General features: G+C 72.1%; 51 protein-coding genes and 2 pseudogenes (2 of these 53 cut by a window edge). 27 read left to right on the forward strand and 26 right to left on the reverse strand.

Annotated elements, in window-relative coordinates:
- Positions 1-332, forward strand: the end of a protein-coding gene (locus ACMCNO_RS07105) for a diguanylate cyclase domain-containing protein (protein WP_412748603.1). Its footprint begins 1342 nt before the window's first position; 332 of the gene's 1674 nt are visible here — the last part of the coding sequence; its start codon lies beyond the left edge, outside the window; the stop codon is at positions 330-332.
- Between the two features lie 49 nt (positions 333-381).
- On the opposite strand, the gene ACMCNO_RS07110 is transcribed toward ACMCNO_RS07105, so the two are convergent.
- Positions 382-1722, reverse strand: a complete 1341-nt coding sequence (locus ACMCNO_RS07110) for an acyltransferase family protein (protein WP_412748604.1) — start codon at positions 1720-1722, stop codon at positions 382-384.
- 139 nt (positions 1723-1861) lie between these two features.
- On the opposite strand from ACMCNO_RS07110, the gene ACMCNO_RS07115 reads away from it, so the two are divergent.
- Positions 1862-2200: a PadR family transcriptional regulator gene (locus ACMCNO_RS07115; protein WP_412748605.1), complete on the forward strand. Its 339-nt coding sequence runs from the start codon at positions 1862-1864 to the stop codon at positions 2198-2200.
- Positions 2197-3240: a hypothetical protein gene (locus ACMCNO_RS07120; protein WP_412748606.1), complete on the forward strand. Its 1044-nt coding sequence runs from the start codon at positions 2197-2199 to the stop codon at positions 3238-3240. Before ACMCNO_RS07115 ends, ACMCNO_RS07120 begins: the two co-directional genes overlap by 4 nt.
- Positions 3241-3265: 25 nt before the next feature.
- Here ACMCNO_RS07120 and ACMCNO_RS07125 read toward each other — a convergent pair whose 3' ends face one another.
- Complete coding sequence (locus tag ACMCNO_RS07125; protein WP_412748607.1) at positions 3266-3805, reverse strand: hypothetical protein; 540 nt, start codon at positions 3803-3805, stop codon at positions 3266-3268.
- Between the two features lie 193 nt (positions 3806-3998).
- On the opposite strand from ACMCNO_RS07125, the gene ACMCNO_RS07130 reads away from it, so the two are divergent.
- Both ACMCNO_RS07130 and ACMCNO_RS07135 read left to right on the forward strand, forming a co-directional pair.
- Complete coding sequence (locus tag ACMCNO_RS07130) at positions 3999-5168, forward strand: S8 family peptidase (RefSeq protein WP_412748608.1); 1170 nt, start codon at positions 3999-4001, stop codon at positions 5166-5168.
- Positions 5169-5421: 253 nt separating this feature from the next.
- Complete coding sequence (locus tag ACMCNO_RS07135) at positions 5422-6465, forward strand: hypothetical protein (RefSeq protein WP_412748609.1); 1044 nt, start codon at positions 5422-5424, stop codon at positions 6463-6465.
- A gap of 71 nt (positions 6466-6536) precedes the next feature.
- Here ACMCNO_RS07135 and ACMCNO_RS07140 read toward each other — a convergent pair whose 3' ends face one another.
- From ACMCNO_RS07140 to ACMCNO_RS07150, 3 genes are all read right to left on the reverse strand, one after another.
- Positions 6537-8003: a ricin-type beta-trefoil lectin domain protein gene (locus ACMCNO_RS07140; protein ID WP_412748610.1), complete on the reverse strand. Its 1467-nt coding sequence runs from the start codon at positions 8001-8003 to the stop codon at positions 6537-6539.
- Positions 8004-8071: 68 nt separating this feature from the next.
- Entirely contained in the window at positions 8072-8752 is a 681-nt protein-coding gene (locus ACMCNO_RS07145) for a type II secretion system protein J (RefSeq protein ID WP_412748611.1), read from the reverse strand.
- Positions 8752-10491 carry a putative Ig domain-containing protein gene (locus ACMCNO_RS07150; RefSeq protein WP_412748612.1) on the reverse strand — a complete coding sequence of 580 codons (1740 nt, stop codon included), beginning with the start codon at positions 10489-10491 and terminating at the stop codon, positions 8752-8754. The genes ACMCNO_RS07145 and ACMCNO_RS07150 overlap by 1 nt, the downstream gene beginning before the upstream one ends.
- Before the next feature lie 176 nt (positions 10492-10667).
- Between ACMCNO_RS07150 and ACMCNO_RS07155 the strand changes: the two genes are divergently transcribed.
- Positions 10668-11321 carry a GntR family transcriptional regulator gene (locus ACMCNO_RS07155; RefSeq protein WP_412748613.1) on the forward strand — a complete coding sequence of 218 codons (654 nt, stop codon included), beginning with the start codon at positions 10668-10670 and terminating at the stop codon, positions 11319-11321.
- Positions 11322-11340: 19 nt separating this feature from the next.
- Here the strand turns inward: ACMCNO_RS07155 and ACMCNO_RS07160 are convergent, their stop codons facing one another.
- The 9 genes from ACMCNO_RS07160 to ACMCNO_RS07200 all read right to left on the reverse strand — a co-directional run bounded on the left by ACMCNO_RS07160 (position 11341) and on the right by ACMCNO_RS07200 (position 20560).
- Positions 11341-11937 (reverse strand): type 4a pilus biogenesis protein PilO, encoded by a 597-nt coding sequence (locus ACMCNO_RS07160; RefSeq protein WP_412748614.1) that lies wholly within the window; start codon positions 11935-11937, stop codon positions 11341-11343.
- Complete coding sequence (locus ACMCNO_RS07165; RefSeq protein WP_412748615.1) at positions 11937-12653, reverse strand: PilN domain-containing protein; 717 nt, start codon at positions 12651-12653, stop codon at positions 11937-11939. Before ACMCNO_RS07165 ends, ACMCNO_RS07160 begins: the two co-directional genes overlap by 1 nt.
- Positions 12653-13678, reverse strand: a complete 1026-nt coding sequence (pilM, locus tag ACMCNO_RS07170) for a type IV pilus assembly protein PilM (RefSeq protein WP_412748616.1) — start codon at positions 13676-13678, stop codon at positions 12653-12655. The genes ACMCNO_RS07165 and pilM overlap by 1 nt, the downstream gene beginning before the upstream one ends.
- 30 nt (positions 13679-13708) lie before the next feature.
- Positions 13709-14497, reverse strand: a complete 789-nt coding sequence (locus ACMCNO_RS07175; protein ID WP_412748617.1) for a prepilin peptidase — start codon at positions 14495-14497, stop codon at positions 13709-13711.
- A gap of 74 nt (positions 14498-14571) precedes the next feature.
- Positions 14572-15027 carry a prepilin-type N-terminal cleavage/methylation domain-containing protein gene (locus ACMCNO_RS07180; RefSeq protein ID WP_412748618.1) on the reverse strand — a complete coding sequence of 152 codons (456 nt, stop codon included), beginning with the start codon at positions 15025-15027 and terminating at the stop codon, positions 14572-14574.
- 86 nt (positions 15028-15113) lie between these two features.
- Positions 15114-16346 (reverse strand): type II secretion system F family protein, encoded by a 1233-nt coding sequence (locus tag ACMCNO_RS07185; RefSeq protein ID WP_412748619.1) that lies wholly within the window; start codon positions 16344-16346, stop codon positions 15114-15116.
- A gap of 4 nt (positions 16347-16350) precedes the next feature.
- A complete protein-coding gene (locus ACMCNO_RS07190; protein WP_412753646.1) occupies positions 16351-17397 on the reverse strand; it encodes a type IV pilus twitching motility protein PilT in 1047 nt (348 codons plus the stop codon).
- Positions 17398-17662: 265 nt separating this feature from the next.
- On the reverse strand, positions 17663-19330 hold the full coding sequence (locus ACMCNO_RS07195; protein ID WP_412748620.1) for a GspE/PulE family protein: 1668 nt from the start codon (positions 19328-19330) through the stop codon (positions 17663-17665).
- Between the two features lie 207 nt (positions 19331-19537).
- The gene (locus tag ACMCNO_RS07200; RefSeq protein WP_412748621.1) at positions 19538-20560 is read right to left on the reverse strand and encodes a GlxA family transcriptional regulator; all 1023 of its coding nucleotides are present in this window, start codon (positions 20558-20560) and stop codon (positions 19538-19540) included.
- Between the two features lie 52 nt (positions 20561-20612).
- Here ACMCNO_RS07200 and ACMCNO_RS07205 point away from each other — a divergent pair, with 52 nt between their 5' ends.
- Positions 20613-21938: an MFS transporter gene (locus ACMCNO_RS07205; protein ID WP_412748622.1), complete on the forward strand. Its 1326-nt coding sequence runs from the start codon at positions 20613-20615 to the stop codon at positions 21936-21938.
- Between the two features lie 73 nt (positions 21939-22011).
- On the forward strand, positions 22012-24447 hold the full coding sequence (gene fxsT / locus ACMCNO_RS07210; protein ID WP_412748623.1) for an FxSxx-COOH system tetratricopeptide repeat protein: 2436 nt from the start codon (positions 22012-22014) through the stop codon (positions 24445-24447).
- A gap of 67 nt (positions 24448-24514) precedes the next feature.
- On the opposite strand, the gene ACMCNO_RS07215 is transcribed toward fxsT, so the two are convergent.
- The 3 genes from ACMCNO_RS07215 to fxsA are packed head-to-tail and all read right to left on the reverse strand — an operon-like array spanning position 24515 to position 28119.
- Positions 24515-26194 (reverse strand): putative bifunctional diguanylate cyclase/phosphodiesterase, encoded by a 1680-nt coding sequence (locus tag ACMCNO_RS07215; RefSeq protein WP_412748624.1) that lies wholly within the window; start codon positions 26192-26194, stop codon positions 24515-24517.
- A 57-nt stretch (positions 26195-26251) separates the two neighbouring features.
- Positions 26252-27901 carry an aKG-HExxH-type peptide beta-hydroxylase gene (locus ACMCNO_RS07220; protein WP_412748625.1) on the reverse strand — a complete coding sequence of 550 codons (1650 nt, stop codon included), beginning with the start codon at positions 27899-27901 and terminating at the stop codon, positions 26252-26254.
- Between the two features lie 8 nt (positions 27902-27909).
- Positions 27910-28119, reverse strand: a complete 210-nt coding sequence (gene fxsA / locus ACMCNO_RS07225) for an FxSxx-COOH cyclophane-containing RiPP peptide (protein ID WP_412748626.1) — start codon at positions 28117-28119, stop codon at positions 27910-27912.
- A gap of 202 nt (positions 28120-28321) precedes the next feature.
- Between fxsA and ACMCNO_RS07230 the strand changes: the two genes are divergently transcribed.
- Positions 28322-28891 (forward strand): YbaB/EbfC family nucleoid-associated protein, encoded by a 570-nt coding sequence (locus ACMCNO_RS07230; RefSeq protein ID WP_412748627.1) that lies wholly within the window; start codon positions 28322-28324, stop codon positions 28889-28891.
- Positions 28881-29300 carry a hypothetical protein gene (locus tag ACMCNO_RS07235; RefSeq protein WP_412748628.1) on the forward strand — a complete coding sequence of 140 codons (420 nt, stop codon included), beginning with the start codon at positions 28881-28883 and terminating at the stop codon, positions 29298-29300. The genes ACMCNO_RS07230 and ACMCNO_RS07235 overlap by 11 nt, the downstream gene beginning before the upstream one ends.
- Positions 29301-29310: 10 nt before the next feature.
- Here the strand turns inward: ACMCNO_RS07235 and ACMCNO_RS07240 are convergent, their stop codons facing one another.
- Complete coding sequence (locus tag ACMCNO_RS07240) at positions 29311-29595, reverse strand: DUF427 domain-containing protein (RefSeq protein ID WP_412748629.1); 285 nt, start codon at positions 29593-29595, stop codon at positions 29311-29313.
- A gap of 157 nt (positions 29596-29752) precedes the next feature.
- On the opposite strand from ACMCNO_RS07240, the gene ACMCNO_RS07245 reads away from it, so the two are divergent.
- From ACMCNO_RS07245 to ACMCNO_RS07255, 3 genes are all read left to right on the forward strand, one after another.
- Positions 29753-30415, forward strand: coding sequence for a hypothetical protein (locus tag ACMCNO_RS07245; RefSeq protein WP_412748630.1), 663 nt, complete (start codon positions 29753-29755; stop codon positions 30413-30415).
- Positions 30416-30489: 74 nt separating this feature from the next.
- On the forward strand, positions 30490-31578 hold the full coding sequence (locus ACMCNO_RS07250; protein WP_412753647.1) for a hypothetical protein: 1089 nt from the start codon (positions 30490-30492) through the stop codon (positions 31576-31578).
- Positions 31575-33053 (forward strand): hypothetical protein, encoded by a 1479-nt coding sequence (locus ACMCNO_RS07255; RefSeq protein WP_412748631.1) that lies wholly within the window; start codon positions 31575-31577, stop codon positions 33051-33053. The genes ACMCNO_RS07250 and ACMCNO_RS07255 overlap by 4 nt, the downstream gene beginning before the upstream one ends.
- 46 nt (positions 33054-33099) lie before the next feature.
- Here ACMCNO_RS07255 and ACMCNO_RS07260 read toward each other — a convergent pair whose 3' ends face one another.
- Positions 33100-33942, reverse strand: coding sequence for a bifunctional DNA primase/polymerase (locus ACMCNO_RS07260; RefSeq protein WP_412748632.1), 843 nt, complete (start codon positions 33940-33942; stop codon positions 33100-33102).
- Complete coding sequence (locus ACMCNO_RS07265; protein WP_412748633.1) at positions 33942-34985, reverse strand: beta family protein; 1044 nt, start codon at positions 34983-34985, stop codon at positions 33942-33944. Before ACMCNO_RS07265 ends, ACMCNO_RS07260 begins: the two co-directional genes overlap by 1 nt.
- An 88-nt stretch (positions 34986-35073) precedes the next feature.
- On the opposite strand from ACMCNO_RS07265, the gene ACMCNO_RS07270 reads away from it, so the two are divergent.
- The 6 genes from ACMCNO_RS07270 to ACMCNO_RS07295 all read left to right on the forward strand — a co-directional run bounded on the left by ACMCNO_RS07270 (position 35074) and on the right by ACMCNO_RS07295 (position 42155).
- Positions 35074-36402 carry an AAA family ATPase gene (locus ACMCNO_RS07270; protein ID WP_412748634.1) on the forward strand — a complete coding sequence of 443 codons (1329 nt, stop codon included), beginning with the start codon at positions 35074-35076 and terminating at the stop codon, positions 36400-36402.
- A 501-nt stretch (positions 36403-36903) separates the two neighbouring features.
- Complete coding sequence (locus tag ACMCNO_RS07275) at positions 36904-37572, forward strand: hypothetical protein (protein ID WP_412748635.1); 669 nt, start codon at positions 36904-36906, stop codon at positions 37570-37572.
- A 442-nt stretch (positions 37573-38014) separates the two neighbouring features.
- A complete protein-coding gene (locus tag ACMCNO_RS07280; protein ID WP_412748636.1) occupies positions 38015-39883 on the forward strand; it encodes an EAL domain-containing protein in 1869 nt (622 codons plus the stop codon).
- Positions 39884-39902: 19 nt separating this feature from the next.
- Positions 39903-40292, forward strand: coding sequence for a cupin domain-containing protein (locus ACMCNO_RS07285; RefSeq protein ID WP_412748637.1), 390 nt, complete (start codon positions 39903-39905; stop codon positions 40290-40292).
- Positions 40293-40355: 63 nt separating this feature from the next.
- On the forward strand, positions 40356-41441 hold the full coding sequence (locus ACMCNO_RS07290) for an S-(hydroxymethyl)mycothiol dehydrogenase (protein WP_412748638.1): 1086 nt from the start codon (positions 40356-40358) through the stop codon (positions 41439-41441).
- Positions 41442-41525: 84 nt separating this feature from the next.
- Positions 41526-42155 (forward strand): hypothetical protein, encoded by a 630-nt coding sequence (locus tag ACMCNO_RS07295; RefSeq protein WP_412748639.1) that lies wholly within the window; start codon positions 41526-41528, stop codon positions 42153-42155.
- A 55-nt stretch (positions 42156-42210) separates the two neighbouring features.
- Here the strand turns inward: ACMCNO_RS07295 and ACMCNO_RS07300 are convergent, their stop codons facing one another.
- Positions 42211-43281, reverse strand: a complete 1071-nt coding sequence (locus ACMCNO_RS07300; protein WP_412748640.1) for a DNA polymerase ligase N-terminal domain-containing protein — start codon at positions 43279-43281, stop codon at positions 42211-42213.
- Between the two features lie 103 nt (positions 43282-43384).
- Here ACMCNO_RS07300 and ACMCNO_RS07305 point away from each other — a divergent pair.
- Positions 43385-43708, forward strand: a pseudogene (locus ACMCNO_RS07305) (helix-turn-helix domain-containing protein); the annotation flags it as partial.
- A 10-nt stretch (positions 43709-43718) separates the two neighbouring features.
- Here the strand turns inward: ACMCNO_RS07305 and ACMCNO_RS07310 are convergent.
- Complete coding sequence (locus tag ACMCNO_RS07310) at positions 43719-44114, reverse strand: VOC family protein (RefSeq protein WP_412748641.1); 396 nt, start codon at positions 44112-44114, stop codon at positions 43719-43721.
- A gap of 150 nt (positions 44115-44264) precedes the next feature.
- Between ACMCNO_RS07310 and ACMCNO_RS07315 the strand changes: the two genes are divergently transcribed.
- Together ACMCNO_RS07315 and ctaD are read left to right on the forward strand one after the other, a co-directional pair.
- Positions 44265-45374, forward strand: coding sequence for an FAD-dependent monooxygenase (locus tag ACMCNO_RS07315; protein WP_412748642.1), 1110 nt, complete (start codon positions 44265-44267; stop codon positions 45372-45374).
- A 124-nt stretch (positions 45375-45498) separates the two neighbouring features.
- The gene (ctaD, locus tag ACMCNO_RS07320; RefSeq protein WP_412748643.1) at positions 45499-47253 is read left to right on the forward strand and encodes a cytochrome c oxidase subunit I; all 1755 of its coding nucleotides are present in this window, start codon (positions 45499-45501) and stop codon (positions 47251-47253) included.
- A gap of 153 nt (positions 47254-47406) precedes the next feature.
- Here the strand turns inward: ctaD and ACMCNO_RS07325 are convergent, their stop codons facing one another.
- The 4 genes from ACMCNO_RS07325 to ACMCNO_RS07340 are packed head-to-tail and all read right to left on the reverse strand — an operon-like array spanning position 47407 to position 53353.
- The gene (locus tag ACMCNO_RS07325) at positions 47407-48759 is read right to left on the reverse strand and encodes an MFS transporter (RefSeq protein WP_412748644.1); all 1353 of its coding nucleotides are present in this window, start codon (positions 48757-48759) and stop codon (positions 47407-47409) included.
- Positions 48760-48817: 58 nt separating this feature from the next.
- Entirely contained in the window at positions 48818-49393 is a 576-nt protein-coding gene (locus tag ACMCNO_RS07330; protein ID WP_412748645.1) for an isochorismatase family protein, read from the reverse strand.
- An 11-nt stretch (positions 49394-49404) separates the two neighbouring features.
- Positions 49405-50691, reverse strand: a complete 1287-nt coding sequence (locus ACMCNO_RS07335; RefSeq protein WP_412748646.1) for a nicotinate phosphoribosyltransferase — start codon at positions 50689-50691, stop codon at positions 49405-49407.
- 10 nt (positions 50692-50701) lie between these two features.
- Positions 50702-53353, reverse strand: coding sequence for a LuxR C-terminal-related transcriptional regulator (locus tag ACMCNO_RS07340; RefSeq protein WP_412748647.1), 2652 nt, complete (start codon positions 53351-53353; stop codon positions 50702-50704).
- A 313-nt stretch (positions 53354-53666) separates the two neighbouring features.
- Between ACMCNO_RS07340 and clpS the strand changes: the two genes are divergently transcribed.
- The 5 genes and pseudogenes from clpS to ACMCNO_RS07365 all read left to right on the forward strand — a co-directional run.
- The gene (gene clpS, locus ACMCNO_RS07345; RefSeq protein WP_130510919.1) at positions 53667-53957 is read left to right on the forward strand and encodes an ATP-dependent Clp protease adapter ClpS; all 291 of its coding nucleotides are present in this window, start codon (positions 53667-53669) and stop codon (positions 53955-53957) included.
- Positions 53958-54007: 50 nt separating this feature from the next.
- Positions 54008-54508 carry a DUF2017 domain-containing protein gene (locus ACMCNO_RS07350; RefSeq protein ID WP_412748648.1) on the forward strand — a complete coding sequence of 167 codons (501 nt, stop codon included), beginning with the start codon at positions 54008-54010 and terminating at the stop codon, positions 54506-54508.
- A 62-nt stretch (positions 54509-54570) separates the two neighbouring features.
- Positions 54571-55073: pseudogene (locus ACMCNO_RS07355) on the forward strand (Mov34/MPN/PAD-1 family protein).
- A 62-nt stretch (positions 55074-55135) separates the two neighbouring features.
- Positions 55136-55450, forward strand: coding sequence for a MoaD/ThiS family protein (locus tag ACMCNO_RS07360; RefSeq protein ID WP_412748649.1), 315 nt, complete (start codon positions 55136-55138; stop codon positions 55448-55450).
- 4 nt (positions 55451-55454) lie between these two features.
- A protein-coding gene (locus tag ACMCNO_RS07365) for a PLP-dependent cysteine synthase family protein (RefSeq protein ID WP_412748650.1) crosses the window boundary here: on the forward strand, positions 55455-56095 show its 5' portion. It continues 325 nt past the right edge of the window; only the first 641 of its 966 coding nucleotides appear in the window; the start codon lies at positions 55455-55457; its stop codon lies beyond the right edge, outside the window.

Genomic DNA, 56095 nt, shown 5'->3' on the forward strand with positions numbered 1-56095 from the left:
CCGACGGCGGGTTCGTCGCCCGCCTGGGCGGCGAGGAATTCCTGCTCGTCCTACCCGACCTCACACCTACCGACGCCGCAGCCCATCTGGACACCGTGCGGCTGGCCGTCCGCAACCACGATTGGCAACCGATCACCGGGGACCTGCCCGTCACCGTCAGCATGGGCTCGACCACGTCCGCGGCGACACCGGACGCCACCCAATCCGGCATGCTCGCCGACGCCGACCGCAACCTGTACGCCGCCAAGCACGCCGGTCGCGATCGCGTCATCAACAACCCGCCGCCGCACCCCGGAGCCCGCCGCTACCGCGACGCCCCGACACCCCCCTGACCGACGATCTGAATGCTGCTCCCGGGTGTCGGACAGGGTCCGGGCGCAACTACCGTGTCGCCGAGGAGCCGGCGCGGGGCTTGGCCGCCCGCCGCAAGGCGGTGCGCAGACGGGGGCCGAAGGGCCGCTCGACGTACCGGTGTACCAGCCATGCGGGGCCGAGCATCAGGACGACTGTCCCGCCGATCAGGACCGCTACCGGCAGGTCGGTCAGCTCGTACCCGTAGCGAATGACGGTGTAGCCGATCCGCTGGTGCAGCAGATAGAACGGGTAGGTCAGCGCTCCGGCTAGCGTCAACCAGCGCCAGCCGGGGCCGCGCCGGCCGAGGGCGATCAGCAGCAGGATCACGTATCCGAGGGTCACGATGACAACGGCGGGCCAGACCGGAATGCCGAAGCCGTGTGGCCCGACCCGTTCCTCCAGGCGGTGCAGGTTCACCCACCAGGACAGGCCGATGATCAGCCACAGCAACGGCGTCGGCCCGAAGCGGTGCATCAGGTACATGGCGACGCCCGCGATGAAGTAGCCCGCGAACTCGCCGACGGTGACCACTGTGAGGAGTGGTACATCGAGCCATACCGCGGCGCAGGCGGCCAGCATCCAGGTCATCAGGAAGATGACGGTCCGCTGGTAGGTGACGCCCCACACCACGACGACCGCGAACAGCAGATAGAACCGCAGCTCCGCCCACAGGGTCCAGTAGACGTTGTCCACCGCGGGCACCCCGAGCGGCTCCTGCACCATGGTGAGGTTGACGCCGATGTCGGTCCAGGACAGTGGGACGCGCTGCGGGATGTGACCGCTGATGGGCAGCAGGGTGGTGACCGCGGCGGTGATGAGGACGCAGGTCCAGTACGCCGGATAGAGCCGCCCCGCGCGGGAGGCGAAGAAGTATCTGAGCGTTCGTCCCCAGCTGCTCATGCAGATCGCGAACCCGCTGATCATGAAGAACAGTTCCACGCCGAGGAAGCCGTAGATCGTGACGCGGCTGGCGTCGGGCAGGAAGTACGCGGGGGTGTGGACGCCGTCGAGCGCCCAGTACGCGGTGTAGTGGTGGACCGCGACCGCGAGCGCGGCGATCAGCCGCAGGCCGTCCAGCGCGGCGAGCCGGGGCGGTGCGCCGGTCGACGGGTCCGCCGGCGCCGATGCCCGGCCGGTGGCCGTGAGCCGGTAGTAGCGCCGGAGTCGTCCGCCGGCGGCCTCCTCCCGGTCGATCTTCACGAGTCGTCGCTCGGTCAGATGCTCCAGGGTGCCGTAGAGCGTGCCCGGCCGGAGTTTGACCTCTCCCGCGGAGAGCGTCGCGACCTTCCGGATCACCGCGTAGCCGGTCCGTGGACCGTCGGCCAGGGCGGTGAGGATCAACGAGCTGGGGGCGAGGAGCGCTGACATGGTCCGGAAACCTACGTCGGCCGTTATATAACGTCAACCTGACTATGTTGCGGGGTGGCCCGGGCGCGGGGGTGCCGGAGCGTGCGTGGTCCGATACTACGTTTGACGTTATATAGCGGCGGCAGTACCGTACCGGCCCATGCAAGAACCCACGTTCTTGATCCTGACCGCGCTGGCGGCCGAGCCCACGCACGGCTACGGGGTGATCCGCGCGGTCGAGACGCTGTCGAACGGTGACGTCGTCCTGCGCCCGGGCACGCTCTACGGCGCCCTGGACAGGCTGGCCGAGCGGGGCCTCGTCGAGGTGGACCGGGAGGAGGCCATCGACGGCCGGCTGCGCCGGTACTACCGGCTCACCGACGATGGTGCCGCCGCGCTCGCCGGGCAGGTGGCCCGGCTGCGCCGCAACGCCGACGCGGCGGAGGCCCGGCTGCGGCGGCCCGTACTCGGCACCATGCAACCCGGGATGGCCGGATGACCGCCCCGGCCCGTCAGGAACGTCGTTACCGGCGGCTGCTCTGGGCGTACCCGCGGCCCTATCGCCGCAGGCACGGCGTCGAGATCCTCACGACGCTGCTGGACATGGCCGAGTACGGGCACGGCGGACCGACCGTCGCCCAGACGCTGCACCTGGTGGCCTGCGGCATCCGGCAACGGTTCCGGCTGCCCTTCCGGCGGCCGTTCGCCATGCTCGCCGCCGTCCTTGCCGCGATCGCGCTGGGCGCGCTCGCCAGCACGGGCGGTACATGGCTGGGCTGGCAGACGGGCACCCCGGTGCCCTCCGACGACCAGATGCGGGCGCTGACGGGCGCCATGCTCGGTGGGAAACAGACGCGGGTGGAGCTCTTCCCCTGGGAGACGGGAATGCGCGGACCGGCGGTCGGCGTAGTGGCGAACGTGGTGACGACGTACTCCGCCGACCGCGTCCGGGCCGCACTGACCGCCGCAGGCTGGCGGCTCGTCGTGTTCACCGAACAACCCGGGGGGCTGGTTGTCGACTGGGTCGGCAATGACCCGGTCGTGGTGCCCGGGAAATGGCTCTTCATCACCGCGACGAAGGACGGGCTGACGCTCGACGGCTACAGCAGCTACACCATCGGCGGGGCGAACTACGGCGTCGACGGGGCGACGGACGCGCGCATCGACGTGTGGCAGCTCGAGAACGCGGCAGTGCGGCCCCTGACGGTCGCCGGGCTGCTGGTCGGCGCGATCGCCGGATGGCTGATGGTGGCCGCGCTCAGCGCCCGGCTCCGGCACGCCGGCCGAGCGCAACGGGCAACAGTGGCCGCGCTGAGCGTCACGGCCGTCCTGGCCGCGGTCGTGCCCACCTACTACCTCTACTGCCACCAGTATCAGGTCCTGGTCTACGACCATCCCAATCCGGTTCCGTACGACATGTACGCGTTCAGCGAGCAGCTTCCGGCGCATCTGGTCCCGGCCGGTGCCGCCATCGGGCTGGTCGCCCTGGCCGCGGCGGCGTTGATCACCGCACGGGGGACCCGCGCCGCGTCTGACTAGCGCCAGGGCGCCGTCGCGTCGCGGTTCAGCGCAGGCGCAGGTGCAGGCTCTCCAGGGCCTCGGGGGAGTCCGGCACCACGATCCGCGGCGGACGCATGCTGAAACCGGTCAGGGCGAACACCGCGCCGATCGCCGTCAACAGCGCGCCCAGGCCGATCAGCAGCCAGCTGAGCTTCTCCGCCTGGTTGGCGCTCAGCAGCGTGCCGCGCAGCGCCTCACCCATGAGCGCGCTCTGCTGGGCCTGCGTCAGCTTGCCCGTGGTCGGCTGCGCCGACAGTTCCGTGTACGTCTTGCCGCCGGTGACCTGCGCCACCTGTGCGGAGATGAACCTGGCGTACGCCGCGGCTTCGCCGCCCGTGGTGACCTTCTCGCCGGCGTACCTCTTCAGGGCGTCCGGAAGCTGAGCCTGGTCCGCCGGGAACGCGATCTGCTGGGCGGCCAGTTCGTGCCGGACCTCGCGCTGGACCTGTACGCCCTGCAGCGCCAGCACTGGGCCGGCCCCGGCCAGCACCACGCCGAGCACGGCCATCAGCACGCTCGCGACTCCCCGCGACTTCCGCATCATTGCTGCCCCTTCCGTACCATGCCTGGCCGTGCCGTGTGTGGCTGACATCCGGAAGTTCGGCCGGTCCGCGGGGCTTCGTAGGTTTCGTGGGTCACACCGCAGCGCTGATCTTGCGTCTCACATCTCGAAGCCTTGCTCAAGACCGGGTGCCTCGCGCCGATGACTCTCCTTGAGTCTTCGGAGGGGGGTCTGCATGCAGCACGCGCGTCGCGTCGTCAGGGGTGCCCTGTGGATTGCGGCGGTTGCCGGCGTGCTGGCCGCGGTGGCTCGACCGCACGTGCAGCGTTCCGCGCAGGAGGCGCTGGCCGACTTCCTCGTCGTCCTAGCGCCCGGCACGGACCCCGCCGAGGTGCCCGGCACGGCAACCGCGCTCGCCCAGCGGGTCGGCGGCGCCGTCCACCAGACCTACACCGGTGGCCTGCTCGGTTTCGCCGCCACGCTGACCACCTCGGCAGCCACCCGGCTGGCGACGGACCCGGCAGTGGCGTACGTCACTCCCGACGGCGACGTGTTCGCGTCGAGCACGGACACCGCGCCGCCCTCCTGGGGGCTGGACCGGGTCGACCAGCGCGGGCGGAACCTGTCCGGCGGCTACGCCTATCCCGCCACGGGCGGTGCCGGGGTGACCGTGTACGTGCTGGACAGCGGCATCCGCATCGGCCACCGCGACTTCGGCGGCCGGGCCCGGTACGGCTGGGACTTCATCGGCGACGACGCGAAGGCCGACGACTGCAACGGGCACGGCACCCACGTCGCGGGCACGGTCGGCGGCAGCCGGTACGGCGTGGCCAAGCGGGTGCGGCTCGTCGCCGTACGGGTCCTGGACTGCAACGGCAAGGGCAGCTACGCGCAGATCATCGCCGGGATCAACTGGATCACCACGCACGCGGCCCGCCCGGCCGTGGTGAACATGAGCATCGAGGGTCCGCCGTCGCGCGTGCTCGACGACGCGGTCCGCCGTGCGGTCGCGGCCGGGATCACCTTCGTGGTGGCAGCCGGGAACGCCTCGCGCGACGCCTGCAAGTACTCCCCGGCCCGGGAGCCGTCCGCGCTCACCGTCGGCGCCACGGACCGCAACGACCGGCGGGCCGGGTTCTCCAACTACGGCCGGTGCCTCGACCTGTTCGCCCCGGGCCAGGCGATCGTCTCGGACTGGGACTCGGGCAGCAACGCCCACCGGGTGATGTCCGGGACCTCGATGGCCGCCCCGCACGTGGCCGGCGCGGCAGCGCTGTTGCTGGCCGCGCACCGGACCTGGCAGCCGGCTTCGGTGCGGGTAGCCCTGCTGCGCGCCGCCTCCCGTAACAAGGTCAGCGCGGTCGGCAAGCGGTCACCCAACCTGCTGCTCTGCACCTGCCGCTGATCCCTGCCCCCGAGCCGGCAGGGCGTCGTCCGTCCGATGTGGCGGCGATCCGGGGACGCGGCGGGTGGGATAAATGATCTTCGGCGAATTGCCAATGTGGAACACAACGCCGCGTTGCCGGACGGTGACGCGGCGCGCCTATTTGCCGATTCGGAGAAATGCGGGCTCATTCTCCCGGAAATTGAACCGCCGATGCGTGCCGCCCCGTACTGGTGCGTGACAGACATCGACGGGTCAACGACGAGGAGTGGTGATGAGACTGCGACAGCGACGAGGTTCCGGTAACAACCGTAGGCTGATCGGCGCTGCAGTCTTCGCAGGCGTGCTGGTGGCCGGCGGGGTGACCGGCGTGCAGTTCGCGTCGGCGGGCGAGAACACCACCAAAGCGGACGGCGTCATCAGCGTCAACGGGCAGGCCTTCGACGTGTCGAAGTGTGCCCAGGTGCAGATCAACGGCAACGACGTGATCTGCGACGGGGAGAAGCTCGCCCCGCAGCAGGCGAACGCCAACGATCAGGCGGCCCTGTCGGCCGCTGCGCTGGAGACGGCGTGTGACACGTTCGCGGCCGACCAGGGCTCCGCGGACAAGGCGGCGGGCCGGGACGACGCGGCAGCCGGCCAGGACAACGCGGCTGCCGGTCAGCACAATGCGGCCGGCCAGCAGGGTGCGGCCGCCGCCGACAACGCCAAGAAGGCGAAGCGGGCCGCGAAGGCCATGCGAGCCATGCAGGCCAAGCAGGCCCGCGCGGCGGCCGCCAAGGCCCGCGGCGCCGGCAAGGGTGCGGCCAACGGGCGCGGCAACGGAGCCGCTCAGGGTAACGGAGCGGCCCAGGGCAACGGAGCGGCCCAGGGCAACGGAGCGGCCCAGGGCAACGGAGCCGCCCAGGGCAACGCTGCGGACCAGGGCAACGGCGTCGGCAACGGCGCGGCCAACCAGGGCGCGGCCGGTCAGCAGAACGCAAATGCCGAGGTCACGGCGGCCCAGCAGGCCCTGCTGCAGGCGTGCCTCAACCTGGCCGACGCCAAGAAGGCGGCGGGCCAGGACGCCGGCAACGCCAACGACAACAACGCGAACGACAACAACGCGAACGACAACAACGCGAACGACAACAACGCGAACGACAACAACGCGAACGACAACGGCAACGCGAACGCCGACGAGAACGGCAACGCCGGAGCGGGCAAGAACGGCAACGCGGGCGCCGATGACAAGGCCGGCAACGCGGGTGCCGACAAGAACGCGAACGACCACGCCGGAAAGGGCGCGGCGAACGGCGCGGTCAGCAACCAGGACTGACGACAAATGATCCGTGCGGCCCACTGCAATGCAGCGGGCCGCACGGAATCGTTGTGTCTAACGCAGGTGGATCACTTCTCGTTGATGCCACTGAGCGACAGCGGCTCGTTGAAGTAGGGCGGCGCATTCCATTTCTGCAATGACTCTTTGGTGCAGACGGCGACCTTGACCTTCGCCGTACCGTCCGTGTGGGTGTCCGCCGGCGTGACTGTCAGGTCGGTCGGCGTCAGGCAGTAGCCGTTGTTGTCGACGATGCGGTAGCTCGTGACCGGGTCGCCGGTGTCCCCGTACATCGTCCACTTCATGGCCGGGTTCGTGAGCGCGCCGGTAGGCGTGCAAGCCGCCAGCGTGGCGTACTTGCCGGCGGCCGTGGAGTTCGGGCTCACGAGGCAGTAGTTCTTGCCGTCGTTTTCGTTGATCGTGCGGATGCGTTCCGGCTGGCGGTTCGCGTAAGAGGTGGACACCGGCGGCAGGTACCAGTGCTGGTTCCACGGGATGGCGCCGTTGGGCGCCTGCTTGCAGAACCACACGATCATGTAGTCGGCGGTCGGGCTGAAGCCCGTGACGTCCATGCACCGGCCGAACTGCGCGTAGTTGACCACCTGGCCGGTGGCGGTCGACGCCATGCCGGCGCCGACCTTGTCCGAGGGCCGGAAGACCACCTTGTTGGTGCCGCCGCCGCAGTCGTTGACCTGCACGTTACCGGCCGCGCCGGCGTTCACCAGGCTGAGGCAGTACTTGTTCTCCAGCTTCTTGCCGTCCGGTGTCCCCTGGAATCGGGAGCTGCTGTCCAGGCTCCACTGCTGCGGGGGCTCGGTCTTGCACGGCTGGAAGGTCGCCGGAGCGCCCGCCGAATACGCCCCGTACACGCACAACCCGTTCAGCGCCGCCGACGTCTGTGAACCGACGAGCTGGAGGTTCAGGTCGCTGGTGTACGCCCACATCTGATCGATCAGCGTGCTGCCGGGCAGGGTGTTGTTGCTCTTACAGGTCGCCACCGTGACTTTGTCGCCGATCTTCGGCGGCATCTTGGTCTCGTCACCGGCGTCGAGGCACAGGTTCGACGGCGGGTCCATGCGGATCTGGCCACCGGAGACGTTCTCGTTGGAGGTCCGGAAGGTGTATTTCGCCTCGACGGTGCGGGTGCCCGGGCTGCCCGGGGTCAGCGCACCGGTCGCCGTGTCGCTGCCGGTGGAGGTCAGCTTGGCGGTGAGCGGCACGTCGAGTGGCGGGCAGGTCAGCGGCAGCGGGTCGCCGTTGGCGTCGACGCTGTAGTAGGCGATCGTCACGCGGTAGCGGGCAACGCCGCCACCCACGGCACCGGTCATCTCACACGGTGGCAACTGCTCCAGGAGACCCTTGCCCGCTCCGTCGACAGCCGCGCGTAGCTGTCCCAGCGCCACGTCGATGCCCGTCTGCGCCGAGTCGATCATCACGGTGCGGTCAGCGTCCGTACGGGTGCTCACGACCTGATTGACCACCGTGGGCACCATGCTCGCGCTCAGGCCGAGCCCGACGATGGTGACGAGCATGGCCATCGGCATCGAACCCTGATCGGATGCGGTGCCGGCCATGCGCCGCCGTGAGCGGAAGCGCGAGAACCAGATCATGCCGTCGCCCTCCCTTCGCTGCAGCCGTTCGTGGTGCTGGTGTTGGGTGAGGTGTTCAGGGCGGTGAACGTGGTGTTGACCGTGGTGCTCGCGTTCGCCACCTGGATCTTCAGGTTGATTCCCAGCCGCTGGAACGACGTCACAAAGGTGCCCGCGGAGGCACTGGGACTCGGGCTCGGGCTGGGGCTGGCGGAGGCCATGCCCGCAGGGTTTTCCGGCAGGAACGGATTGCCCTGGTCGACGATGTTCGAGGCGAGCGTCTGGCGGGGGGTTGTGCTGGTCGGCGGTGTACCCAGCGTCCACCTGACGAGTTTCAGCACGCCGCGGCCGTTATTGCCGGTGGCAGGCAGGGCCGTGGTGTCGAGCACCAGCTGTTCGCACTTGGTGCTGTCCGCGCCGGCGAACTCGACGGCCCATTTGTTCGTGCCCACCTGGCCGGGCGTCGCGATCCACGAGGCGTAGCGCAGCTCCTTGTCGAACCGCTGGAACGCCTGATGGACCTGGGACTGGGCCGCGGAGACCGTGTCCGTCGCGGTGTTCGACTTGTAGATCTGCAGGATCGCTCCGGTGAAGACCACCATCAGGACGCTCATGATGGCCATCGACATCATGACCTCGATCAGTGACATGCCTTCGTCGTCGCGTCGCGTCGCGGCCGCGTCGATGAGCCGGCGCATCAGGTCACCGTCCAGATGAACATCATCGTGGCCGCCTCGTGCGAGTTGTCCGTGACGTCGAACCGGACCAGATAGGTCCCCGGGGTCGTGGGCGTGCCCGTGACCTTGCCGTCGGCGTCCATCTCCAGGCCGGGTGGCAGGCCGGACGCGGTCCAGTCCGTCTTCGCGGAGTTGCCCGCGCACACGGCCTGCAACGACACCGGCGTGTCCACCGCGGTGCTCTGGTCCGGAGACTGCGTGGTCGGGTAGGTCACGCGCAGGTTGCTGGGCACGCGGATGTCCACCGTGAAGACCACCGTCGTGGTCAGGACCCGGCCCGTGCTGTCGGTGGCGTACACCGTGGTGACGTAGCGGGTGCCGGTGGTCGGGGTGCCCGTCACCTCGCCGGTGGTCGGGTCGATCGCCAGCCCGGGCGGGAGGTCGTCGGCCCGCCAGGAGCCCAGCGGCGCGACCCCGCCGGTGACCGACGGGTAGAAGCCGGACACCGGGGTTCCGATCTTGAACGACTGCGCGGTGGCCCCGTTGACCGCCCACTTGAAGGTCACCGTCACCGACTCGGGCGTCGGGTTCGAGTCCGTCACGGTGACCGTGACGTCCTTCGGGGGCTGCACCACGGTGGGCGTACCGGTGATCTTGCCGGTGGTCGCGCTGATCGACAGTCCGGTGGGCAGGCCCGTGGCCGACCACTTGTAGGGCGTCACACCGCCGGTGGCGGTCAAGGTCAGCGATGCGGCCTTGCCGGCGTCGGTGGCCTGGTCGACCGGAGTGGGGAGCGCGAGGTGCGGGATGACGATCAGGGAGAACGTCGCGTTGGCCGCGATGTTGTTCTGGTCCGTCGCGGTGACCTTCACGCTGTACGTGCCGGTCGCCGTCGGCGTACCGGTGATGTCCCCGGCCGCGAGGGTCAACGTCGCGGGAAGCCCGGTCTGCGTCCAGGTCAGCGGCAACTTGCCGCCGACGGTGTCGATCTGCAGGTCCACCGGGTCGTTGACGAACACGTACTGGGTGCCGGGGTTGGTGATCGAGGGCGGGGGCCGGTTCAGGTCGAAGCGCGGGTCCGTGCCGATGTTGGCCAGCGCCGACGTGAAGAAGGTGCAGAGCCCGCCGGCGCAGGAGGTCTGCGGCCAGGTGACGACGACCACGACGCGATAGAACGGCGAGTCGCCCGTCGCATGTGTGGGGGTGCACGCGCTGACCGGGGCGGCGGCGCCGCCGGAGGCGACCTTCGGCTGCCAGCACTTGCCGACGAACCACTGCTGCGCGTAGTCGACGCCGGCGACGTTCACGGTGTTCGCGACGGTCGGCAGTGGTGCGGTGGGCCCGAGGGCCGAGCCCGGCGGAAGCATGGGATCCGCGTCGAGGCTGGTGGCACTCCAGCCCATCGGCGTGAGGTACGTCTGCACCTGCGCGGGCGCGGCGTTCCACTGGTTCAGGACGCCCTGCTGGCCCCGGCCGGTCAGCAGCGCGGAAGGGTTCAGCGCCCGCATCCGCTGGACGGCGTCGTTGGCGACCTGCACCGCCGCCTGGGTGTTGCGCTGTTGCCCGACCACGATGACCGACTTGACCAGGAACGGGGCGAGGGAGGCCATCACGGTGCCGATCACGGCGATCGCGACCAGGACCTCGACCAGGGACATGCCGGAGTCGCCGCGAGCGCGTTCGCTCCGTCGACGCCCGAGGCGCGCGACTCGCGCTCCGGGGCGCGTCCAGGCGCGGGCCCGAGTGACTGGCATTCCCATCCGTCCTGTCGTCGCGTCGGGTGCCGGGCAGGCGGCGGTCCCTACATCTCTGGCGTCCCATCGACGCGGTCGCCCAGGAACTGAGAAGTTCCTCCCGACAGTCCGGCGACGCTGTGTCCGCAACCCGTCGGCGGGTGCGGCGACCCGCCCGTTGTCACAATGAGTAGGCTGACGGTATGACCTATGCGGTCCCGCCGACACGCACCGCAGCCGTGGTGCGCCAGCTCCGTAACGAGATCATCTCCGGGGAACTGCCGCCGGGCACGCTCGTCAAGGACGCCGAGCTGGCGGCACGCCTGGGCGTGAGCATCACCCCGGTCCGGGAAGCCATCGCCCAGTTGTCCGTCGAGGGCCTCATCGACATCGCCCCGAACCGCACCCGGCACGTCACCAAGGTCACCCAGAAGAACGCGCTGGAACTCATCGACGTGATGAGCGTGCTGGCCTGCGCGGGCTTCGAGTGGGGTGTGGAGAACCTCACCTCCACCCACATCGACCTCATGCGCCAGCGGCAGAAGGAGTTCGTCGAAGGGCTGCGTGCGGGCAACACGCTGGCCGCCGGGGCGGCCGGCGCCGACTTCAGCACGGTGGCGATCCTGGCCAGCGGCAACCGGGAACTCCAGTCGATGGTCGACCTGGTGGTCGCCCGGACCCTGCGGATCCTCGCGATGGGCGCCGAGAGCGAGCTCTGGACCACCTGGATCCGGGGCCACGACGCGATCCTGGAGCTGCTCGACGCCGGCGATCGGCGCGGTGCGGTGGAACGCTACCGGCAGATCTACGTCGAGTACCGGGCCCAGGTGGAGAGCCACCTCTTCGACGCGGGCTGACGCCGCGCCGCGTGGATGGTTATTTGGCGGCGGGGGTCGTCGGGGCCGGGGTCGCGGCCGCGTCGCCGCCGGTCTTCGTGACGAACGCCTTCAGCGTCAGGTTGAGCGTCATGTTCTGAGTGTTGTCGTTCGCGGCGCTGAGGTTCGCCGAGTCGAGGAGGAACGCCCGGGGCTGGGACTCCTGCAGCCGCTTGAGGAACGTGCTGAGGTCCTTCGCGGTGCCGTCGGCGGTCAACGTGAGATCAAGGGTCTTGATGTTGCCGGTGCTGTCCGGGGAATCGGCCGCGGTGAGGCCGCTGACCGTGACGTTCATGGTGTCCCCGGAGGACTGCAGCTCACGCAGGAAGTCCGGCATGCCGGTGTCGGACGGCAGGGCCGCCTGGTGCGATGCGAGCACGGCCCGGTATTCGGGCAGCTTCGCCTTCTCGGCCTCCAGCTTCGCGTTCTGCTTGCGGTACAGGACGATGTCCGTCTGCGCTTTTTCGGCCTCGGCGCGCAGGTTCTCGGCGTCGGCGTACCTGGGACTGATCACCAGGAACCAGGAGGCGACGATCAGCAGCATGATGACCACCAAACCGCCGAGCAGCCAGATCCGATCGATGTGGCGGGCGTTCATCAGTTGCCTCCGGTGGTCTTGCAGGGGGTGGTGAACCGGCCGCACTGTGCCGTCGTGCTGATGTCGGCCGTGAGGCTGAACTGCACGCCCACTTCTCCGTTCTCCTTCTTGGTCGCCGCGAGGCTGGTGAGGAACGGGTTCACGACGATCTTCAGCTCACTCAGGGCGTCGACATACTTCGCGACAATCCGCTTGTTGTCGGCCTCGCCCGTGATCTGCAGCGTGCCGATCGTGGCGGCGGTGTTGGTGCTGACCGTTCCCTTGGCCTTCGTCTCATCGGCCCCCGCCAGCTTGGCGCTGACGCCGGTGACGGTCACCCCGGAAGTGGTGCCGGTCTGCCGTACGGTGTCCAGCAGCGTGGCGTACGGCAGGTCGGTGGCCATCAGGGTCTTGAGCTGATCCGCGATCGTCTTGGTCTGCGCCTGCACGTCGACGACCTCGTTGTACTTGGCCTGCTGCCGCTTCAGCGTGATGGCTTGTGCCTCGGCGTCGGCCTTCTCCCGGGCCGCAGTCCGGGTCTCGAACGTGCCGTGCATGTACCAGCCGCTAAGCAGCACGAGCACAGCGACCAGCGCGCCGATCACGGCGGCGCGGGCGCGCCGGGCCCGGCGGCCCGCGATGATCTCGTCGGGCAGCAGGTTCGCGGCGATGGTGAGGTTGCGGGTGGCCCGCTGCGGGGTGGTCTGCGGGTCCACGGGCATCAGGGTCGTCGCCATCAGGCTGCCGCTCCGAGGGTCAGGCCGATCGACACCGCTGCCGACGGTACGAAGATGTCGAACCCGCGCGGCTTGGCCTTGCGGGTGTCGCGCAGGCGGCCGGCGTTGTCGGCGTACATCACCGCGACGCGCAGCTGTTCCTGGACGTGCTCGGCCAGGCCGGGCATGAGCGCGCTACCGCCGCTCAGGGCGACCCGGGTGACCTGCTTCTGCCGCTCGCCCGAGGCGAGGTACGTGAACGAGCTGCGCAGCTCGTTGAGCAGGGGGCGGATGGCCTCGGTCACCGCGGTCCCGCTGTCCGGGCGCTCGTCGCCGTGCAGCCCGAAGCGGCACTTGAGGGCCTCCGCCTCGCCTGCGTCGATGCCGAGCCGTTCGGCGATGGTCCGGGTGATCTCGGCGCCGCCGCGCGGCACGGTCCGCACGAACAGCGGCTCGCCGTCCGCGTGCACGACCACGCTGGTCACCTCGGCGCCGATGTCCACGAGCGCCTCGACCTGCGCGTCGAGCCGCGACGCGGCGCGCAGCAGCGCGAACGAGGACAGGTCGACGCTGTCGACCCGCAGGCCGGCCTTCTCGACGGCCTGCACGGCGGTGAGCACGGCCTCCTTGGGTACGGCGACGAGCAGCCCGCGCACGGTCGGGTTGTCGCCGGCCTCCTCGAGCGGGTAGAAGTCCAGCAGGGACTTCTCCACCGCCAGGGGCAGCATGTCGCGCACCTGGAACGGCAGCGACTTGCGCATCTCCTTCGGCGGGAGGTTGGAGACGGACACCTCGCGGACGACCAGCTGCGGGTTGGTCACGCCGAGCACGACCCGCTTGGTGTCGAACTTGCAGGCGGCCCAGAGCTGCTTGACCGCCGCGGTGACCGCGAGCGGGTCCTGCACGACCCCGGCCTGGACGGCGCCCGGGGGCAGCGGAATCTGGCCGAAGTTGGTGAGCGCGTGGTCCTCCTTGCCGCGGCGAACTTCCACGGCTCGGATGGACGACGAGCCGATGTCCAGCCCGATCGGATTGACGCCAGCCATCGGTTTCCTTCCTTCGCTCAGTGACTTCGCTCAGACCGCAGGGCCGAGCAGGGACGTGTACCAGTGCGCGATCGGCGCGGCCGCGAAGACCGCGAGGAACGCGCCCGCCAGCATGTAGGGCCCGAACGGGATGCGGGTCTTGCGGTCGGCGAGCCGGGCGGTCATCAGCACCGCACCGACGACTCCGCCGAGCAGGAATGCGGCGAACGCACCGACCGCGACGGAACTCCAGCCCAGCCAGCCCAGGTAGAAACCGAGCAGCGGGGCGAGCTTCACGTCGCCGAAGCCCATCCCGCGGGGGATCGCGGCGAGCAGGCGGTAGAGCGCGTAGAGGACGAGGGCGGCGGCCAGGCCGCGCAGGCCGGCGGCCCAGCTGTGCTCCGCGATCATGGCGGGCGCGAGCAGGACCAGCGCCACACCGTAGGACGGGAGCACGATCTGGTCGGGCAGGCGCAGCACGTCCAGGTCGATCGCGGCCAGGGCGATCGCGATCGCGGCCAGATAGAGGTACGCGGGAAGCTCCCACGACCAGCCGAACCGCGCCGCGACGGCGACGAACAGGGCCGCGGTGCCCGCCTCGACGAGCGGGTAGCGGGCGCTGATCGGGGTCTTGCAGTCCGCGCACCGTCCGCGCAGCAGCAGCCAGCCGAGCACGGGCAGGTTGTGCCGGTGCCGGACCGCGGTGCCGCAGTGCGGGCAGTGTGATCCGGGCCGGACCAGCGACTCGTTGCGCGGCACGCGGTGGATGACGACGTTCAGGAACGAGCCCACCGCGAGGCCGAGAAGACCGACGACGCTGAGCAGTAGTGGCTGCGGCACGGTGGCTCCTCTCTCGTTGGTGGGGTGGTCGAGTTCCGGGTGGCGGCGCAGCGCGCCGCCACCCGGAGGATGGATCAGGAGCAGGTGGTCATCGAGAACGTGGCGGACGTGACGCCCTGCACGGAACCGCCGGCGGCGCTGTCGTACTTGTAGAAGCGGTTGGTGCTTCCACCGGAGTTCTTGGCGCAGATCTTGTAGGTGCTGCCGCTGACGACGATGGTCATCTCCGACTTGTCGGACAGGGTCACCTTCGCCGTGGTCGAGGTGCCCAGGGCGAACGTGGCGGTCTTGTTCAGGGCGTCCGGCGGGTAGGCGTTGTTGTTGTCGGTGTAGTACTGCTCCATCGCGCTGATCGCACCACGCACGTCAGACTGGGCCGACTTGTCGGCCGCGCCCGCGCGGTAGTTCAGGTAGACCGGGACGGCGATCGCGACCAGCACGCCGATGATGACCACGACGACCAGGAGCTCGATGAGGGTGAAGCCCTCGTCGCCCTTGTGCGCGCGGATCCGGTTGATGATGTCTCGCATTGCGGGTTGCCTCCGTGCAGTGGGTGGTGGGGTGGGGTGGGGCGGTGGTCGCGGGCTGGGGGCCCGCTTCCGGTCGCTCCAGAGCGTCAGTTGCTCTGGATGTTCTGGTAGATGGTGAACATCGGAAGGTAGAGACAGATCACCATTCCACCGACCACGGCACCCATGACGAGGACCATGATCGGTTCGATCGACGCGGTCAGCGATTCGGCTGCGCTGTCGACCTCCCGGTCGTAAAAGTCGGCAACCTTGTCGAGCATCTGACTGATCTGACCGCTTTCTTCTCCGACCTCGATCATTTGGGTGACCATCTCGGGGAAGATCTTGTGCAGGCGCAGCGCGGTGGACATCGGCTGGCCGTCGCGGACGGCGTTCTGCACGTCGCGCATGGCGATGTTGATGACCTCGTTGCCGGCGGTCTCGCCGACCACGGCGAGCGCCTGCATGACCGGCACGCCGACGTTGAGCAGCATGCCGAGGTTGCGGGAGAACCGGCTCATGGCCAGCTTGCGGAACAGCGAGCCGAACACGGGAAGCCGTAGTTTCAGCTTGTCCATGAACAGCCGGACGTCCTCGCGCGTACGCATCTGATGTTTCAGCGTCACCGTGCCGCCGATGGTGACGGTCAGGAACACCGGCGCGATCCACGGCATGTTGTGGCTGAGGTCCACCAGGACCTGGGTGATCCCGGGCAGCTCGCCGCCGAGGTTCTTGAACATGCCCTCGAAGATCGGGACGATGAACTTCAGCACCGCGCCGATCAGCACGAACGTGAACCCGAGCACGATCGCCGGGTACGTCATCGCGCTCTTGATCTTGCCGCGGAGGGCGGTGTCCTTCTCCAGGTTGACCGCGATCTGCTCCAGGGCCTGGTCGATCATACCGCCGGCCTCACCGGCGCGGACCATGGCGATCATGAGGCGCGGGAACGCCTTGTCGTGCTTGGCCATCGACGCCGACAGCGACACACCGCCCGCGACGTCCGCGCGGACCTCGCCGACCGCCTTCTTCAGGGCCGGTACCGCGGTCTGCTCCTCCAGGATGGACAGCGAGCGCAGCAGGGACATGCCGGAGGCGGTCATCGTGGCGAACTGCCGCGAAAAGACCGCGAGGTCCTTGAGCTTGATCCGGCCACCCAGGCCCGGGATGCTCAGGCTGCGGTTGAGGCCCTGACCGGCCTCGGTCAGCTCCAGCGGCGTCTCGCCGCGCTGGCGCAGCAGGTTCGACGCGGCCAGCTCGTTGGCCGCCTCGACCGTGCCCTTCGTCTTGCGGCCACTGCCGTCGATCCCGCTGTACTGGAAGGTCTTCGTCGCTGCCATCCGGTCACATCCGTCCGATGAGTCGCTTGAGCTCTTCCGCGGAGTGGCAGATCTCCAGTGCCGCGTCCAGCGAGACGATGCCCTCGCGGACCCGGTCCGCCAGGTGCTGGTCGAACGCCAACATGCCGTCGTTGGCGCCGGACTGCATGAACGACGGGATCTGGTGGGACTTGCCCTCACGGATGAGGCTGCGGATCGCCGGGGTGGCGGTGAGGATCTCGCACACCACCGCCCGGCCCTTGCCGTCGGCCCGCGGCGCCAGCGCCTGGGTGACGACACCCTGGAGACTGGCCGCGAGCTGGGCGCGGATCTGCAGCTGCTGATGCGGGGGGAAGATGTCGATGACGCGGTCGATCGTCTGCGTGGCGCTCTGCGTGTGCAGGGTCGCCAGCACGAGGTGACCGGTCTCCGCGGCGGTCAGCGCGGTGGAGGTGGTCTCCAGGTCACGCAACTCGCCGACGAGGATGATGTCCGGGTCCTGCCGCAGGGCGTGCTTCAGCGCGCTCGCGAACGTCTCGGTGTCCGCGCCGACCTCACGCTGGTTCACCACGCAGCGCTTGTGCGGGTGCAGGAACTCGATCGGGTCCTCGATGGTGATGATGTGCGCGGACCGGCTGCGGTTGGCCAGGTCCAGCACCGAGGCCAGGGTGGTGGTCTTGCCGGAACCGGTGGGGCCGGTGACCAGGACCAGCCCACGGGGCAGGTAGGCCAGGCGGGACACGGAGTCGGGCATGCCCAGCTCGTCCAACGGCTTGATCTTGTGCGGGATGGCCCGGAACACGCAGCCGAACGAGTTGCGCTGGACGTAGATGTTGCCGCGGAAGCGGGAGACCCCGACGATGCTGTGCGCGAAGTCGAGTTCCTTCTCGCGCAGGAAGATGTCCCACTGCTTCGGGCTGAGCGCGGCGCGCGCCAGCAGGGCGGTGTCCGCGGAGTTGAGCTTGCCGTACCCGGGCAGGGGGCGCAGGCCGCCGTCCACCCGGATCATGGGCGGGGAGCCGACCGTCAGGTGCAGGTCGGAGCCGCGCGATTCGACCAGCATGACGAGCATCTGGTCGAGCACGGCCAGGTCCCCGGAGACGTGGGTGGCCTGGTCGGCCGGGGCCCCGTGTGGGGCGGCGCCCTGGTCGAGCGTGTGCATGTGCGGTACCGGCAATCTCTGCGGGGGGACTGACGCCCACACATTCGGCAGGGCAGGGGGTGGGTTTAGGGTCGGTAACGACCGAATTGGGCGCACTCTGGTGCTGGTCGGGCTACTATGCCGCCGCCCGGATGGGTGGACCGGCCGCGATGCGAGGGGTGCGGGCGAAGCGGGATCAGATCGCGACGCGCATGACCTCGCGGACCGAGGTCAGGCCGCCGGCCGCCTTGGCCAGGCCGTCCGCGCGCAGGTCGTACATGCCCTGGGCGACGGCGACCTCACGGATCTCGCCCGCCGAGGCGCGGCGGATCGTCAACGACTCGATCTCCGGGGAGACCGGCATCACCTCGTGCAGCGCGATCCGGCCGCGATAGCCGGTGTTGGCGCAGTTGCGGCAGCCCGTCGGCCGGTACAGCGCCTCCGGCACCGCCAGGATCTCGTACGGCCAGCGGGCCGCCTCCAGTTCCTGGGCCTCCGGGGCGTACGGCTCCTTGCACCAGTCGCACAACCGCCGGCCCAGCCGCTGGGCCAGTACGGCGTCCAGCGAGGAGCCCACCAGGAACGGCTCGATGCCCATCTCGGTGAGCCGGGTCACGGCGCCCGGGGCGTCGTTGGTGTGCAGGGTGGAGAGCACGAGGTGGCCGGTCAGCGACGCCTCGACCGCGATCTGCGCGGTGTGGCTGTCCCGGATCTCACCGATCAGCACGACGTCCGGGTCGGTACGCAGGATGGCGGGCAGCACCGCGGCGAACGTCAGGCCCGCCTTGCTGTTCACCTGGACCTGGTTGACGCCGCGCAGCCGGTACTCGACCGGGTCCTCCACCGTGATGACGTTGATCTCCGGCTTGCTGATCCGGCCCAGCGTGGCGTACAGGGTGGTGGACTTGCCGGAACCGGTCGGGCCGGTGACCAGCACCATGCCGTGCGGCTTGGTGAACGACTGGGCGAACCGGTCGAGGTTGTGCTGGGTGAAGCCCAGCTTGTTCATGTCCAGGTCGATGCCGCCGGTGTCGAGCACCCGGAGCACGATCTTCTCGCCCCACACGGTCGGCAGGGTCGCGGTCCGCAGGTCCACCGTACGGTCGCGGATCAGGGCCGTGATGCGGCCGTTCTGCGGGATCCGCTTCTCGGTGATGTCGACGCCCGACATGATCTTGATGCGGGAGGTGAGTGCGGCCATCACGCCACGCGGGACCGTGTCCACCTCGTGCAGCACGCCGTCGATGCGGTACCGCACCCGCATCTCGTCCTCGGTCGGCTCCAGGTGCAGGTCGGAGGCGCGGTTCTGGACGGCCTGCTCGATCAGGTTGTTGACGTAGCGCACGATCGGCGCGTCTTCCTGGCTGGTCGCCTGCGCGGTCATGCCCGCCGCGTCGTCCGCCGCCTCGTCGGTGAAGTCGCCCAGGTCGCTGGCCTCACGCTGGAGGCGCTCGATGATCCGGCGGACCTCGCTGCGCTGCACCAGCACGGGACGTACGGACATGCCGGTCGCCGCGCGCACGTCGTCCATGGCCACGACGTCGCCCGGGTCCGTGACGCCGACGGTCAGCTCGCCGTCATTGATCATCAGCCCGAGCACGCGGTGGCGCAGCACCACCGGCAGCGGGATGCGCTTGAGCGCGGCCGGGTCCGGGGAGAAGCCGATCAGGTCCAGGGTCTTGAGCCCGAACGAGGCCGCGGCCGCCTCGGTCAGCTGCTCCTCGGTGACCACCTGGTCGTTGATCAGGACCGCGCGGACGGACCGGCCGCTGCGCTTCGCCTCCTCCGCCGCGGCGTCGACCGCGTGCGGATCGACACCGATCTGCTTGAGCGCGTCGAGCAGCGGGCTGAAGGTCTGGTCCATGTCATCCTCGGGGACGGAAACGAAACCGGTGTACGTCTGTCCCATCGGACACGGGTGCGCCGAACTGAGCAGCGCTCCCACCATCCGGCTGCGGTGGGCGTCACGCCCTGCTCTGGTGCGCTTTGTGCGTTTCGGCCGGCCCCTTTCGTGGCTGATCCCTCGCCCGGCCTGCCCCTTCGGGTGCCCCGATCTGCTCGGCCCCGCCGCCTAGGCTGCCCCCGTTGCGGCTTCCGGGCTCGACGCTGTCGCCGCGGCGCGGCGGAAGGTCTTGCGGTAGGCGGAGGGGGCCACCCCGATGGCCGCGTGCAGGTGCTGTCGCAGCGCGCTCGCGCTGCCCAGGCCGCTGCGCCGGGCCACCGCGTCGACGGCCAGATCCGTGGACTCCAGCAGCAGCCGGGCGTGCGCCACCCGCTGCTGCAGTAGCCACCGGGCCGGGCTCAGGCCGGTCTCGGCGCGGAACCGCCGGGTGAACGTGCGCACGCTCATCCGGGCGTGCGCGGCCATCTCCTCCAGGGTCACCGGCTCGGCCAGCCGGTCCAGGGTCCACGTCCGGGTGGGTTCGGTGCCGGTCCCGGCGGTCGCGGGGACCGGCCGTTCGATGTACTGGGCCTGGCCGCCGTCGCGCCACGGCGGCACCACGCACCGCCGGGCCGCCGCGTTCGCGGTCTCGCTGCCGTGATCATTGCGTACGAGGTGCAGGCACAGGTCGATGCCCGCGCCCACGCCCGCCGAGGTGAGCACGTCGCCGTCGTCCATGAAGAGCACGTCGAAGTCCCAGCGGACCCGGGGGTAGAGCCCGCGCAGCCGGCGCGCCCACGCCCAGTGGCTGGCCGCCGGGCGGTCGTCCAGCAGGCCCGACGCGGCGAGAACGGACGCGCCGGTACAGATGGACACGATCCGGGCGCCCCGTTCGTGGGCGGCCCGCAGGGCGTCCGCCACCGCTGCGGAGACCGTGCCGTCGGTCACCGGGCTGCCGCCGCCGATCCCGGCCACGATCACGGTGTCCGCCGTGTCCAGCGCCGACAGGTCGTGGTCCGGCGCCACCGCGAACCCGGCGGTGCTGCGCACCGCGCGGCCGCCCTCGGTGCAGACCGTGACCGCGTACCGGCGGGTGCCGTCGGCGTCGCGGGCGGCGTGGAACACCTGCGTGGGTACGCCGAGATCGAAGGCCACCACATGATCGAGGGCCAGGACGGCGATCGCATGGGTCATGGCTCGATTCTTGCGCATGATGGCCCCCGGGCCACTCGTCCGGACGAACGGAGATCCGCACACTCGAGCGGTGAGTAGACACCGCATCCACCCCGCCTGGGCCGTGGCCGCCGTCGCGTTCGTGGCGCTGGTCGGCGCCGCCGGGTTCCGGGCCACCCCGTCCGTCCTGCTCCGCCCGCTGCACGAGGAGTTCGGCTGGTCGCTCGGCACGATCTCGGCGGCCGTCTCCGTCAACCTGCTGCTGTTCGGCCTCACCGCCCCGTTCGCCGCCGCGCTCATGGAGAGGTTCGGCATCCGCCGGGTCGTGATGGGCGCGCTGCTGCTGGTGGCCGCGGGCAGCGGGCTCACCGTACTGATGAACGCGACCTGGCAGCTCGTGCTCTGCTGGGGTGTCCTGGTCGGGCTCGGCACCGGATCGATGGCCCTCGCGTTCGTGGCGACCGTGACGAACCGGTGGTTCGTGCACCGTCGAGGGCTGGTCACCGGGGTGCTGACCGCCGGGGGCGCCGCCGGGCAGCTGATCTTCCTGCCGGTCCTGGCCCGGCTCACCGCGGACCACGGTTGGCGGGCTGCCGCCCTGACGGTCGCGGGCGCCGCCCTGCTCGTCGTGCCCCTGGTGTGGTGGCGGCTGCGCGACCGGCCCGCCGACCTGGGCGTCACCGCCTACGGCGCCGGGCCGGACGACGCCCCGCCCACCACGAACCAGGCGGGCGGTGCCGCCCGCGCCGCGCTCACCGCCCTGCGCCAGGCTGCGGGCACCCGGCCGTTCTGGCTGCTGGCGGGCGGCTTCGCGATCTGTGGCGCCACCACCAACGGCCTGATCGGTACGCATTTCATCCCGGCCGCGCACGACCACGGCATGCCGGAGACCGTCGCGGCGGGACTGCTGGCCCTGGTCGGCCTGTTCGACATCGCCGGAACGATCGCCTCGGGCTGGCTCACCGACCGGGTGGACAGCCGGCTGCTGCTCGGCGCGTACTACGCGCTGCGCGGGCTGTCCCTGCTCGTGCTGCCCGCATTGTTCGCCGCCACCGCGCACCCGAGCATGGTCGTCTTCATCCTCTTCTACGGCCTCGACTGGGTCGCCACGGTGCCGCCCACGGTCGCGTTGTGCCGCGAGTACTTCGGCGCCAGCGGGGCGATCGTGTTCGGCTGGGTGTTCGCCGCCCACCAGGTCGGCGCCGCGCTGGCCGCCACGGCGGCGGGCCTGGTCCGGGACCGGCTGGGCGCGTACGACGCCGCCTGGTACTCCGCGGGCGGGCTCGCCCTGGCCGCGTCCATGCTGTCGCTCATGCTGCTGGCGGGCAAGCGGACGGCCGAACGGGGCGGGGCCGGCCCGGCCGGTGCGGGCCTCGGGCTGGCGTACCCGGCGGCGAGTTCGGCACCCGCGGCATGAGGAAGTGACCCCTTTCCTGTGGCGGCCGGCCCACGTACGGTAATCGGCAGCGCCGTCCAGGGAGGGGAGTCGCGTGCCGATCCAGGGTGGACTGCCACCGCGAAACCCCCGGTTCGTGGGCCGCGAGGACCTCCTGGCCCAGGTGCACGGCCTGCTCGACAATGGACCGGTGGTGCTGCTGCCCTCCGCCGACCAGCGGTTCGGCGGCACGGGGCGCACCCAGCTGGCGGTCGAGTACGCCCACCGCTACGCCCGCGGCTACGAGCTGGTCTGGTGGATTCCGGCGGAGCAGACCGCGGGCATGCGGGCGGCGCTGGTCGGGCTCGCGTCCCGGCTCGGGCTGCCGGAGGCGCGCGACATCAACCGCACCCTGTGCGCGGTCCGCGACGCGCTGAGCCGTGGCGAGCCGTACCGCAACTGGCTGGTGGTCTTCGAGAACGCGAACCGGCCGGAGGACATCACCCCCTACCTGCCCGGCGGAACCGGGCACGTGCTGGTCACCTCACGCGATCCCCGGTGGGGCTCCGAGCTGGCTCAGGCCGTTCCCGTGCCGGTGTTCGACCGGGCCGACAGCGTGGATTTCCTGCGGTTACGCAATCCCGAGCTGTCCGAGGTGGACGCCGACCGGCTCGCCGCGCGCCTGGCCGACGTGCCCATGGCGCTGGCCGAGGCCGCCGCGGTGCAGGTGTCGGGCGGCTGGCCGGCCGGCGAATACCTGCGCCGGTACGACGAGCGCGCGGCCGAACTGGTCACGCCCACCCCGGTGCGGGTGGCGTGGGGCCTGGCGGCGGAGGCGCTGCGGGCATCGTCGCCCGCGGCCGCGCAACTGCTGGAGCTGTGCGCGTTCCTGGCCAGCGCGCCCGTGTCGTGGCGGCTGTTCTGGGCCACGCGTGGCCTGGACCTGCCCCCCGAACTGGCCCGCACCGTGCGCGTCGAACGGCGGCTCAAGGCCGCGCTGCGCCTGATCGGCCGGTACGGCCTGGCCGAGCTGGACCCGCCCGGCGAGCACCTGACCGTGCACCCCCTGGTTCGCGGCATGCTGGCCGAGGACGTGCCGCACGCCGACGGGCTCCCCGGGTGGCAGGCGGACCGGCGGGACACGGTCCGGGCCATGCTTGCCGCCGCGGACCCGGGCGACCCGGACAATCCGACGAACTGGCCCCGGTACGCCGAGATCATCCCGCATCTGGTGCATTGCGACCTGCTCGGCGGCGACGCCGAAGAGCTGCGCCAGCTGGTGATCAACTGTGTCCGCTGCCTGTTCGCCCGCGGCGACTACGACAGCAGCCGGGACCTGGCCGCGCAGGCGGTGCAGCGCTGGCGCGACCGCCTCGGCGAGACCGACGAGCACGCGCTGCTGGCCGCGTTCCACCTGGCGAACGCGATGCGGGCGGTCGGCCGTACCGAAGATGCCCGGTTGTTGAACGCGCAGACCTTGCGCGCGCAGCGCGACGTGCTCGGCGACGACGAGACCACCCTGGCCACCGCGAACAGTGTCGGCGCGGACCTGCGTATCCAGGGCCACTTCGGACAGGCCCGCCAGCTCGACGCGGACAATCTGGTGCGCTACCGGCGGCTGTTCGGCGAGAGCTACCCGCTGACCCTGCGCTGCGCGAACAACCTGGCGGTCGACCTGCGGCTGCTCGGCGACTTCCGGGGCGCGCGGGCGCTCGACGAGCAGGTGCTGCGACACCGCCAGGCCGTGCTGGTGGACAGCCACCCCGAGGTCCTGTCGTCGCGGGCCGGGCTGGCCTTCGACCTGTTCGGGCTGGGCGACTACGCGGGGGCCGCCGATGTGCTGGCCGCTGCGCCCGCCGACGGCCTCGGCGAGGATCACCCGATGGTGCTGTGGGCGGGCCGCTTCGCGGCGATGGCCGCGCGACGCGGTGGGCGGCCGCATGCGCGGCAGCTCGCCGAACGCAGTGTCGGTCTGTTCCGGCAGAAGTTCGGCGACCACAACGTGGAGACGTTGGCTGCGCTGGTGTCGCTGGCCCACTGCGTCCGCGACGAAGGCGATGTGGAGTCGGCGTATCTGCTGCTGGAGCGGGCCGTGGCGGGATATCGCACCGTGCTGGGCGAAGGGCACCCGTTCGCGCTGGCCGCGGTCAGTGACCTCGCCGGGGTGGTGCGGGCGATGGGGCGGCACGCGCAGGCCCGCGCCCTCGGCGGCGAGGCGCTCGGGGGGCTGCGCCGCAGCGTGGGTGCCGACCATCCGTTCACCCTGTGCTGCGCCAACGGGCTGGCCGCCGACCTGCACGCGACCGGGGAGGCCCAGCAGGCCCGCGAGGTCGCGGCGGACACCTGGGCCCGCTCGCGCAACGTCCGCGGCGCGACCCATCCGGACACCCTGGCCTGCGCGTTCAACCTCGCGCTGGACGCGGGCGACGACACCGGGCGCGGCCTGGTCCTGACCGAGCTCACCAAGGCGTACGGCGAGCCGCATCCGGTCGTGGCCGCGGCGGCGTCCGGGCGCCGCCTGGAGACGGAGATCGAGCCGCCCCCGTTGTAGGCCCCCTGGGCGAGGGCCTGCACGGCCAACGCCCAGCCGGGAAGTGGTAACCGGCCGGGCGTTTGGGTCAGAGGGACAGGCCCGCGGACTGGCGCTGCAGCAGCGCGGTCATGTCCTCCGCCGGCATCGGCCGGGCGAAGTGGTAACCCTGCGCCTGTGCGCATTCCAGCTCGCGCAGCCGTGCGGCCTGCGACGCGTCCTCGACGCCCTCGGCGACCGGGGCCAGATCGAACGTACGGGCGATCTGCAGCACGGCCTCGGCCACGGAAGCGCCCGCGGTCTCCGCCATGGCCTGCACGAACGACCGGTCGATCTTCACCACGTCGACCGGCAGGGCGGCCAGGTGGCTCAGCGACGAGAAGCCGGTGCCGAAGTCGTCCAGGGCGATCCGTACGCCCAGGTTCTTCAGCGCGCCGAGCACCCGGGCCGACTCGACCAGGTCGGTCAGCGCGACCGACTCGGTCAGCTCCAGCACGAGCAGCGACGGCGTCATCCCGGTGCGCTCCAGCACGCCGCGGACCTCGTCGACCAGCTCGGGGTTGCCGAGCTGGCTGGCGGACAGGTTCACGTTCAGCTCGAAGCCGGGGATCTGACGCTGCCACTCGGCCGCCTGCTGGCACGCCTGCTCCAGCACCCAGCCGCCCAGGCGCGGCACCACGCCCATGGACTCGGCCAGGTCGAGGAACGCGCCGGGGGGCAGCACGCCGCGCTCGGGGTGACGCCAGCGCACCAGCGCCTCGACACCCACGGTGTGCTCGCCGTCCAGGTCCACGATCGGCTGGTAGTACACCTCGAACTCGTGGTTGTCGAGGGCGCGCAGCACCTCGGCCTCGTCCCGGCGACGCTGCTCGGCCTTCGCGAACTGCGCCGGGTCGAACCGGCGTGCGACGCCGCGGCCCTCGGCCTTGGCCTGGTACAGCGCCTGGTCGGCCTCGCGCATGACCTCGTCCACCGCGGTCTCCGACCCACGGGTCAGGGCGATGCCGGCGCTGGCGCGGATGGTCAGCAGGTGGCCGTCGACCTCCAGCGGCTGCGCCAGGTCGCGCAGGATCCGGTTGGCGACCCCGTCGGCGAGCAGGTCGTCGGCGAGGCGGGGCAGGAGCACCGCGAACTCGTCGCTGCCCAGCCGCGACACCGCGTCGTTCGAGCGGACGTTCGCGTTGATCCGCTCGGCGGCGGCACGCAGCATCTCGTCGCCGACGGCGTTGCCGTACGCGTCGTTGATGTCCTTGAAGCCGTCGAGGTCGACGAGGACCACGGAGGTGATCGTGTCGCCGGCCCGGGCGAGCGCGTCGGAGGCGTGCTCGATGAACATCCGGCGGTTGCCCACCTCGGTCAGCGGGTCCCGGTACGCCTGGGAGGCGAGGATGGCCGACTGCCGGGTGAGGTCGCGGACCAGCACGGCGTTGGTGTGCGCGCCGAGGAGCTGGCGCAGCAGCACGATCGCGCCCACGCCGATGGTCGCCCGGACCATGCCGACACTGATCGTGTCGTGCCCGTACGTGAACAGCGTCGCCATGACCGCCGCGGCAACCGGGGGTGCGTACCGCACCAGCGGCTTGCGCATGGCCAGGGCGATGATCGCGACGCCGAGTACCGCCACCGCGACAGCGGCCGCGGTGACGAACAGCGCCCCGAGGTCATCGCGCGCCAGCGCAGGCCAGGCGAGGAGCACCAACGACGCGAAGACCATCGCGTCGTCGACAACACGCCGAATGCGCGTCAACGCCTTACCGGTCGGGACCATGGCTCACCTCCAACGGGCCACTCATCGGTGGGCCAGGGGCGGACATGAGCAAAAGATCTAGGAATTCATCCAGGTGGCGAGCATCACGGGGTCCGTGGCGGGCTCGCCGAGCGCCCGGAAGGCGGCGGCGACAGCCTCCGGCCGGTCCCGCAGGGCGGTCCGGCCGCACACCAGCGCGAGGCCGGACCAGGCGGCATCGTCGGCGGGATCAGACTGTACGGCCTCCGCGTACGCCCGCCGGGCGGCGGCCTCGTCCCCGCGCACGTACGCGAGGTCCCCGCCCGTGGCGCGGGCGTGGCGGTCCGGGTCAGGCATTGTGGCGGCGTGGCTGTCCGGGTCAGGCGTTGCGAGAGCGGGGTTGTCCCGGCCGGGAGACGGGGCGGTGCGGCACAGCCGATGGGCGAGGTCGAGCCGGGCGCTGTTCTCCAAAGCGCGGCCGGGAGCGGGCCGGAGCTGCGCGGCGGGCGCGGCGACCGGGGGCAGCCCGCGCCGCCACGCGTCGGCGAGAGTGACGGCTGCGGCGGGCTCGACCGTGAGGTTGCGCAGCCGCCAGCGCACGCGGTGGTCGGTGTTCGCCCCGGCGGCCAGCCGGGCGACGTCCGCGGGCACCGGTTCGGCCAGCCACGGGGTCACCTCGGCCCGCAGCGCGGTCACGAACCGGGCGCCGGCGGTGGTGAGCCCGTCCGAGGCCAGCAGGTGGTCGGCCGCCTCCGCGACGGCCGCCCGCCAGCGGGCGAACTCGAAGCGCGCCAGCCGCCCGGGCTCGCCGCGCCAGAACCGGGTGACCGCGAGGTAGGCGTACGCGCCGTGCAGCAGGCCGGATGCGGGGCGGGGGTCGTCGCGCCACGGCGAGTAGCCGGGTGTGTCCGCGCCGGTGTGCAGTTCGAACAGGTAACGCACGGCGTTGAGGACACTGTGCTGGGCCTCGTGCACCAGACCCACCGCGAGGGCCGCCGGGTCGGCCGGGGCGGACATGGCCACCGCCCCGTACGCGTGCGCGGACGTCGCGCTGATCCCCCGGGCGGCGGGGTCAGGTTCGACCGGCACGATGCAGTCGAGGACCTCGGCGAGGATCTCGGCGGCGGCGCGGTGCCGGGTGACGAGCAGCCGCCACGCGTGGCGGAGCAGGTCGTGCCAGTGCGCGGCGTCGCCGTCGGTCAGGGGTGCGGCCGGGGTGAGCCCGAGCAGGGATCGCGCCGGATCGGTGTCCTCCAGGCGGACCGTCAGGGTCATTCCGTCGTGCGTGGCGCGCAGGAACCGCCTGCGCGCTTCATCCCGCGCCGCGGGCTGGTCCGCCCGTGACCCGGTGGGGCGGGAGGCGGCGACCAGGCGCCGGGCCTCGGCGGCGAGGGCGCTGAATCCGGCCAGTCCGGTGTCGGTCGCCGGGGCGCTGAGTCCGGGCAGTCCGGTGTCGGTTGCCGGGGCGCCGGTGCGCAGCCGGGTGAGGCAGTCGGCGGCCCACAGGCCGACCAGCGGACGGGCGAGCATGCGCCGGACCCCGGCGGGGTCGGCGCGTTCGGCCGCGGCCAGTTCCCGGTACGCGGCCGCGGCGCCGGAGTCCGCGGCGGCGATCGCGCGCAGCAGTAACAGGTGGCGGCTGAACTGGGCGCGGCGCAGCCGGGCGAGGGTGGCCGGATCCGGGCGCCCGGCGCCCAGGGCGGCGAACGCGGCGTCGGTGAGGGTGTGCGGGGCGAGCTGAGCCGTCATGCCTGGCGTCAGAGGGCGGAGTTGAAGCCGGCGATCGGGTCGCCGGGGCGTTCCAGGTCGGCCGTGAGGCGGTGCAGGCAGTGGCCGAGGGCGGAGTCCGCGCGGTCGGGCGCGACGGCCTCGGCGAGGTCGGTGAGCGACAAGCCGGAAACGTCGATCATGGGGGAGTGCCACTCGACGTCCGCGTGCTCGCCCGTGCTGCCCCGATCCACGTACACCTGCTCTCTCGTTGTCGTCCCCGCGGCCGGTGTCGGCTTCCCGACGCCGACCGGCAACGATCGATGTGTCGCCGCTAGGTTACGGCGTCGTCGGGTCAGGTGACCCCGGGCGGGCCCCGCGGCGGCGGGGCTGGCTAGGGTTTGCGTCGCCGTGATCTCATAGAACGCGAACACCTCGAAAGTCGGCAACGGAGGACAAACCGTGCTGGGTCCACATCTCGAATCCCCGGCGGATGAGATCCGCTGGCGGAGCGAGCCCGTTCCCGGCCACGCCGGGGTACCTACGGCAGTGGCCGACCGGGTGACGGCGCTCGCCGACCAGGTGGCGACGCTGACGGCGTCGGCCGTCGGTCATGACGGCGCGATCCGGGTGACCGTCGCCGGCTCCGGCGCGGTGACCGCACTGGAGCTCGACGACCGGGTGCAGGTGCTGCCCGGCGCGGAGCTGGCCGCCCAGATCATGGCCACGATCCAGCGCGCCCAGGCGGCCCTGGTGGAGCGGGTCGCGGAGGCGGTGGCGCAGACCGTCGGTGCCGACACGGAGACCGGCCGGGTGGTGCTGGCCAGCTTCGCCCAGCGCTTCGCCGGGTCACCGGAGTCCCCCGTGTCGCCCGTGGTCGCCGGTCGGCCGGTCGGCCGGTCCGACGTGGCCTCGCAGGCACCCGTGATGCCCGCGCCGCGGCCTTTCCCGACGTTTCGTAACCGTCCCTCGCTGCCGCACCAGGTGCCGGGCGTGGGCTTCGAGAGTGGGCGGGACAGCCGTGCCCGCTGACGACCTGCCGCTGCGCCCGGGCCCCGCGGACAACCCGCCGTTGCCCCGCCGGGGTCCGGCCCCGGCGGTGGACCGGATGACCAACGCCGAGCTGTCCCGCCTCGTGGAGGCGGAGCACCCGTACCGGGGCAAGGCGCTGTTCGAGCTGTGCGACCGGATCCCGGCCGACGACGACGCGGCGACGAAGGTGGCGATGCTGAGCCGGCTGCCGTCGCTGCGGCGGGCGCGGCTGTTCGACCGGGTGTCGCTGGCCTGGTCGGCGATCATCGCGCTGCTGGCGGCGGAGACACCGCATGCGCGGTCGGCCGCGTACGAGGCGTTCGGCGCGCTGGACCCGCAGGAGCAGCACGACATGCTGGACTACCTCGAGGTGTCCGCCATCGAAGAGGCCCACCCCCGCATCGCGTGAGCGGGGGAGGTCAGGTGACGACCTTGACGTCCTTCCAGAACGCGACCCGATCGCGTACGGCCTTGGCGTCGGGTTTGGGATCCGGGTAGTACCAGACCGCGTCGGCGGTGACGTGCTCGCCCGACTCCAGGGTGTAGTACGACGCCTTGCCCTTCCATGGGCAGACGGTATGGGTGTCGGAGGGCCGCAGCACGTCCTCCCGTAGCGAGGCGCGTGGGAAGTAGTAATTGCCTTCGACAACCACGGTGTCTTCGCTCTCGGCGATGATCTCGTCGTTCCAGATGGCCTTCGGCATACCCCCGAACGTAGCGCGGAAGCCGGCCGTCGTCCGATATGCGGGATTTATTCGCCTCCCGTGGGTGAAATGTGGTGAGTCGTCCGTGCGGTGGCCGCCGGACGTACGAGGATCTAGAGTCGATCCGCGCCGACACCCCCGACGAGAGCGGCCCCCGATGACCCGCCAGTGCACGCTGCCGAGCACCCGCGAACAGGCCCGGCACGCCCTGATTCTGCTCGGTGCGCCCACCCCGCCCCGGCTCCTCGTCGAGGTGCATGCCGCGCTGTTCGACTCGGACCTGTCCGTGCCGGGGCTGGCCCGCCTGCTGCGTCAGGAGCAGCGGGAACACGCGGCCACTGCTGATCATGGGCGGGCGGCGGTGCGGCGAGCCGATGACGAACACGCGCGGGGCGCTCGGCAGCCGTACCGGATCTGCCCGGGTCTGGACGCCGACCTGGCCCCGGTGCCCGGCCTGCTCACGCTCTCCACCTGGCCGGTCGCCCACCGCCTCGCGCTGCCGGCCGCCGCCCGCGCCGATGCCCTGGCCCGGATCGTCCGGGTGGCCGAGTTCGTGGCCGCGGCGCCGCGCCCGGCCCCCGGTGCCGCCCTTCTGCTGCGGCGTCTCGCCGACACCGTGCCCGGCGGCGCGGAGGTGCACGACGTCCTCGACCCGGCCGCGCTGGCCGGGGCCGCCCGCGCCGCCCTCGCGGACGGGCCGTTGGCTGCCGCGGTCGCCGCCGAACAGCCGGTACGCGAGACCGTCGCCGCCCGTGCCGCGGTCCTTGACGAGCGGCAACGCCTGTTCGGGATCGCCACCCGGTCCCGGGAGCGCGGGTGAGCCCCCGCCCGGGCCCGGACCGGGCCGCCGTCACCGCCGAGCGGTGCGGTGCCCCTCCCGGGACGCCGGAGGTCCTGGACCGGTTGCGCGGTGCCGGACCGCCCCGGCGGCACAATGCCCGCACCATCGCCGCGCTGACCGGCAACCCCGGCTGCGCCCGTCGCGCAGTGCTGGACGCCGCGGGTGTCGACAAGCCCGGCCTCGCCGACCGCGTCGGTTTCCCGGGCACCTTCGGACAGTCAAGGTTCGCCCTCGCCCGCGGCAACAGCTTCGAGGCGATGCTCAAGGCCGACGGGTGCGCCCTGCTGCGTACGGTGCTGGCCCGCGTCCTCGGCCCGGCCGCCGATGCCGCCGGTTACGACGACCTGGGCGAGGACGCCGACGACACGCTGGCCGACCGGCACGCGCGTACCCGTGGGCTGCTGGCCGCCCCGGACGGTCCCGCCCTGGTGGATCATCCGCTGCTCACCCTCGAGGTGGCGGGCCGCGCCGTGTTCCTGGAGCCCGACCTGATCGCCTTCCAGGTCGCGGGCCGCTACCACGTCGTGGAGATCAAGTCTTTCGCCATCGTGGACGGCCAGGCGGACAGCGCGAAGGTGTCGGCCGCAGCCGTCCAGGCCGCCGTGTACGTGCTCGCGCTACGCCGCCTGCTGGCCGAACTGGGCCACGACGAACAGCTGGTCAGCCACGATGTCGTGCTGGTGTGCCCGGAGGACTTCTCGCTGCGGCCCACCGCGGTGGTGCTCGACGTCCGCAAGCAGCTGGCCACCCTGCGCCGCCAGCTCGCCCGACTCGCCTCGGTCGCCGACCTCGCGGCAGCCCTGCCGCCCTGGGTCAGCTTCGACCCGGCCCTGCCGCCCGCGGCCCTGATCGCCGCGCTGCACGCGGTCGAGGCCAGGTACGCCCCGGAATGCCTGTCCACCTGCGAACTGGCCGCCTTCTGCCGCGATGAGTCCGCGGGCCGCACCGCCGCGCTCGGCCGTCCGGTCCGCGACGCGCTCGGCGGGGTCGAGACGGTCGCCGAGGTGCTCGCGTTCGCCGCCGGTGCCCCGGCGCCGGAGGAGGACCAGGCCGAGGCGGCCGCGCTGCTGCGGACCGCGGCCCGGCTGCGCGCCGAGGCGCTCGCCGGGCCCACGGGCGACACACCCGCGGATCCGGCGTGAGCACCCTCGCCGCGCTGGCCCGCGCCGAGGCGTACGCGGCGGGGCGGGCGGTGCCGCTGGCCACGGTGCGCCACCTGCACGTCCACGACCGCCCGCTGGTGCTGATCCCGGTGGCCCTGGCCGGCGAGACGAACGCGCCGCTGGCGGTGATGCTGGGCACCGGCCGTGCCGAACCCCGGCTGCTCGTGGTGGGCCAGCCGCGCAACCGCGACCAGCGGTTCGCGTTCGCCGCCGAGCTGGGCCGGGCGCTGGCCGCGTACGTGGAGCCGTTCACCGGGGTCGCCGAGCCGGTGCCGGTGGACCGCGGCCGGGACGTGCGGTACCGGTATCTCGACGCGCCGCAGCTGTGGGTGCCGAACCCGGGGGGCGTGGATTTCCTGCGGCTGTTCGGCCGCTCCACCCGGTTCCGCAGGGTCGACGGGGAGCACCCCGTGCCGGTGGAGGTGCCGCTGCTGGGCCGCTGGCTCACCTTCTTCGCCAACTCCGCGGAGGTGCCGGGGTCGGCGTTGCTGCTCACCGCGGTCGAGGCGCTGGGCCAGCACTGGGCCACCGGGCAGAGCGGCGCCGAGGACGCCCACCTGGCCGCGCAGCTCGCCTGGATCGACCCGCCCGCCGGGTACTCCGGGCCGCAGGCGGCGCGGCTGGCCGAGGACCCGGCGGTGTCTCCGCCCGCGGGCCCGGTGACCGACCCGGACTTCGACAACCGGGTCCTGGCGCCGCTGCTGGCGCTGCCCGACGTGCCGCTCGATGAGCTGGTCGCGGTGCTGCGCGGGGTGCTCGCCCCGACCTGGCATCTGATGTGGCGCACCCTGGACCTGCTGCGTGCTCTGCCCCCGGGGGCCCACGTCGCCGCCCGGTGGGACGGCGACCGGGACGCGTTCTCCGCGTTCGCGCAGCACCTCGCGGACGGCGGCCCGCCCCAGCCGCGCCGTGACGGCGCGGTGGCCGCAGCCGCGCGCCTGCACCGGCTGGAGCAGGCCGCCGCCCGGTACGCGGTCCAGCGCGCGTTCGACGATCCACTGGTGATGGCCGAGCACCGGCTGACCGGGGCCGCGTTCACCGGGGAGGTGACGCTCGCCCAGCCGGACCGGATCGACGACACCGGACGGCGGCCCGTGCTGCGTCCCCGGATCATGGTGGCCACCACCGAGCCGGTCCGGGTGGCGCCGGGTGCGAGCCTGACCTGCCCGGCCCGGCCCGCGCAGAAGGCGGTGGTGGTCTCGGTCGCCCCGGCCGCGGCGGGCACGGAGGTGGTCCTGGAACTGTCCGGGGGGATGGGGCGGCGGCTGGTCGCCGAGCCCGGCAGCGTGCCGGTGGTGGGGGAGCGGGTGCTGTTCACGACGCTCAGCGAGGCGTACCGGCCGCCAGGCGCTTTCCCGGACCCCGCCGACACTCCGTGGACCCACGGCGGACCACCTGTCCCGGAAGACCGCGCGACGGCCGAGGCCGGCGGCACCCTGGGCCCGGAGACCTGACTTCTTCAGTGGCGCCCCGGTCCGCAGGCCTGAGCGGCGGTCGACGTCAGCTGCGCTTCGGGCCCCGATCGGCGGGCTGGCGGCGGCCCGCGGTGAGCCCGGAGTGGATGGTGCGGCGGATCTCCACCCGGCCCAGTCCCGCGTGGCGGGCGGCGAGGGTCAGCTCGCGGGCGACCGTACCGGCGTCGAGCAGGCCCGCGCCGACCAGGCGGCCGAGCGCGAACGCGGCCCGGTTCAGCGTGTCGTTGCGGGCGCCTGCCTCGGCGCGGGCCACCCGCTGAGCCTCGGCGTCGAGCGCGGCGGCCGCGTACCGGTCCGGGTCGGTGACCGGGGCGCGGGGCCGGGGCGGCAGCGGCGGGCCGGCGATCAGAGCCCGCAGCACCGCGGGCCCGGCGGGCAGGGCGGCGCCGGGCCGGGACTCCCACACGTACGGCCGCCCGCAGGCGTGCCGGGACGGCGGGGCCAGCACGTACCCGCCCGCGCCGCGCCAGTCCACACCAGGCAGCAGCCGCACACGGTTGCCGTACCCGGTGGGTGCGAACCACAGATGCCAGCCGCCGCCGCCCGTGCGGACCCGGGGCCCGGCGGGGATCGCGTCGCCGAGCAGGTGGCGCAGGCCGTGCCAGCCCGCCGCCGTGTCCACGTCGGCCACGTCCATGATCACGCCGGTGCGCAGCCCGACGTTGGCGTCGGGCCAGCGTGACCACCACAGTTCGATGCGCCGGGGGTCGAGGCTGGCGTCGGACAGGCCGCGCCGCAGGCGGGGGTGCTTGCCGGGCCGGTCGCAGGGCTGGCGGGCGCATGAGCAGGTGCCGTCGGCCGCAGGGGTGTGCACCGGCAGGACCGGGATGCCGTGCCGGGCGTACGCGAGGGCGGCGTCGAGCAGCATTAGTACAAACGTACGACTGATTCCCGGGCTGGGATACGTGCCAGCGTGTGCAGGACGTGTGCGATGTGGTGCGACGTGCTCCATCCGATCCAGCTGGCGGAGCTACCCGCGCCGCGGGCCGTCCGGGCGCGCTGGGCGATCTGGGCGTCGCCCCAGGAGAACCGGGCGCCCTGGGCGGGCCAGTGCGGTGAACGGACGAGGGTCCGGCACAGGTCGTAGCAGCGGTCGTCGCTGCGCCCGCCGCGCCGTGCCCAGCGGTAGATCCACCATGCCTGGTCCGTGGTGTACCGCAGCGTCGGCAGCTGCCGGTGATGCTGTACGCCGAGCCGTCGCACCGGAGAGGTCACCCCGTAGTCGGCGTACCCCACGCCCGGCTCCGCCAAACGGGCCCAGACCCGCGCGTCGAGCCGGTGGACCGCGACCGGCCGGTCGGTGGGCAGGTCGTCCAGATTGGGCGGCATGGCGCCCGCGGCGACCGTGATCGACCGCCAGGGCCGCCCATGCGCCCACCGCAGGACGTGCCGGGCCTGCTCGACGAACCGGTCGGCGTCGGCGGCGCAGGCGGTCTCGGCCAGGTCGACGATGAGGTCGACACACTCATGATCTAGTCCGGCGCCGCACAGCAGCCGGTCGGTGGTCGCGGTGGCCGCGACCGGGTTGGTCGCGTCGATGTGGGGTTGCAGGCGCAGGAGCGCGCGGTGCAGGCGGACGCGGGCGGCCAGGCCGTTCTCGCTCAGCCGGCGGTCGCTGTCGTACGCCCGGAGCACGGGCAGCATGGCCACGCCGAGGTCGTCGAGCCGCAGGGCGAGCTCCACGGGTGAGGGCATGAACGGGTCGAGGTCGACCGCGAGCGCGCCGGTGCGCGGCGGCAGGGCCTTGACCAGGCGGGGCAGGTCCTCGCCGCGCAGTTCGACGATCGGGGTGACCTGCTTGGCGGCCTCGGTGTCCAAGTGGTGCAAGGCCGTGAACTCGCCCCGGCGCGGTCGCAGGATCGGCCGGTAGACGCCGTCCACCGTCACACCCGGCGACGTGAATACCATCATTCACCTAGCGTAGCGAAATATTTCCTTAGAGTTACATAGTGAATTCAGCATGAATTCCGTGTCGGCGGCGCCTTGCTACCGTGCTGCGATGCCGGTCCACGCTCCTGCGCAGACGCCCGCGGCCGAGGCCGCCCGCGTCGTCGCGGATGTGCTCCACGACCTCGCCACCACCGGTCATCGCGGTGTCGTGGTCGACTCGCCACCCGGCGCGGGCAAGAGCACCCTCGTGGTCCGGGCCGCCGCCGAGCTGGCCGGTGCGGGCGCCCCGCTGATGATCGTGGCGCAGACCAACGAGCAGGTCGACGACCTCATCGCCCGGCTGGGCGCGGCCGCGCCCGAGGTACGGGTCGGCCGCCTCTCCGCGGTCGACTACGCCCCGTCGGAGCGGGTGCGCGCCCACCCCGCCTGCCGGGTCGGCGCGAAGGTCGCCGACCTCGACGGCCCCGCGGTCACGATCGGCACCGCCGCCAAGTGGGCCACCGTCACCGACGGCACGTGGGCGTGGGCGATCGTCGACGAGGCGTACCAGATGCGCTCCGACGCCCTGCTGCGTGTGGCCCCGCGGTTCGAGCGCGCGCTGTTCGTCGGCGACCCGGGCCAGCTCGACCCGTTCGCCACGGTCGAGGTGGACCGCTGGACCGGGCTGTCCTGGGATCCCCTGCAGAGCGCGGTCGCGGTGCTGCTGCGGCACAATCCCCACCTGCCGGTGCACCGGCTGCCGGTGTCCTGGCGGCTGCCCGCCTCCGCAGCGCCCGTGGTGGCCGAGGCGTTCTACCCGTTCACCGGGTTCCGGTCGGGCACCGGCCCCGCCGAGCGCACCCTCGCGTTCGCCCAGCCCGCCGCCACCGCGCTCGACCCGGTCCTCGACACGGCCGCCGCCACCGGCTGGGGGCTCCACGAACTGCCCGCCCGCTTCACCGTACGCACCGACGCCGAGGCTGCCGCGGCCTGCGCGGGGCTGGCCGCCCGCGCGCTGGCCCGCGACGCGGTCACCACCGCCGAGTCCGGCACCGCCCCCCTGAGCCCCGAACGCGTCGCCATCGGCGCCGCGCACCGCGACCAGGTGGCCGCGATCCGCGCCGCGCTGCCGCCCGCAGCCGCCGGGGTCACCGTGGACACGGCCAACCGCCTGCAGGGCCGCGAGTACGACCTCACCGTGGTGCTGCATCCGCTGTCCGGGCGCCGCGACGCCACCGCCTTCCACCTCGAATCGGGCCGGCTGTGCGTACTGGCCTCCCGGCACCGGCACGCCTGCGTGATGGTGGCCCGGGCCGGGATCGCCGAGCTGCTCGACGCCCATCCGCACACCGAGCCGGTCCAGCTCGGGGTGCCGGTGAAATTCCCGGACGGCTGGGAGGCGAACCAGGCGATGCTCGCCCACCTCGCCACGGTGACCGTTCCGGCATCCCCGGGCTGACCCCACCCGGTTCTGCCGGTGAACGGCGGCCACGCCGTGCTGCAACGGCTTGGTGGGGGAATCGAATTTCGACCGCGAGTGGACAGAGCTCGGTCGGCCCCACAGTTTCCGGGGTTGGCATGGCGTATTCGGGGGAGTCTGGATTCGCAGGGCCGACCACAGGGGACACTCGTGGTCGACGGACGATGCGCCGGTGTGCAGGTTGTGGTGCACGGGTGTTTGCATCCGTGTCACCGTCCCGAAATACGGGCGGCCTCTACTGTCAGATACAGGACTGATCCACGATCTGGCATGCAACTTGCACGAGCGGTTCGCCGTGCGAGTTGCCTGTCTCTGGGTGGCTGACCTGCTGATCCAATGGTGTCGCAAGGCTTTGCAGATGCTGCCGGGGTTTCATTCACCGATGTTTTTGAGATCCCGACGGAATCCTCTTCCTGTCGATCTCTGATGGTGAAACTCTCAAGCCAGTAGCGCCAGCGACACGGACGGTGGTGGTGCCCTATGCGTCCAGACGTTCTGGTCGGTCCGAGCGAGTGGGTGGTCGAGCAGTTCGGCGACAAGGTCGCCGCCGAGATCTGGACCCGGGTGCCGGAGGCATTGAGTACCGCGATCGAACGCGAGGTCACTGCCCGCCCCGCCACCGCACAGGCCGCGGAACGCGTTCTTGCCAACCCGCGTTGGCCATTGCCGTACGAGGAGCTGGTGCTCTTCCTCGGCACTCTGCCCGGCGCCGAGATCATCAGTGTGCCGAAGTCGGTCTACCAGCTCGTACTGATCAACGGGCACGTCCTCGTGCCGTGGTGCTACGGCCAGTCCGCCCGGGTGTCCATGGGCGACGCCGAGGTCGGTCGTTCGTTCGGCCGCCTCGCCCGGGAGCTGTTGCGCCGGTTCGGGCCGCCGTGGCTCCGCTCGCAGACAGAGGCACCGTTGCCGCTGGACGCGGTCGACGAGCGCGAGGTGGCGAAGATCTGCGCCGCGATCTCCCGGATCGAGCCCCGGCCGGATGTCGTCATCGCAGGTTACGCCGGAGCGCCGAACCTCGGTCTGCTCCGCGCCTGCCTCGGCGAGATCAAGTCGACCGACAACGGCACGCTGAACTGGAACCATCTCGCCGACCTGCCACTGCCTCCACCGGTCATTCCGCGGCCGCGCCGCATGCACTTCCCCTGATCGTGGGCGCCGCCTGACGAGGCAGGGCGTCCCGGCGGCCCGGCTCCCACCCGGAGCCGGGCCGCGGCGTCGTGCGGAGCCGGTGCGGCGGGTGCCCGGTGCGGTACGCGACCGCCCGATGCCGGTTTTTGATCACGGTGCGCGCCCGGGCGGGTGCGGCGCGTGCATCTCGCAAGCACTTTCGGGGTAAGCGTCGCAGTAGGTTCCACAATAGCCACGGGCAGTGACTATCCGTCATGGAAGTTGTCAGATATGACGCCCCTCCGCCGCTGCGGGCGGTCGCCTGATCGGCTATTTTCACTCTCTGATAAGTGGAGAAGAGGCAGGCCATCAATTTGTTGGATGGCATGCAAAAACATTGTTGACACCGATACCTGTTACAGAAGGCGCGTGACGGGTCGTAATAGTCCAGGGGTCAGCCGAGCCGGGAGGTGGGGGGCGCATGACGGCAGCCGATGAGCGCGTGCCGCGCCCGCGCGCGCTGCGCGACCGGCGTGCCCGCCGCCCCCATGCCGCCGACAACGGCGGTGCGGTCGAGCTGGCCTCGGTCACCGACGAGCCGGTCTGGTTCTCCTACACCGTCGCCGGGGACACGATCGTCTGGTCGGAGGGCCTGCGTGCCCTGCTCGGCCGCCCGCCCACCGGTAACCAGATCAGCCAGCAGGTCCTCGCCCGGTACGTGCACCGCGACGACCACGCCCGCGCGCTCGCCGCGATCACCCGCGCCTGGACCAGCCGTGAGTCCGTGCGCATCACGGTCCGGCTGATGCGCGCCGACGGTGGCTGGTTCGACGTGGATTGCCGCCTCGAACCCACCACCGGGCCCGACGGCGGCATCACCGGCGTACGCGGCACGCTGCGTGACGTCTCCGCGCGGGAGCGGGCCCGGCGCGAAGTGGACCGGCTCAGCCGCCGCGGCGAGACCGTGCTGGCCTCGGTCATCGAGCGTGACCCGGCCACCGGGCTGCTCAACCGGGCGCGCTTCGCCGACGAGGTGGACCGCGCGCTGCGCCGGGGCGGAGGCGCGCTGCTCGTCGTCCGGATCCAGCCCGACCGCGGCATGACCGAGCGCACCGACCGCGCCGACGGCCAGGAGGGCATGCGCGGTCAGCTGCGCACCACCGAGCGCGGCGAGGGCCACGACGACGTACCCGGCCAGCACCGCGGCGACGGCGAGGGCATCGCCCCCGAACGCCACGCCGAGCTGCTGCACCGTGCCGCGCGCGTACTCGAAGGTCTGGTCCGTCCCGAAGACCTGCTCGGCCGGGTCGGCCCGCACGAGATCGGGGTGCTGCTGGCCGGGGTGTCCTGGACCCTGGCCCGGCGCCAGGCGCAGCTGTTCGTCGAGGCGCTGCGCGCGCACCCGTTCGTGCTGCCGGACGCGTGGCTGCGGGCCCGCGCCTGGGCCGGGCTGGTCCGCTTCCACCCCGGTGCCGAGGCGGGCAGCCACGACCTGCTCATCGACGCCGAGCACGCGTGGCGGCAGGGCCGCGGGTCCGACCGCCCGCTCACCCCGGTCCCGCAGCCGGTGCCGGCGCGCGACCGGCAGGGCACCTACCGGGACCGGGTGGCCGACGCGCTGGGCACGGACCGGTTCAGCCTGGTCGCCCAGCCCATCGTCGAGCTGCAGACCAACGCGGTCGCCCGGTACGAGCTGCTGCTGCGGGTGCTCGACGAGACCGGCGGCCCGCAGTCGCCGATCCAGGTGCTGGACACCGCGGAGCGCCTCGACGCCGTGTACGACATCGACCTGTGGGTGGTCGAGCGGGCGATGCAGCTGGCCGCCGAGCGCGACGACCTGAACCTGCAGATCAACCTCTCCGGGCGCTCGGTCGGCGACCCGCGGCTGACCGCCGAGGTCGAGGGCCTGATCAAACGGTACGAGGTGAACCCGGAGCAGCTCACCTTCGAGATCACCGAGACCGCGCTGATCGGCAACCTCAGCGAGGCCCGGCACTTCGCCGACCGGGTCCGCGACCTCGGCTGCGAGCTGGCGCTGGACGACTTCGGCTCCGGTTACGCCTCGTTCCGCTACCTGCGGCTGCTCCCCATCGACCTGGTGAAGATCGACGGCGAGTACGTCGTCAACCTGGTGCACAGCCCGCAGGACCAGGTCCTGGTGCGGGCACTCGTCCAGGTCTGCCAGGCGTACGGGATCCACACGGTCGCCGAGTTCGTGCAGGACGAGCCGACGCTGCGGATGCTGCGCGAATTCGGCGTCGACTACGTGCAGGGCTACCTGGTGGGACGCCCCGAACCGGTCGACGCGCTGCGGCCCCCGCCCCGGGTACGGCGTTCGAACCGGCGCTGATCGGGGTATGCGGCCCGGCATGGAACATTTCACGATCGCCACCGTGGCCGAGCAGAGCCCGGACTTCCGCCGGGTGCTGTGGACCGGCAAGCACACCCAGCTCGTCGTCATGACGATCCCGCCGGACGGCGAGATCGGCGAGGAGGTCCACGAGGTGGACCAGATCCTCACGTTCGTCAGCGGCGTCGGCGAGGCCAAGGTCGGCGGGCAGAAGCGCAAGGTGGCCCAGGGCGACCTGGTGGTCGTGCCCGCCGGCACGAAGCACAACTTCACCAACGCGGGCCCGAACCCGATGGTCCTGTACACCGTGTACGGCCCGCCGGAGCACGCCGACGGCGCGGTGCACAAGACCAAGGAGGAAGCGGACAAGGCCGAGGAGGCCGGCCGGGACGAGCCGCCCACCGGCTGAACGGCCGCGGACTCCGGCGGCGCGGCGCTGCCACCGGTCGGGGGCGGGTGGCAAGGTGGGCGGATGAGCCAGCGAGTCAACGGAGTCATCGCCCGGGCCAAGGGTGCCCCCGTCGAGGTCGCCACGATCGTCGTCCCCGACCCCGGTCCGGGCGAAGCGGTCGTACGGATCCAGGCTTGCGGGGTGTGCCACACCGACCTGCACTATCGCGAGGGTGGCATCAACGACGACTTCCCGTTCCTGCTCGGTCACGAGGCCGCCGGGATCGTGGAGGAGGTGGGCACGGGGGTCACGGACGTGGCCCCCGGCGACTTCGTCGTCCTGAACTGGCGCGCGGTCTGCGGCGACTGCCGCGCCTGCCGCCGCGGCCGCCCCTGGTACTGCTTCGCCACCCACAACGCCGCGCAGAAGATGACCCTGACGGACGGGACCGTGCTGTCGCCGGCGCTGGGCATCGGCGCGTTCGTGGAGAAGACGCTGGTGCACGCCGGGCAGTGCACCAAGGTGGACCCGGCGGCCCGCCCCGCCGCGGTGGGGCTGCTCGGCTGCGGCGTGATGGCCGGGATCGGCGCCGCGATCAACACCGGCGGGGTGACCCGCGGCGACTCCGTCGCCGTGATCGGATGCGGCGGGGTCGGCGACGGCGCGATCGCGGGCGCGGCCCTGGCCGGAGCCACCACGATCATCGCGATCGACACCGACGAACGGAAGCTGGAGTGGGCCCGCCGGTTCGGCGCCACCCACACGATCGACGCCCGCGCGGGCGACGTGGTCGAGGCGGTCCGGGCGCTCACTGGTGGCCACGGCGCCGACGTCGTGGTCGAGGCCGTCGGGCGGCCCGAGACGTACCGGCAGGGGTTCTACGCCCGTGACCTCGCCGGCACCCTGGTGCTGGTCGGGGTGCCCACCCCGGAGATGACCATCGAACTGCCCCTGCTGGACGTGTTCGGCCGCGGCGGCGCCCTGAAGTCCAGCTGGTACGGCGACTGCCTGCCCACCCGTGACTTTCCGCTGCTCACCGAGTTGTACCGGCAAGGCCGCCTCGATCTCGACGCGTTCGTCAGCGAGGAGATCCGCCTGGATCAGGTGGAGGAGGCGTTCGCCAGGATGCACACCGGCGGGGTGCTGCGTTCCGTAGTGATCTTCTGACGGGGTGAGGTCGGGATTGACAAGAGATCGATCGCCGCGAGTACGCTGCGCCGGCCTGATCCACGGACTGTGAGGGGACTGTCGATGCGGTATCTGTCCGTGCGGCGCCTGACGGGCGTGCTGGCGGTGGCCGGCGTCCTCCTCGCCGCCGGGGCGGGCCCGGCCCTGGCCGACGGCGTGCACCGGGGCCCGGTCTCGGTCTCCTTCCCGGACATCGAGGTGCCCGTGGGCGGCACCGCCATCGATCTGCTGGGGCCGAACGTCTGGTCCACGGGCCCGGACAAGCTGGCGAAGGTGACAGACGTGAAGGTCAGCTACGACCTGCGCGGGGTCACCGGGGTCCGGATCACCCCGAGCACGGTCGGCGGCGGCGACTGCGTCCAACCCTCACCGACCCGGGTCGTCTGCACCGATCCGCGGGACCTGACGTTCGAAGGCGAGACGATCGAGCAGTACCTGCCCGTGGTGGTGAAAGCCGACCGGACCGCCAGGCCCGGCGACACCGGGACGGTGACCATCACGTTCTCCGCCAAGGAAGTGGCGCCGATCACCGGCACCAGCAAGGTCCGCGTCGTCGAGGGCTCGGAGGGCGGGCGCCTGCCGACCACCGGTCCCGTGACCGTGTTGATCGGTGCGCTCGGCCTGCTGTTGCTCGGCACCGGTGTGGTGGGGGTGCTGGCCGCGCGCCGCCGCCGCGCCCGCTTCGTCGCCTAGGGTCACGCGGCACGGGCGTTCTCCGATGGGTACGCCGGGGACGCCTACCGCCGCCTCACCCGCCGCGGATCCACAGCCACCGGCGGCTGCGACGTCCCGGCAGGTACGGCGAGTCCAGCCGCTTGGCCACCACCCCGTCGAGCCCCTGCGCCGCCGCGGCCTCGCACGCGAACTGCCCGCCCCCGGGGAAGTACGGCGGTGTCTGCCAGTGCGCCCCGGCCACCGAGAGCCCCTCCAGCAGCTCCCGGCGCTGGGCGTACCCGACCGACTCGGTGGTGGCGCGCCCCTCCAGCCACAGCAGGTCGTACGCGAGGAACTGCACCGGGGTGCGCTCGGCGGCCCGGCGCGCGGCGGCGGAGTCGCGCGGTGCGGTCCGCCTTCCCAGCAGCGCCGCCGACGGGGCCGACCCGTCGAACGCGACGATCTCCCCGTCGAGCACCACCTCGGTGGGCGCCAGCGCGGCGCCCAGCGCACGCAGCTCCGGATACCACGACGTGACGTCCGCCGAGGTGTCCGAGCCCAGCCGGACCCGCCCACCCGAGACGAAGGCGAGCGTGCGGCGCCCGCCCCAGCTCAGCTCGTAGCCCCAGGCCGCGTCGTCGGCGGGCAGCCGGGCGCCCGGGGCGGCCAGCATCGGCGCGACCGACTCCGGCATAGGCTGCCAGCCCGGCTCCGGCGGGTCCATCCGGCGGACCATCCAGTCTGCGCCCCCGGTCTGGAAGAACACGTACCGGCCGGAGGTGCGCTCACCGTGGAACGTCACCCCGATCTCGTCGTCGCGCCACTTGTCCGACGTGTACGTGCCGCGGTCGTGGATGAGCATCCGGCCGCCGCCGTACTCACCGGCCGGGATCTCCCCGGCGAAGTCGAGGTACTCCAGCGGATGGTCCTCGGTGTGCTTGGCCAGGTTGTTGTGGGTGGAGTCGCGCGGCAGGCCGCGGGGCACCGCGAACGACACGAGCACGCCGTCGCGCTCCAGCCGCACGTCCCAGTGCAGGCTGCGGGCGTGGTGCTGCTGGATCACGAACCGGCCGCCCGGGCCCGGCCGGGGGCCTTGCGCGGGTACAGGTTCGGGGGTGCGCCGGGGGTCCCGCTTGCGGCGATATTCGTCGAGGCGATCGCTCACCCCCGCATTGTCCGACCCCTGTGCGAGGGTCGCCACATGTACGCGCAGGCTCCGTCCTCGATCCATCCGCTCGTCGTCGCGTGGCGCGCGGTGACCCCGCCGGGCGGCCGTGCGGCGCCGCTGGCGCGGCCCCGACCCGGCACTGGTCGCGCTCGCGGCGGGCGCGCGGGCCGGGCGGCCGGTCGCGGCGCTGGCGGAGACGCTCGCGCTGAGCCCTCGCCAGCTGCACCGCCGCTGCCAGGCCGGTTTCGGGTACGGCCCGAAGGCCCTGGGCCGGATCCTGCGCCTGCGGCGGGCCCTGGCGCTGGCCGCGGGCGGCCGCCGGTTCGCCGAGGTGGCCGCGCTCGCCGGATACGCCGACCAGGCCCACCTGTGCCGTGACGTGCGGGCCCTGGCCGGGGTGCCGCTCGGCACCCTGGTCAGTTGAGCGGTGCCGGTCAGCCGGGTAGCGGGGCGAACAGGTCCACGGAGTTGCCGTCGGGGTCGAGTACGACCGCGTAGCGCTGCCCCCAGAACGCGTCCCAGGGCTCCTTGTGTCCGGTGTGCCCGGCCGCCACCAGCGCGGCGTACGTATCGTCCACCTCGGCCGGTCCGGCGCACCGGAACGCGAGACTGATCCGGCCGCTGCCCGCGCCCGGGGCGAAGCCCGGGTCGAAGGAGCGGATCACCTCGTGGGTGTCCCAGGCGATGCGCAGGCCGCCGCCCAGCTCCGCCTCGACGTGCGGTTCCGTGTCGGCGGCGGCCGGGATGCCCAGGCCGAGACGGCGGTAGAAGGCCAGCGTGGCGGCCATGTCCGCCACCACCAGGCCTACCAGGTTGAAGGTCGGTGTCATGCGGTCGACGCTACGGCGGCCGTCCGCGCCGGGTCTTGAATGAATCGGACGCTCCTGCCGCTCCACCCGTGCGTGGGTATCGCGTCCCGATGGCGACGGGTAGTGTCTTGGCTCCGACGCGTGGCCATCCCCCCTCGGAGGCGTGCCCCGATGACACTGCGCATCCTGGTCGTGGGCGCCGGCATCGCGGGCCTCGCCGTGGCCCGGGCTCTGCGGGTCGCCGGTTTCCGGCCCGACATCGTGGAGGAGCAGCCGGCGGGCGTGCTGCCCGCGGCGGGCATCTTCCTGCCGGGCAACGCCGCCCGGGCGCTGCGCCTGCTCGGGCTCGACGCGCCGGTGCAGCCGCTGGGCGACCTGATCTTCCGCCAGCAGTTCCTGGACGCCAGTGGCCGTGAACTGTTCGAATTGGACGTCGCCGGGATCTTCGCCGGGGTGGGCGAATGCCGGGCGCTGTCGCGGGGTGAGCTGCAGCGGGTGTTGCTCAGCGGGGTCGGCGGCGAGGTCCGGTACGCCACCTCGGTCCGTGACGTGACCATCGTGGAGGGCGCCGCCAAGGTCGAGTTCAGCGACGGCGGAGTCGCCGAGTACGACCTGGTCGTGGGCGCTGACGGCCGCCGTTCCACGATCCGCGCCCGGGTCGGGCTCGGCGGCCCCGCGACCCCCACGGGTCACGTCGTGTACCGCAGCGTGGTCAACGGTGGCCCGGCGCTCAGCGCGTGGACCGGCCTGCTGGGGCGGCGGGCCTCGTTCGCCGTGATGCCGATGGGCGGGCGGCGGCTGTACTGCTGCGCCGATGAGACGGTCGCGCCGGACACGCCGAGCCCGGTGGACGCCCGGGCCCGGATGCGCGAGGTGTTCGCCGGGTACGGCGGCCCGGTGCCGGAGGTGCTGGAAGCGCTCGAGACGGTGCAGGTGGCGCGCACCGACGAGGTGGTGCTGGAGCGCTGGTCCGTCGGCCCCGTGCTGCTGGTCGGGGACGCCGCGCACGCCACCGCGCCGACGCTGGCGCAGGGTGCGGCGATGTCGTTCGAGGACGCGGTGGTGCTGGCCGAGGTGCTGCGCACCCGACCGGACGACATCCCCGCCGCGCTGGCGGAGTTCGAGCGGCGCCGCCGGCCCCGCTGTGGCAACGTCCGCGAGCGGACCCGGGAACGCGACCGGACCCGGGACGTCCCCCCGGCGTTGCGCGACCCTATGCTGCGCAGGAGGGGACGGCGGATCTTCGCGGACCACGTCCGGGAACTGGCCGCGCCGGTGTGACCCGCACCTGCGCACTTGGTCACCCCGCGCCCGCAGGGGCCGGGCGGGGGACTATTCTGCCAGCGAGGTACGCCATTCCGTACGCGCGTACTGAGTGGGACGAACGAGACACCGGAGGCTATCCGTGACGACCGTTGCGCCGAAGCCGATCGTGACCCGGCCCTATCCGGTCCGACGGCAGGTCAAGGGTTCGGCGATCGCGCGGATCCTGCGCACGACGGACGCGAAGCAGATCGGGATCATGTACATGATCACGTCGTTCGTGTTCTTCATGCTGGGTGGTCTGATGGCGCTGCTGATGCGCGCCGAGCTGGCCCGGCCGGGGATGCAGTTCCTCTCCCCGGAGCAGTACAACCAGCTGTTCACCATGCACGGCACGATCATGCTGCTGTTCTTCGCCACCCCGATCGTGTTCGCGTTCGCGAACTTCGTGGTGCCGATCCAGATCGGCGCGCCGGACGTGGCGTTCCCGCGGCTGAACTCGTTCGCGTACTGGCTGTACCTGTTCGGCGGGACGATCACCATCGCCGGGTTCATCACCCCCGGCGGCGCGGCCGACTTCGGCTGGTTCGCGTACACGCCGCTCAGTGACGGGCTGCACTCGCCCGGGGTGGGCGGCAACATGTGGGTGGTCGGCCTGGCCCTGTCCGGCCTGGGCACCATCCTCGGTGGCGTCAACATGATCACCACGATCCTGACGCTGCGCGCGCCCGGCATGACGATGTTCCGGATGCCGATCATGACCTGGAACATCCTGGTCACCAGTCTCCTGGTGATCATGGTGTTCCCGTTCCTCGCCGCCGCGCTGTTCGCTCTGGCCGCCGACCGCGTCCTGGGTGCCCACGTCTTCGACGTCGCCACCGGCGGCCCGATGCTCTGGCAGCACCTGTTCTGGTTCTTCGGCCACCCCGAGGTGTACATCATCGCCCTGCCGTTCTTCGGCATCATCACCGAGGTCATCCCGGTGTTCAGCCGCAAGCCGGTCTTCGGCTACAAGGGCCTGGTGTCGGCGACCCTGCTGATCGCGGCGCTGTCGATGAGCGTGTGGGCGCACCACATGTTCGTCACCGGCCAGGTGCTGCTGCCGTTCTTCAGCTTCCTGAGCTTCCTCATCGCGGTCCCGACCGGCATGAAGTTCTTCGTCTGGATCGGCACGATGTGGCGCGGCCAGATCAGCTTCGAGACGCCGATGATGTTCGCGCTCGGCTTCCTCGTAACGTTCCTCTTCGGCGGCCTGTCCGGCGTGCTGCTGGCCTCCCCGCCGATCGACTTCCACGTGTCCGACTCGTACTTCGTCATCGCGCACTTCCACTACGTGCTGTTCGGCACGATCGTGTTCGCGGTGTTCTCGGGCATCTACTTCTGGTTCCCGAAGATGTTCGGCCGGATGCTCGACGACCGGCTCGGCAAGGTGCATTTCTGGCTCACGTTCTTCGGCTTCCACGGCACCTTCCTGGTGCAGCACTGGCTCGGCACCGAAGGCATGCCCCGCCGGTACGCGGACTACCTGGCCAGCGACGGGTTCACGTTCCTGAACACGTTCTCGACCATCGGCTCGTTCGTGCTCGGCCTGTCGACCCTGCCGTTCATCTACAACGTGTGGAAGTCGTACAAGGTCGGCGAGCTGGTCACCGTGGACGACCCGTGGGGCCACGGCAACTCGCTGGAGTGGGCGACCAGTTGCCCGCCGCCGCTGCGCAACTTCGACCGCATGCCGCGGATCCGCTCCGAGCGCCCGGCGTTCGACCAGAAGTTCCCCGAGCTGGCGGCCACGGCCGTCGCCGGCCCGCCGGAGGGCGGCGCGAAGCCGCTGACCAGCGAGTCGAACGGCGGCGCCACCTACAGCGAGGACATCGGCACCAACCGCGACAAGCCCTGATCCCCAACGCCACACGGCCCGCCCCACGTCTCACGGGGGCGGGCCGTAGCCGTCACCACCCCGCGTTCCGCCGGCAGACCCAGCGATCTTGAAGGCTTTGGGTGCGGAGCTGACCAGAATTCTTCACCGTCGCCGCCGCTCCGATGCCTGTGCTCAGGCGCGACCCGTGCCCGCCACGTCGACGGTGTCGCTGGGCTCGGTCGTTGCCCTGACCCGCCCCTCCTCGGTGGTGGATGGCCTAGCTGCGGCGGAGTTGCCGGCGATGGCGCGGTCGGGTGCTGCGGCGTCGACGGTGGGTGTGGCGGGGTCGTCAGCCGCCTCGGGGGACGGGCCTGGTGACCGGTGGTGGCGGAGCTGGGCGGGGAGGGCCAGCAGCGCCACGAGCACACCGACGATGCCGACCGCGGCGAACCCCCACGGCGGCGACAGGGTGTCCATCACCACGCCGGCCAGCGGCGCGCCCAGTGCCACGCCGACGGTCAGCGACGAGTTGTGTAGGCCCATCGCCTCACCCCGGGCGGCGGCGGGGGCGAGCCGGCTCACCACGTCGGCGGTGGCGGTGATCGTGGGGGCGCACAGCGCGCCCGCCGGGATGAGCATCAGCGCCAGCAGCCACCAGTGGTCGCCGCCCAGGCCCACGGGGATGGTGAACAGCGCCATCGGGGCGAACAGCGCCAGCGGCGGCAGCCCGCGCCGCACCGTGCCGTACGCGAAGCCGCCCAGCAGCGAGTACGCCGCCCACAGGCCCAGCACCGCGCCGGTCCATTCCAGCTCGCCGGTAGAGCGCAGCACCGCCACCACGGCCACGTCGGTGCCGCTGAGCACCAGCGTGGCCGCCGCGGTCACCGCGAGCACCGCCACCAGTTGCGGGCGGAGCCAGGACCGCCGGGGCACCCGCTGGCCCGCCGAGACCGGCGCCTCGTCGGCGCTGCGGGTCGCGGGGTTGAGCAGGTAGAGGCCCACCCCGGAGACGAGGATGCCAAGCCCGACCGCCAGCATGCCGGCCCGCGCGCCCGCGGTCGTGGCGACGAAGACCCCGAGCGCCGGGCCCGCCATGAACGACAACTCCGTGGTGATCGAGTCGAGCGCGAACGCGGGTAGCCGGTGCGACTCCGGGGTGAGCGCCGCGATGGACTGCCGCGCGACCGCGAACACCGGCAGCGTCAGGAAGCCGCCGACCACCGCGGCCAGCAGCATCGCCCAGTACGGCATGGCCTGCGCACTCGCCCAGAAGGCGACCTCGGCGATCGTGGTCAGCACGAGGATCGGCCGCAGACCGCGGCGGTCCATGGTGCGGCCCAGCACGGGAGCGCCCAGCGAGCTGCCGATGGTGAACGCGGCCCCGACCAGCCCGGCCGCGCCGTAACCGCGGCCCAGATCCTGCACCACGTGCAGGGTGAGGACCACCGGGCCGGCGGTGACGGGGATCCGGGCGAGGGTCGCCACGGTGAGCAGCGAGCGCATCCCGCGCAGGGCGAGCGTCTCCCGGTAAGGCGTGAGTGTCATGTCGGTCCTGTCCTCCGACCTGCCAGTCTCCGCCCGGGGTACGACAACCCCAACCGGTTTAGACGGAGGTCACCACGGGTGTGCCGGTTGTGGCCACCGAGGCGGTCCGGAACTGCTCCAGAGCGGCCTCGGTGGTGGCCGGCGCCACACCCGCGGTCAGGTCCAGCAGCACCGTGGTGGCGAAACCGGCGGCCGCTGCGTCCAGGGCGGTGGCCCGTACGCAATGGTCCGTGGCGATGCCCACGACGTCGACCGAGGTCACGTCGCGGGCCCGCAACCAGTCCGCGAGGGTCTGCCCGTCGTCGGTGTGGCCTTCGAACCCGGAGTACGCGGCGGCGTGTGCCCCCTTGTGAAACACCGCCTCCACCCGGTCGGTGACCAGGCCGGGGTGGAAGTCCGCGCCGCTGGTCCCCACCACGCAGTGCGCCGGCCAGGAGTCGACGAAGTCCGGCGGATCGCCGAAATGGGCGCCCGGGTCGACGTGGTAGTCCTTGGTCGCCACGACGTGGTCCCAGTCGCCCGCGGCCAGCGCCCGCGAGATGCCGGCCGCCACGGACGCGCCGCCGCCGACCGCCAGCGAGCCGCCCTCGCAGAAGTCGTTCTGCACGTCGACGATGATGAGTGCGCGGGTCACGGTGCCTCCGATCAGGCGGTCGGGACGATGGTGACGGGGATGGCCGGGTCGCCCGCGGAAAGCTTCAAACCCTCCCACGGGATCGAGATGAGACACTGGCGCAGGTGCTCGCGGGACTCGGCCAGCGGCACCGGGTCGGCGATCTCACCGCCCACCACGTAGGAGTGTTGCAGCAGCCGGTCGTTCGGCCGGTGGTCGGGCACTCCCTGGGAGACCACGATCTCCTCGGTGGCCGTACCCGTGGGCTTGTGCCGCCGGATGGCGGTCTTGCGCCCGCCGACCGTGGCCTTGTTCTCCGAGCGCTTCACGACGGGGCGGCCCTCGACCTCGACCAGCTTGTACACCAGCCCGGCGGTGGGGGCGCCGGAGCCGGAGACCACGGCGGTGCCCGCGCCGTACATGTCGACCGGTTCGGCGGCGAGGGTGGCGATCGAGTACTCGTCCATGTCGCCCGACACGATGATCTTCGTTTCGGTGGCGCCGAGCGAGTCGAGCAGTTCCCGCGAGTGCTGGGCCAGCACGGACAGGTCACCCGAGTCGATACGCACCGCCCGCAGGTCCGGCCCCGCCACCGCGATCGCGTTGCGGATGCCCTGCGCGATGTCGTACGTGTCCACCAGCAGGGTGGTGTTCTTGCCGAGCGCCGCCACCTGCGAGGCGAAGGCCGCTGACTCGTCGTCGTGCAGCAGCGTGAAGGCGTGCGCCGAGGTGCCCGTGGTCGGGATGCCGTACTTCGCGCCCGCGGCCAGATTGGACGTGGAGGCGAACCCGGCCAGGTAGGCGGCGCGGGCCGCGGCCACGGCGGCGGCTTCATGGGTACGGCGCGAGCCCATCTCGATGATCGGTCGGCCGCGGGCCGCGGTGACCATCCGGGCCGCCGCCGCGGCGACCGCGCAGTCGTGGTTGAGCACCGACAGCAGCATCGTCTCCAGCACCACACACTCGGCGAACGTGCCGGACACCGTGAGGATCGGCGAGCCCGGGAAGAACAGCTCACCCTCCGCATATCCGTCGATGTCGCCGGTGAAGCGGTACCCCGCCAGCCAACGCGCGGTGGTCTCGTCGACGATGCCGGCACTGAGCAGGAACTCCACCTCGGCCTCGGTGAAGTGGAAGTCGCGGATCAGCTCGGCCAGCCGGCCCGGTCCGGCGACGACGCCGTAGCGGCGCCCGGAGGGCAGTCGACGGGCGAAGACCTCGAAGACGCAGCGGCGGTCGGCGGTGCCGTCCTTGAGGGCGGCGCTGACCATGGTCAGCTCGTACTGATCGGTCAGCAGGGCGGGTGGGTACGCGGTCACGTTCCCCACCCTATTGCGGCAGGGAACGCAGTGCGGGGGCGAGTTCCGTGCGCCCGTTGACCCCGAGCTTCGCGTACACCCGTTGCAGGTGGTTCTCCACGGTGCGTGGCGACAGGAACAGACTGTCGGCGATCTCGCGGCTGCGGGCGCCCGCGGCGGCCAGTTCGGCGACCTGCCGTTCCCGGTTGGTCAGCGTGGGCTGCACGGAGCTCAGCGCCGGGGTGCGCAGCGTGCCGCAGGCGGCCAGCGCGTCCGCCAGCACGGTGTTGGCGGCCAGCGCGCGCGGATCACGGGCCGCCCGGAACAACCGCAGCGCGGTCGCGGCGGCCTCCGCGGCGAACACCAGGTAGCCGTGGGCGGCGAAGTCCCGGGCGACCGCGTACAGCGCCTCGGGGTCGTTGGTCGCGGCGCCGCGCGCGTGCCGCAGCAACAGCGGCGCCGCCGGGCCGCCCGGCACCTCGGCCAGCAGTGCGGCCATCCGGTCGGCGGCCAGGTCCGCCCGGCCCAGCCGGACCACGTCGTGCCAGGCCAGCAACTCGTGTCCGGCGAAGCCGTCGGCGCGCAGGCGCCCCGCCAGCTCGGTCATCACCCGTACGGCGCCGGTCACCTCGCCCGCGCACGCGGCGGTCCAGGCCCGGGCGGTGGCCAGCCAGGGGTAGAACAACCGTTCGCAGGCGCCACCGGCCGCCTCGGCGCCGGCCATGGCGGTGGTGGCCAGCGGAAGGTCGCCACGCAGGGCGGCCGTCAGCGCCCGGGCGGCGTGCGCCAGGCCCTCGTAGCGCCCATGCGCGGACAGCGCAGCGCAGGCCTGCTCGGCGGCGCGCAGGGCCTCGGCCGTGCGGCCGCGCAGCCGGGCGCTGTGCGCCTGCAGCAGCGCCACCCAGCCGGTGCCGAAGCCGAATCCGCCGGTCTGCGCCAGATCCGCGAACTCCGCGGTGAGGATCTCGTCGAGCGCGGCCAGGTCGAGCGCGACGCTGACCCGGGTGCCGACCGTCACGGGCAGCAGGAAGTGCAGCGCGGGGGAGTCGCGCCACCACGCCGGGGCGTCCGCCTGGATCCGCGCGATCAGGTCGGCGCTGTGCCGCGGGTGGCCCGAGGCCGCCGCCAGCAGGGCCTGGGCGCAGTGGGCCAGGTTACGGGCCGACGCCCCGGCGTCCGGGGTGGCCAGTACGGCGGTGGTCAGGTCGCGGGCCCGTTCCGGCTGGTTGAGCTGCAGCCGCATCAGTGCCTCGACCGCGCGAATCCGGGCGGCCGGGCCCGGCCCGGTGACGGTGCCCACGGCCGCGGCGAGATCGTCGGCGGCCGCGGCCTGGCCGAGCCCCCAGAACGCCACCGTCGCCCGCAGCGTGACCAGGCGCCCCGTCACGCCGTCCGCGCCACTGTCCGTGGCCGCGTTGTCCGTGGCCGCGCTGTCCAGCGCTGCGTTGCTTTCGAGGGCGGCCTGGGCCTCGTGCGGGCGCCCGGCCAGCAGCAGCGCTGTGGCCAGCAGCTCCGTCGCGGCGTAGCCCCCGCCCGCGTCCCGGGCGGCGGCCGCCAACCGGTGGGTGAGCGTCAGGTCCAGGCGGCCGAACGCCTGGGCTGCCGCGTCGAGCAGGCGCGTGCCGTCCTGCGCGGTGCCGGAGTCCAACCGCCACACCGCGACCCGCAGCAGGTCGTCGCGGCGCCGGGCACCGGTCCGTTCGACCAGGTCGGCGAGCGTGGCCAGCAGACGCCGGGTACGGCTCACCGGGCACTGGCGGCGCACCACCTCGCCGTACAGGGGGTGGGCCAGGCGGGCCGGGCGGCGGCGCCCGTCGCCGTGCACCCGGATCAGCTCGCGCTCCTCGGCGGCCTCGACCGCGGCCGGGTCGGCGACCGCCAGCAGCGACGGCAGGCCGATCGGCTCCCCGAACGCGACCAGCTCCACCACGTCACGCACCGCGGGGGCGAGACCGCCGATGTGGGCGTCGACCAGATCGGCGAGGCTGGGCGCGAGGGTGAGCCGACCGGTCCAGCGCCAGACGCCGTACGACCGGGTCATCTCGCCGCCGCCGCGGGCCGCCTGCACCAGCTCGCGCAGCATGAGCGGGTTGCCGCCGGACAGCGCGGCGAGGCGCTGTGCGGACCCGGACTCCAGCGGCCCGCCGAGCATCGTCGCCAGCAGTTCCCGGGACCCGTCCGCGTCCAGGGGGCTCAGCTCGGCGTGCCCCACCAGGCCCTCGGTCCACAGCGCGCCGATCGGCGCCGGGACGGGCGCGGCGTTGCGCAGCGTGGCCAGCAGCGTCGCCCCGTGGCGGACGAGCAGGTGTGCGAGGGCGGCCGACGGCGGGTCCAGCAGATGGGCGTCGTCGACCGCCAGCACGATCGGCCGGGTCCCGGCGTCGGCGCGCAGGATGTCGAGGGCCCAGCGCAGCAGGCCGGCCTGGGACAGCCCGGCGGGTGGGTCCGGGGGCAGGACCTGGGCCAGCCCGCCGAAGGGCAGGCCGCACGCCGCCACGCTGGCGGCGGCGGTGAGTACGGCGTACCCGCCGGGGTCGAGGGTGGCGACAGCCTCGCGGAGCAGCCTGCTCTTGCCGACACCGGCAGCGCCGCTGAGGATCAGCCCGCCCGGGCGATCGTCCGTCGCGGTCCTGGTGAGGCGGGCCAGTTCGCCGGCGCGCCCGACGAATCCCCAGTCCCTCACCGCGACAGCATATCGATATCCGTCACACCGATGTCACTGCGCGTGTCGTGTGCGGAAATGAGTAGCTAAGACATGAACGCTGAGTAACGTGGCAGCTCGGCCGGAAGGGCCCGGCAACGTACCGTTTCGCCCGGGTGCGGCCCAGACGCGCCCGGGCCCGCCTGGCGGGGCGGCCCGGGCGTCCGCCGCCGGGGCCGGGTGCGGCAGGATCTGGCGCCTCGGCCCAGGGCTGGGCGCGGCGAGATCGTCCGCCCGGCACGCCCGCGGCGCTCCGGTTCCGCAACCCGGCGGATCCGGTGGCACGATGGGGGGCATGGCATTGCCTCAGGTCGCTCCTGTCGAGACGCCGGAGATCGAGGAGGTGCCAGCGGACGATCGGCCGTGGGTCACCATCGTCTGGGACGATCCGGTCAATCTGATGTCGTACGTGACCTGGGTGTTCCAGAAGTTGTTCGGCTACAGCCACGACCGGGCCGAGCAACTGATGATGACGGTCCACACCGAGGGCAAGGCGGTGGTTTCCGCGGGAGCCCGGGAGCGGATGGAGTTGGACGCATCCCGGCTCCACGGATACGGTCTGTGGGCGACGGTAGACCAGGCGTGACCGGTCGTACCGGGACGGATCGGACGGCGATGGGGCAGGTGGTCTGAGGAATGTTCCGACGCCACGGCAACCAGTGCGTGGCGACCTTCGCGGTGGACGAGGTCCGTGTGCTGCGCAAGGTCGCCGGCGAGATCGTCGGCCTGCTCATGGACGGTTTCGACCACGGCGACCCGGTGGTCGGCCGCCTCTTCCCGGACATCTATCCGGAGCGCCCCGACGACTCGGCTGAATTCCGCCTGTACACCGAGGGTGACCTCAAGACCGGCAAGATCGATCAGGCCGGTGCGATCCTCGCCGCGCTGCCCGACGACGGCCCCGGGGAGGTACGCCTCGACGGCGAGGAGGCCGAAGCGTGGCTACGGGCCATCAACGACGCCCGCCTGGCCATGGGGGTGCGGCTGGACATCCGCTCCGACACCGACCTCGGTGAGGAGCTGGACGACGCCGTGGCCGCCGACCCGGCCTCCAGCCGCGTCTTCCAACTCTCCGTGTACGCCTACCTGGGCTACCTGCAGGAGTCCCTGCTCAACGCGTTGGTTTCGGTCCGCTGAGCCGGGCGGGCGTGAGCACGGCCACGCCCAGGGTGCTGCCCGGGCACGGTAATGTGAACCCCGTGCTGACCATCGACAGCGCGATCCTCGACGCGATCGTCGCCCACGCCCGCCGGGACCACCCCGACGAGGCCTGCGGCGTCGTGGCCGGACCGGCCGGCAGCGACCTGCCCACCCGCCACATCGCCATGGAGAACGCGGCCCGGTCGATGACGTTCTACGAGTTCGACTCGATGGAGCAGCTGCGCGTCTGGCGCGAGATGGACGACCACGACGAGGAGCCGGTGGTCATCTACCACTCGCACACCGCGACGGAGGCGTACCCTTCCCGCACCGACATCTCGTTCGCCGGGGAGCCGGGCGCCCACTATCTGCTCGTCTCGACCCGTGAGCCGGACTCCGAGGAGATCCGCTCGTTCCGTATCGTGGACGGTGTGGTGACCGAGGAAGAGGTCAACATCGTGGATGCGACGGTGGACGCGTGAAGGTGAGTACGGACGGCCTCGCCGTCCAGTCGTACATGTTCGGGCAGACCCCGACGACGGTCGATTACGAGTGTCGCTGAGCACTGTCGCTCACGCTGACCCGTTCTCGTACACCTTCTTTCTTCCAAGGAGCACCTCAGTCATGGCCATCGAAGTTCGCGTTCCCACCATCCTGCGCAGCTACACCGGCGGAGCCAAGGTCGTGGAGGGTGCCGGCACCACGCTGGGCGCCCTCATCGACGACCTGGACACCAAGCACTCCGGCCTCAAGGGCCGCCTGCTCACGGCCGAGGGCGGTCTGCACCGCTTCGTCAACATCTACGTCAACGACGAGGACGTCCGCTTTCTCGGGGCGCTGGACGCCAAGCTGTCCGACGGCGACTCGGTGACGGTGCTGCCGGCGGTCGCGGGCGGCGCTCTCGGCTTCGCCGCCGCAGCGGCCCTGCTCGGTAGGTAATCCCATGGCTCGCTACGAGAGCCTGCTCGAGGCGTGCGGGGGCACGCCGCTGGTCGGCCTGCCCCGCCTGTCCCCGACGGTGCCCGACGGGGCACCGCCGGTGCGGCTGTGGGCCAAGCTGGAGGACCGCAACCCGACCGGCAGCGTCAAGGACCGCCCGGCGCTGTTCATGGTGCGCGAGGCGGAGGAGTCGGGGCGGCTGCGCCCGGGCGACACCATCCTCGAGCCCACCAGCGGCAACACCGGCATCTCCCTGGCCATGGTCGCGAAGCTGCGCGGTTACCGCCTGGTCTGCGTGATGCCGGAGAACGTCTCCGCCGAGCGGGTCCAGCTGCTGCGGATGTACGGCGCGGAGATCATCTTTTCGCCGGCCGCGGGCGGCTCGAACCAGGCCGTCGCGACGGCCAAGCAGATCTCCGCCGAGCACCCGGACTGGGTCATGCTGTTCCAGTACGGCAACGCCGCCAACGCCCGCGCCCACTACGAGACGACCGGGCCGGAGCTGCTGCGCGACCTGCCCACGGTCACCCACTTCGTGGCCGGGCTGGGCACCACGGGCACCCTCATGGGCACCGGCCGCTACCTGCGGGAGAAGGTCCCCGGCATCGAGATCGTCGCGGCCGAGCCGCGGTACGGCGAGCTGGT

The organism is Krasilnikovia sp. M28-CT-15 (genome assembly GCF_047159595.1).
Lineage (GTDB): Bacteria > Actinomycetota > Actinomycetes > Mycobacteriales > Micromonosporaceae > Actinoplanes.

Coding starts and splice junctions, on each gene's coding strand:
- ACMCNO_RS07120 (WP_412748606.1), top strand. CDS start 2,197: ATGACCGCCCCGGCCCGTCAGGAACGTCGTTACCGGCGGCTGCTCTGG.
- ACMCNO_RS07325 (WP_412748644.1), bottom strand. CDS start 48,759: ATGACACTCACGCCTTACCGGGAGACGCTCGCCCTGCGCGGGATGCGC.
- ACMCNO_RS07190 (WP_412753646.1), bottom strand. CDS start 17,397: ATGCTCGTCATGCTGGTCGAATCGCGCGGCTCCGACCTGCACCTGACG.
- ACMCNO_RS07140 (WP_412748610.1), bottom strand. CDS start 8,003: ATGGCCATGCTCGTCACCATCGTCGGGCTCGGCCTGAGCGCGAGCATG.
- ACMCNO_RS07110 (WP_412748604.1), bottom strand. CDS start 1,722: ATGTCAGCGCTCCTCGCCCCCAGCTCGTTGATCCTCACCGCCCTGGCC.
- ACMCNO_RS07245 (WP_412748630.1), top strand. CDS start 29,753: ATGACCCGCCAGTGCACGCTGCCGAGCACCCGCGAACAGGCCCGGCAC.
- ACMCNO_RS07135 (WP_412748609.1), top strand. CDS start 5,422: ATGAGACTGCGACAGCGACGAGGTTCCGGTAACAACCGTAGGCTGATC.
- ACMCNO_RS07215 (WP_412748624.1), bottom strand. CDS start 26,194: ATGGTCCCGACCGGTAAGGCGTTGACGCGCATTCGGCGTGTTGTCGAC.
- ACMCNO_RS07160 (WP_412748614.1), bottom strand. CDS start 11,937: ATGAACGCCCGCCACATCGATCGGATCTGGCTGCTCGGCGGTTTGGTG.
- ACMCNO_RS07275 (WP_412748635.1), top strand. CDS start 36,904: ATGCGTCCAGACGTTCTGGTCGGTCCGAGCGAGTGGGTGGTCGAGCAG.
- pilM (WP_412748616.1), bottom strand. CDS start 13,678: ATGGCTGGCGTCAATCCGATCGGGCTGGACATCGGCTCGTCGTCCATC.
- ACMCNO_RS07195 (WP_412748620.1), bottom strand. CDS start 19,330: ATGGACCAGACCTTCAGCCCGCTGCTCGACGCGCTCAAGCAGATCGGT.
- ACMCNO_RS07260 (WP_412748632.1), bottom strand. CDS start 33,942: ATGCTGCTCGACGCCGCCCTCGCGTACGCCCGGCACGGCATCCCGGTC.
- ACMCNO_RS07145 (WP_412748611.1), bottom strand. CDS start 8,752: ATGCGCCGGCTCATCGACGCGGCCGCGACGCGACGCGACGACGAAGGC.
- ACMCNO_RS07185 (WP_412748619.1), bottom strand. CDS start 16,346: ATGGCAGCGACGAAGACCTTCCAGTACAGCGGGATCGACGGCAGTGGC.
- ACMCNO_RS07155 (WP_412748613.1), top strand. CDS start 10,668: ATGACCTATGCGGTCCCGCCGACACGCACCGCAGCCGTGGTGCGCCAG.
- clpS (WP_130510919.1), top strand. CDS start 53,667: ATGGCATTGCCTCAGGTCGCTCCTGTCGAGACGCCGGAGATCGAGGAG.
- ACMCNO_RS07315 (WP_412748642.1), top strand. CDS start 44,265: ATGACACTGCGCATCCTGGTCGTGGGCGCCGGCATCGCGGGCCTCGCC.
- ACMCNO_RS07350 (WP_412748648.1), top strand. CDS start 54,008: ATGTTCCGACGCCACGGCAACCAGTGCGTGGCGACCTTCGCGGTGGAC.
- ACMCNO_RS07240 (WP_412748629.1), bottom strand. CDS start 29,595: ATGCCGAAGGCCATCTGGAACGACGAGATCATCGCCGAGAGCGAAGAC.
- ACMCNO_RS07125 (WP_412748607.1), bottom strand. CDS start 3,805: ATGATGCGGAAGTCGCGGGGAGTCGCGAGCGTGCTGATGGCCGTGCTC.
- ACMCNO_RS07130 (WP_412748608.1), top strand. CDS start 3,999: ATGCAGCACGCGCGTCGCGTCGTCAGGGGTGCCCTGTGGATTGCGGCG.
- ACMCNO_RS07165 (WP_412748615.1), bottom strand. CDS start 12,653: ATGGCGACGACCCTGATGCCCGTGGACCCGCAGACCACCCCGCAGCGG.
- ACMCNO_RS07220 (WP_412748625.1), bottom strand. CDS start 27,901: ATGACGGCTCAGCTCGCCCCGCACACCCTCACCGACGCCGCGTTCGCC.
- ACMCNO_RS07310 (WP_412748641.1), bottom strand. CDS start 44,114: ATGACACCGACCTTCAACCTGGTAGGCCTGGTGGTGGCGGACATGGCC.
- ACMCNO_RS07115 (WP_412748605.1), top strand. CDS start 1,862: ATGCAAGAACCCACGTTCTTGATCCTGACCGCGCTGGCGGCCGAGCCC.
- ACMCNO_RS07360 (WP_412748649.1), top strand. CDS start 55,136: ATGGCCATCGAAGTTCGCGTTCCCACCATCCTGCGCAGCTACACCGGC.
- ACMCNO_RS07150 (WP_412748612.1), bottom strand. CDS start 10,491: ATGGGAATGCCAGTCACTCGGGCCCGCGCCTGGACGCGCCCCGGAGCG.
- ACMCNO_RS07180 (WP_412748618.1), bottom strand. CDS start 15,027: ATGCGAGACATCATCAACCGGATCCGCGCGCACAAGGGCGACGAGGGC.
- ACMCNO_RS07265 (WP_412748633.1), bottom strand. CDS start 34,985: ATGATGGTATTCACGTCGCCGGGTGTGACGGTGGACGGCGTCTACCGG.
- ACMCNO_RS07280 (WP_412748636.1), top strand. CDS start 38,015: ATGACGGCAGCCGATGAGCGCGTGCCGCGCCCGCGCGCGCTGCGCGAC.
- ACMCNO_RS07285 (WP_412748637.1), top strand. CDS start 39,903: ATGGAACATTTCACGATCGCCACCGTGGCCGAGCAGAGCCCGGACTTC.
- ACMCNO_RS07270 (WP_412748634.1), top strand. CDS start 35,074: ATGCCGGTCCACGCTCCTGCGCAGACGCCCGCGGCCGAGGCCGCCCGC.
- ACMCNO_RS07200 (WP_412748621.1), bottom strand. CDS start 20,560: ATGCGCAAGAATCGAGCCATGACCCATGCGATCGCCGTCCTGGCCCTC.
- ACMCNO_RS07290 (WP_412748638.1), top strand. CDS start 40,356: ATGAGCCAGCGAGTCAACGGAGTCATCGCCCGGGCCAAGGGTGCCCCC.
- ACMCNO_RS07295 (WP_412748639.1), top strand. CDS start 41,526: ATGCGGTATCTGTCCGTGCGGCGCCTGACGGGCGTGCTGGCGGTGGCC.